The 56106-nt window shown below is 73.4% G+C and carries 53 protein-coding genes and 2 riboswitches (1 of these 55 only partly in view); of the genes, 37 read left to right on the plus strand and 16 right to left on the minus strand.

Annotated elements, in window-relative coordinates; genetic code table 11:
• Positions 1 to 94: 94 nt before the first annotated feature.
• Together AB0C84_RS00005 and AB0C84_RS00010 are read right to left on the minus strand one after the other, a co-directional pair.
• Positions 95 to 403 (minus strand): sulfurtransferase TusA family protein, encoded by a 309-nt coding sequence (locus AB0C84_RS00005; protein ID WP_179842943.1) that lies wholly within the window; start codon positions 401 to 403, stop codon positions 95 to 97.
• Positions 400 to 1578 (minus strand): cysteine desulfurase family protein, encoded by a 1179-nt coding sequence (locus AB0C84_RS00010; protein ID WP_361059419.1) that lies wholly within the window; start codon positions 1576 to 1578, stop codon positions 400 to 402. The genes AB0C84_RS00005 and AB0C84_RS00010 overlap by 4 nt, the downstream gene beginning before the upstream one ends.
• A gap of 250 nt (positions 1579 to 1828) precedes the next feature.
• Here AB0C84_RS00010 and coxB point away from each other — a divergent pair, with 250 nt between their 5' ends.
• From coxB to AB0C84_RS00030, 4 genes are all read left to right on the plus strand, one after another.
• On the plus strand, positions 1829 to 2533 hold the full coding sequence (coxB, locus tag AB0C84_RS00015; protein WP_361059422.1) for a cytochrome c oxidase subunit II: 705 nt from the start codon (positions 1829 to 1831) through the stop codon (positions 2531 to 2533).
• A 74-nt stretch (positions 2534 to 2607) separates the two neighbouring features.
• A complete protein-coding gene (gene ctaD, locus AB0C84_RS00020) occupies positions 2608 to 4197 on the plus strand; it encodes a cytochrome c oxidase subunit I (RefSeq protein WP_218906069.1) in 1590 nt (529 codons plus the stop codon).
• A gap of 3 nt (positions 4198 to 4200) precedes the next feature.
• A complete protein-coding gene (locus tag AB0C84_RS00025) occupies positions 4201 to 4611 on the plus strand; it encodes a cytochrome c oxidase subunit 4 (RefSeq protein ID WP_179833731.1) in 411 nt (136 codons plus the stop codon).
• A 139-nt stretch (positions 4612 to 4750) separates the two neighbouring features.
• Complete coding sequence (locus AB0C84_RS00030; RefSeq protein WP_361059425.1) at positions 4751 to 6028, plus strand: Ig-like domain-containing protein; 1278 nt, start codon at positions 4751 to 4753, stop codon at positions 6026 to 6028.
• Positions 6029 to 6035: 7 nt separating this feature from the next.
• On the opposite strand, the gene AB0C84_RS00035 is transcribed toward AB0C84_RS00030, so the two are convergent.
• The 5 genes from AB0C84_RS00035 to AB0C84_RS00055 form a co-directional block, all read right to left on the minus strand.
• On the minus strand, positions 6036 to 7442 hold the full coding sequence (locus AB0C84_RS00035) for a M48 family metallopeptidase (RefSeq protein ID WP_361059428.1): 1407 nt from the start codon (positions 7440 to 7442) through the stop codon (positions 6036 to 6038).
• Positions 7439 to 8704 carry a hypothetical protein gene (locus tag AB0C84_RS00040; RefSeq protein WP_361059431.1) on the minus strand — a complete coding sequence of 422 codons (1266 nt, stop codon included), beginning with the start codon at positions 8702 to 8704 and terminating at the stop codon, positions 7439 to 7441. Before AB0C84_RS00040 ends, AB0C84_RS00035 begins: the two co-directional genes overlap by 4 nt.
• 39 nt (positions 8705 to 8743) lie before the next feature.
• Positions 8744 to 9580, minus strand: coding sequence for a CHAP domain-containing protein (locus AB0C84_RS00045; protein WP_361059434.1), 837 nt, complete (start codon positions 9578 to 9580; stop codon positions 8744 to 8746).
• A gap of 9 nt (positions 9581 to 9589) precedes the next feature.
• A riboswitch (cyclic di-AMP (ydaO/yuaA leader) is annotated at positions 9590 to 9729 on the minus strand.
• A 150-nt stretch (positions 9730 to 9879) separates the two neighbouring features.
• A riboswitch (cyclic di-AMP (ydaO/yuaA leader) is annotated at positions 9880 to 10077 on the minus strand.
• Between the two features lie 498 nt (positions 10078 to 10575).
• Complete coding sequence (locus AB0C84_RS00050) at positions 10576 to 11520, minus strand: NlpC/P60 family protein (protein WP_361059437.1); 945 nt, start codon at positions 11518 to 11520, stop codon at positions 10576 to 10578.
• A 276-nt stretch (positions 11521 to 11796) separates the two neighbouring features.
• On the minus strand, positions 11797 to 13203 hold the full coding sequence (locus tag AB0C84_RS00055) for an NYN domain-containing protein (protein WP_361059440.1): 1407 nt from the start codon (positions 13201 to 13203) through the stop codon (positions 11797 to 11799).
• A 162-nt stretch (positions 13204 to 13365) separates the two neighbouring features.
• On the opposite strand from AB0C84_RS00055, the gene AB0C84_RS00060 reads away from it, so the two are divergent.
• The 3 genes from AB0C84_RS00060 to AB0C84_RS00070 all read left to right on the plus strand — a co-directional run bounded on the left by AB0C84_RS00060 (position 13366) and on the right by AB0C84_RS00070 (position 16401).
• On the plus strand, positions 13366 to 15216 hold the full coding sequence (locus AB0C84_RS00060; protein WP_361059443.1) for a DEDD exonuclease domain-containing protein: 1851 nt from the start codon (positions 13366 to 13368) through the stop codon (positions 15214 to 15216).
• A gap of 34 nt (positions 15217 to 15250) precedes the next feature.
• Positions 15251 to 16000: a rhomboid family intramembrane serine protease gene (locus tag AB0C84_RS00065; protein ID WP_179842934.1), complete on the plus strand. Its 750-nt coding sequence runs from the start codon at positions 15251 to 15253 to the stop codon at positions 15998 to 16000.
• 113 nt (positions 16001 to 16113) lie between these two features.
• Entirely contained in the window at positions 16114 to 16401 is a 288-nt protein-coding gene (locus AB0C84_RS00070) for an Lrp/AsnC ligand binding domain-containing protein (RefSeq protein ID WP_173395740.1), read from the plus strand.
• A 15-nt stretch (positions 16402 to 16416) separates the two neighbouring features.
• On the opposite strand, the gene AB0C84_RS00075 is transcribed toward AB0C84_RS00070, so the two are convergent.
• Positions 16417 to 17118 (minus strand): cache domain-containing protein, encoded by a 702-nt coding sequence (locus tag AB0C84_RS00075; protein ID WP_361059448.1) that lies wholly within the window; start codon positions 17116 to 17118, stop codon positions 16417 to 16419.
• A 17-nt stretch (positions 17119 to 17135) separates the two neighbouring features.
• On the minus strand, positions 17136 to 17852 hold the full coding sequence (locus AB0C84_RS00080; RefSeq protein WP_361059451.1) for an FCD domain-containing protein: 717 nt from the start codon (positions 17850 to 17852) through the stop codon (positions 17136 to 17138).
• Positions 17853 to 17930: 78 nt separating this feature from the next.
• On the opposite strand from AB0C84_RS00080, the gene AB0C84_RS00085 reads away from it, so the two are divergent.
• The 4 genes from AB0C84_RS00085 to AB0C84_RS00100 are packed head-to-tail and all read left to right on the plus strand — an operon-like array spanning position 17931 to position 21933.
• Entirely contained in the window at positions 17931 to 18956 is a 1026-nt protein-coding gene (locus AB0C84_RS00085; protein ID WP_258938854.1) for an ABC transporter ATP-binding protein, read from the plus strand.
• Between the two features lie 48 nt (positions 18957 to 19004).
• Positions 19005 to 20213 carry an ABC transporter substrate-binding protein gene (locus AB0C84_RS00090; protein ID WP_361059456.1) on the plus strand — a complete coding sequence of 403 codons (1209 nt, stop codon included), beginning with the start codon at positions 19005 to 19007 and terminating at the stop codon, positions 20211 to 20213.
• Positions 20210 to 21124, plus strand: coding sequence for an ABC transporter permease (locus AB0C84_RS00095; protein ID WP_338742158.1), 915 nt, complete (start codon positions 20210 to 20212; stop codon positions 21122 to 21124). Before AB0C84_RS00090 ends, AB0C84_RS00095 begins: the two co-directional genes overlap by 4 nt.
• Positions 21124 to 21933 (plus strand): ABC transporter permease, encoded by an 810-nt coding sequence (locus AB0C84_RS00100; RefSeq protein ID WP_361059459.1) that lies wholly within the window; start codon positions 21124 to 21126, stop codon positions 21931 to 21933. Before AB0C84_RS00095 ends, AB0C84_RS00100 begins: the two co-directional genes overlap by 1 nt.
• 34 nt (positions 21934 to 21967) lie before the next feature.
• On the opposite strand, the gene trpD is transcribed toward AB0C84_RS00100, so the two are convergent.
• Both trpD and AB0C84_RS00110 read right to left on the minus strand, forming a co-directional pair.
• Entirely contained in the window at positions 21968 to 23017 is a 1050-nt protein-coding gene (trpD, locus tag AB0C84_RS00105; RefSeq protein ID WP_258938858.1) for an anthranilate phosphoribosyltransferase, read from the minus strand.
• A 56-nt stretch (positions 23018 to 23073) separates the two neighbouring features.
• Entirely contained in the window at positions 23074 to 23496 is a 423-nt protein-coding gene (locus tag AB0C84_RS00110; protein WP_258938859.1) for a hypothetical protein, read from the minus strand.
• A 163-nt stretch (positions 23497 to 23659) separates the two neighbouring features.
• Here AB0C84_RS00110 and AB0C84_RS00115 point away from each other — a divergent pair, with 163 nt between their 5' ends.
• From AB0C84_RS00115 to AB0C84_RS00165, 11 genes are all read left to right on the plus strand, one after another.
• On the plus strand, positions 23660 to 24244 hold the full coding sequence (locus AB0C84_RS00115; RefSeq protein WP_258938860.1) for a heme-copper oxidase subunit III: 585 nt from the start codon (positions 23660 to 23662) through the stop codon (positions 24242 to 24244).
• A gap of 44 nt (positions 24245 to 24288) precedes the next feature.
• Positions 24289 to 25200 (plus strand): c-type cytochrome, encoded by a 912-nt coding sequence (locus AB0C84_RS00120; RefSeq protein WP_361059465.1) that lies wholly within the window; start codon positions 24289 to 24291, stop codon positions 25198 to 25200.
• The gene (locus AB0C84_RS00125; RefSeq protein ID WP_258938861.1) at positions 25197 to 26294 is read left to right on the plus strand and encodes a Rieske 2Fe-2S domain-containing protein; all 1098 of its coding nucleotides are present in this window, start codon (positions 25197 to 25199) and stop codon (positions 26292 to 26294) included. Before AB0C84_RS00120 ends, AB0C84_RS00125 begins: the two co-directional genes overlap by 4 nt.
• A complete protein-coding gene (locus AB0C84_RS00130) occupies positions 26291 to 27919 on the plus strand; it encodes a ubiquinol-cytochrome c reductase cytochrome b subunit (protein ID WP_179842923.1) in 1629 nt (542 codons plus the stop codon). The genes AB0C84_RS00125 and AB0C84_RS00130 overlap by 4 nt, the downstream gene beginning before the upstream one ends.
• A 70-nt stretch (positions 27920 to 27989) precedes the next feature.
• The gene (locus AB0C84_RS00135; protein ID WP_361059469.1) at positions 27990 to 29117 is read left to right on the plus strand and encodes a glycosyltransferase family 4 protein; all 1128 of its coding nucleotides are present in this window, start codon (positions 27990 to 27992) and stop codon (positions 29115 to 29117) included.
• A 921-nt stretch (positions 29118 to 30038) separates the two neighbouring features.
• Complete coding sequence (locus tag AB0C84_RS00140) at positions 30039 to 32087, plus strand: peptidoglycan DD-metalloendopeptidase family protein (RefSeq protein WP_361059472.1); 2049 nt, start codon at positions 30039 to 30041, stop codon at positions 32085 to 32087.
• 22 nt (positions 32088 to 32109) lie between these two features.
• Positions 32110 to 33045, plus strand: coding sequence for a hypothetical protein (locus tag AB0C84_RS00145; protein ID WP_361059475.1), 936 nt, complete (start codon positions 32110 to 32112; stop codon positions 33043 to 33045).
• Positions 33042 to 34553 (plus strand): ferredoxin, encoded by a 1512-nt coding sequence (locus tag AB0C84_RS00150; RefSeq protein WP_361059478.1) that lies wholly within the window; start codon positions 33042 to 33044, stop codon positions 34551 to 34553. The genes AB0C84_RS00145 and AB0C84_RS00150 overlap by 4 nt, the downstream gene beginning before the upstream one ends.
• A gap of 124 nt (positions 34554 to 34677) precedes the next feature.
• A complete protein-coding gene (locus AB0C84_RS00155; RefSeq protein ID WP_258938866.1) occupies positions 34678 to 35310 on the plus strand; it encodes a DUF4142 domain-containing protein in 633 nt (210 codons plus the stop codon).
• 30 nt (positions 35311 to 35340) lie between these two features.
• Complete coding sequence (locus tag AB0C84_RS00160; protein ID WP_361059481.1) at positions 35341 to 36741, plus strand: DUF1996 domain-containing protein; 1401 nt, start codon at positions 35341 to 35343, stop codon at positions 36739 to 36741.
• A gap of 70 nt (positions 36742 to 36811) precedes the next feature.
• Positions 36812 to 37480, plus strand: a complete 669-nt coding sequence (locus AB0C84_RS00165) for an NAD(P)-binding oxidoreductase (protein WP_361059484.1) — start codon at positions 36812 to 36814, stop codon at positions 37478 to 37480.
• Here AB0C84_RS00165 and AB0C84_RS00170 read toward each other — a convergent pair.
• Complete coding sequence (locus tag AB0C84_RS00170; protein WP_361059486.1) at positions 37468 to 39258, minus strand: long-chain fatty acid--CoA ligase; 1791 nt, start codon at positions 39256 to 39258, stop codon at positions 37468 to 37470. The two genes, AB0C84_RS00165 and AB0C84_RS00170, sit on opposite strands and share 13 nt — an antisense overlap.
• A 237-nt stretch (positions 39259 to 39495) precedes the next feature.
• On the opposite strand from AB0C84_RS00170, the gene AB0C84_RS00175 reads away from it, so the two are divergent.
• From AB0C84_RS00175 to AB0C84_RS00200, 6 genes are all read left to right on the plus strand, one after another.
• Entirely contained in the window at positions 39496 to 40191 is a 696-nt protein-coding gene (locus tag AB0C84_RS00175) for a copper homeostasis protein CutC (protein WP_179842915.1), read from the plus strand.
• 56 nt (positions 40192 to 40247) lie between these two features.
• Positions 40248 to 41015: a metallophosphoesterase gene (locus AB0C84_RS00180; protein WP_258938870.1), complete on the plus strand. Its 768-nt coding sequence runs from the start codon at positions 40248 to 40250 to the stop codon at positions 41013 to 41015.
• A 62-nt stretch (positions 41016 to 41077) separates the two neighbouring features.
• Positions 41078 to 41512, plus strand: coding sequence for an SRPBCC family protein (locus AB0C84_RS00185; RefSeq protein ID WP_179842913.1), 435 nt, complete (start codon positions 41078 to 41080; stop codon positions 41510 to 41512).
• Positions 41513 to 41589: 77 nt separating this feature from the next.
• Positions 41590 to 42108, plus strand: a complete 519-nt coding sequence (locus tag AB0C84_RS00190) for a hypothetical protein (protein WP_361059491.1) — start codon at positions 41590 to 41592, stop codon at positions 42106 to 42108.
• Positions 42109 to 42157: 49 nt separating this feature from the next.
• A complete protein-coding gene (locus AB0C84_RS00195; protein WP_179842911.1) occupies positions 42158 to 43126 on the plus strand; it encodes an ROK family glucokinase in 969 nt (322 codons plus the stop codon).
• Between the two features lie 2 nt (positions 43127 to 43128).
• A complete protein-coding gene (locus AB0C84_RS00200; protein ID WP_361059494.1) occupies positions 43129 to 43824 on the plus strand; it encodes an endonuclease/exonuclease/phosphatase family protein in 696 nt (231 codons plus the stop codon).
• On the opposite strand, the gene AB0C84_RS00205 is transcribed toward AB0C84_RS00200, so the two are convergent.
• A complete protein-coding gene (locus AB0C84_RS00205) occupies positions 43821 to 44684 on the minus strand; it encodes a hypothetical protein (protein ID WP_361059497.1) in 864 nt (287 codons plus the stop codon). The two genes, AB0C84_RS00200 and AB0C84_RS00205, sit on opposite strands and share 4 nt — an antisense overlap.
• A gap of 368 nt (positions 44685 to 45052) precedes the next feature.
• On the opposite strand from AB0C84_RS00205, the gene AB0C84_RS00210 reads away from it, so the two are divergent.
• From AB0C84_RS00210 to thiI, 8 genes are all read left to right on the plus strand, one after another.
• The gene (locus tag AB0C84_RS00210; protein ID WP_258938875.1) at positions 45053 to 45787 is read left to right on the plus strand and encodes a lysophospholipid acyltransferase family protein; all 735 of its coding nucleotides are present in this window, start codon (positions 45053 to 45055) and stop codon (positions 45785 to 45787) included.
• A complete protein-coding gene (locus AB0C84_RS00215; RefSeq protein ID WP_361059501.1) occupies positions 45774 to 46958 on the plus strand; it encodes a DUF5931 domain-containing protein in 1185 nt (394 codons plus the stop codon). The genes AB0C84_RS00210 and AB0C84_RS00215 overlap by 14 nt, the downstream gene beginning before the upstream one ends.
• Positions 46959 to 46993: 35 nt before the next feature.
• Positions 46994 to 47632 (plus strand): response regulator transcription factor, encoded by a 639-nt coding sequence (locus tag AB0C84_RS00220; RefSeq protein ID WP_179849228.1) that lies wholly within the window; start codon positions 46994 to 46996, stop codon positions 47630 to 47632.
• A gap of 62 nt (positions 47633 to 47694) precedes the next feature.
• Entirely contained in the window at positions 47695 to 48690 is a 996-nt protein-coding gene (locus tag AB0C84_RS00225; RefSeq protein ID WP_361059504.1) for a TIGR04222 domain-containing membrane protein, read from the plus strand.
• Between the two features lies 1 nt (position 48691).
• The gene (locus tag AB0C84_RS00230; RefSeq protein ID WP_361059507.1) at positions 48692 to 49501 is read left to right on the plus strand and encodes a DUF692 domain-containing protein; all 810 of its coding nucleotides are present in this window, start codon (positions 48692 to 48694) and stop codon (positions 49499 to 49501) included.
• Complete coding sequence (locus AB0C84_RS00235) at positions 49498 to 49947, plus strand: hypothetical protein (protein ID WP_361059510.1); 450 nt, start codon at positions 49498 to 49500, stop codon at positions 49945 to 49947. Before AB0C84_RS00230 ends, AB0C84_RS00235 begins: the two co-directional genes overlap by 4 nt.
• A 169-nt stretch (positions 49948 to 50116) precedes the next feature.
• Positions 50117 to 51142, plus strand: a complete 1026-nt coding sequence (locus tag AB0C84_RS00240; protein WP_361059513.1) for a 6-phosphofructokinase — start codon at positions 50117 to 50119, stop codon at positions 51140 to 51142.
• Between the two features lie 103 nt (positions 51143 to 51245).
• Positions 51246 to 52490 (plus strand): tRNA uracil 4-sulfurtransferase ThiI, encoded by a 1245-nt coding sequence (thiI, locus tag AB0C84_RS00245; protein WP_361059515.1) that lies wholly within the window; start codon positions 51246 to 51248, stop codon positions 52488 to 52490.
• A 21-nt stretch (positions 52491 to 52511) separates the two neighbouring features.
• On the opposite strand, the gene AB0C84_RS00250 is transcribed toward thiI, so the two are convergent.
• From AB0C84_RS00250 to aroF, 3 genes are all read right to left on the minus strand, one after another.
• Positions 52512 to 53414, minus strand: coding sequence for a DUF5954 family protein (locus tag AB0C84_RS00250; protein WP_361059518.1), 903 nt, complete (start codon positions 53412 to 53414; stop codon positions 52512 to 52514).
• Between the two features lie 40 nt (positions 53415 to 53454).
• On the minus strand, positions 53455 to 54423 hold the full coding sequence (locus AB0C84_RS00255; RefSeq protein WP_361059521.1) for an EamA family transporter: 969 nt from the start codon (positions 54421 to 54423) through the stop codon (positions 53455 to 53457).
• Between the two features lie 193 nt (positions 54424 to 54616).
• Positions 54617 to 55663, minus strand: a complete 1047-nt coding sequence (aroF, locus tag AB0C84_RS00260) for a 3-deoxy-7-phosphoheptulonate synthase (RefSeq protein ID WP_179842901.1) — start codon at positions 55661 to 55663, stop codon at positions 54617 to 54619.
• Between the two features lie 258 nt (positions 55664 to 55921).
• On the opposite strand from aroF, the gene AB0C84_RS00265 reads away from it, so the two are divergent.
• Positions 55922 to 56106, plus strand: partial view of a sulfite oxidase-like oxidoreductase gene (locus AB0C84_RS00265; RefSeq protein ID WP_179842900.1) — the start only. It continues 439 nt past the right edge of the window; the window shows 185 of its 624 coding nt (coding positions 1-185); its start codon is at positions 55922 to 55924; its stop codon lies beyond the right edge, outside the window.

The raw sequence follows: 56106 nt of genomic DNA on the forward strand, positions 1-56106 counted from the left end.
CTTTTCGTTGTTGCCCGCCCCCTTACCGTGGTATTCGGGAGAGGGCCGGGGGGGGCGGGCGCGGCCTTCTCATCGTCTCCGGCTTTGCGCGCGCCTAGTAGGTGCGGCGGATGTGGAAGCCCCAGCCGCCCTGCTGGAGCGTCTCCTCGCGGACGAAGTCCTGGGACTTCATGCGGCACCAGGCGGGGATGTCGGTGCGGGCGGCGGCGTCGTCGGCGAGGACGGCCACGACCTGCCCGACCGGGACCTCCCGGATCCGCTCGGCCAGCATGATGATCGGGATGGGGCACTTGCGGCCGAGCGCGTCGATGACGAGCACGGGCGGCGGGCCCTCCGGCTCCGCGGGGGGCGGCGCGGCGTCGACGGGCGGTGCGCCGGTCCTGGCACGTCCTCGGAACCTCATGGGCGCGACCGCCTCCCTGTCTCGAAGGTGTTCATCGTCGTCCGGCGGAGGCGGGCGACGGCATCGGGGAGCGCGGCGATGAAGCGGCCGACGTCCTCCGAACCGACGCCTCGCGGCAGCGATACCCGCACGTTCCCATGCGTAATCACTCCCATCGCCTCCAGCACATGGCTCGGACGCAGCGTATCCGCCGTGCAGGAGCTGCCGGAGGAAACGGCGAAACCCAGCCGGTCGAGTTCGGTCAGCAGCGCCTCGCCCTCCACGTACAGGCAGGAGAACGTCACCAGGTGGGGGAGCCTGCGGACCGGGTCGCCGATCACCTCGACGTCGGGAACGGTCTGCGGTACCTCCGTCCGGATGCGGTCCACCAGAGCGGAGACGCGCGGCGCGTCCGCCGCCATGTCGGCGCGGTAGGCCACCAGCGCGGCCGCGGCCGCGGCGATGGCGGGGACGTTCTCGAACCCGGGGACCCGGCGCGCCTCGCGCTCGTCGGCCGGCAGCGGCGAGCGCCACCGGGTGCCCTTGCGGACGGCGAGCACGCCGACGCCGGGCGGGCCGCCCCACTTGTGGGCACTGCCGGCGAGGTAGGACCACCCGCCGGGGACCTCGGCCCGCCCGAGGGACTGCGCCGCGTCGACGAACAGCGGCACGCCGGCCGCGCGGCAGGCCTGCGCGACCTCCTCGACGGGCTGGAGGGTGCCGACCTCATGGTTGGCCGACTGCAGGCAGGCCAGCGCGGTGTCGGGCCGCAGCGCCGCGGCGAACTCGGCGGCGTCGACGCGGCCGGCCCGGTCGACGCCGACGAGGGTGACCTCGCCGCCGTCGCGCTCGTGCAGCTCGGCGGCGTGCAGGACGCTGGAGTGCTCCACGGCGCTCGCCACCAGGTGCCGCCCGGTGCGCCGGCGCGCCTGGAGCCCCCCGAGGACCGCCAGGTGCACCGCCTGGGTGCCCGATGAGGTGAACCACACCTCGTCGGCACGGGCGCCCAGGACGCCGGCGACACGCGCGCGCGCCCGGTCGAGCAGCATCCGGGTGCCGCGGGCCGCCCCGTACAGCCGGGCGGGGTCGGCCCAGGCCGCGTCCAGCGCCTCCAGCAGGGCGGCTCGCGCCGCCGGGTGCGGAGGCTCGGTGGACGCGGCGTCGAAGTAGCCGCCCGGAGTGCTCGATCCTGCCACGTGAGAACACTAACCGGGCACCCGATCGGGGGTTCGCGCGACCCTCGCGCTAGGGTGTCCACCACACGTGTAAACACCGATCTCTCCGCCCGGCCGACCGGGCTTTCATCCGTGGGGAAGGCATTCCGTGAGTCCGACCCGCTCTAGGGAGCGGCGTACGCCTGTGCGCAGTCGCCGCGCATTGAAAAGCGCCGGCGCGCTAGGGCTGCTGGCGCTCTCCGCGACCGCGTGCAGCGGCAGCCGCCTGGGCATGCCCGAGCCGATCAGCGTCCAGGGCGAGCGCATGCTGAAGCTCTGGCAGGGCTCCTGGATCGCGGCGTTCGCGGTCGGGGCCGTGGTCTGGGGCCTGATCATCTGGGCGGTGCTGTTCCACCGCAAGCGCTCCGACGACCTGCCGCCGCAGGTCCGCTACAACATGCCGATCGAGATCCTCTACACGGCGGTCCCGTTCGTCATCATCGCGGTCCTGTTCTACTTCACCGCCAGGGACGAGAACTTCGTCGAGAAGACCACCAAGGATCCCGCGGTGGTCGTCGACGTGATCGGTTTCCAGTGGAGCTGGCAGTTCGACTACAAGGAGAAGGACGCCGCGGGCAAGGAGAGGACGGTCGCCTCCGTCGTCGGCCAGCCCGTCGCCCCGAACGGGCCCGCCGCCGCCAAGCCGGTGATGACGATCCCCTCGGGCAAGACGGTGCGGGTGCGCCTGCACGCCAACGACGTCATCCACTCGTTCTGGGTGCCGGCACTGATCTACAAGAAGGACGTCATGCCGGGCTACACCAACGAGTTCGAGTTCACGGCGAACAAGCTCGGCACCTATGAGGGCCGCTGCGCCGAGCTCTGCGGCGTCGACCACAGCCGGATGCTGTTCCAGCTCAAGGTCGTGACGCCGGACCAGTACCAGAAGTTCATCGCCGATTCGAAGCAAGCACTGGCCGCGGGAGGTGCCAAGTGACCGCGACGAGTCACGCACCGAGCGCGCCGATCGCCGCGCCGCGGACGAGCAAGGGGCGCATCATCGCGTCCTGGATGTCGTCCACCGACCACAAGGTGATCGGCTACCTCTACCTGATCACCTCGTTCGTGATGTTCCTGTTCGGCGGCGTGCTCGCGCTGCTGATCCGGATGGAGCTGTTCGAGCCGGGCCTGCAGTTCGTCAGCAACGAGCAGTACAACCAGCTGTTCACCATGCACGGCACGATCATGCTGCTGATGTTCGCGACGCCGCTGTTCGCGGGCTTCACCAACGTCATCATGCCGCTGCAGATCGGCGCGCCCGACGTGGCGTTCCCCCGGCTGAACATGCTGGCGTACTGGCTGTTCCTGTTCGGCAGCCTGATCGTCATCGCGGGCTTCCTGACCCCGGGCGGCGCCGCCAGCTTCGGCTGGTTCGCCTACGCCCCGCTGTCGGACGCGGTCCGCTCGCCGGGCGTCGGCGGCGACATGTGGGTGATGGGCCTGGCGATGTCGGGCTTCGGCACCATCATGGGCGCGGTCAACTTCATCACCACGATCCTGTGCATGCGGGCGCCGGGCATGACGATGTTCCGGATGCCGATCTTCACCTGGAACGCGCTGCTCACCTCGATCCTCGTGCTGCTGGCGTTCCCGGTCCTCGCCGCCGCGCTGCTGGCGCTGGAGGCCGACCGCAAGCTCGGCGCGCACATCTTCGACGCCGCGCACGGCGGGGCGCTGCTGTGGCAGCACCTGTTCTGGTTCTTCGGGCATCCGGAGGTCTACATCATCGCCTTGCCGTTCTTCGGCATCGTGACCGAGATCCTCCCGGTGTTCAGCCGCAAGCCCGTCTTCGGTTACATCGGCCTGGTCTTCGCGACCATCACCATCGCGGGCCTGTCCATCACCGTGTGGGCGCACCACATGTTCGTCACCGGCCAGGTGCTGCTGCCGTTCTTCTCCTTCATGACGTTCCTCATCGCCGTTCCCACGGGGGTGAAGTTCTTCAACTGGGTGGGGACCATCTGGCGAGGACAATTGACGTTCGAGTCGCCGATGCTGTGGTCGCTGGGCTTCCTCGTGACGTTCCTGTTCGGCGGGCTCACCGGCGTCATCCTGGCGTCGCCGCCGATGGACTTCCAGCTGTCGGACTCCTACTTCGTCGTGGCGCACTTCCACTACGTGGTGTTCGGCACCGTGGTGTTCGCGATGTTCGCCGGCTTCTACTTCTGGTGGCCGAAGTTCACCGGCAAGATGCTGAACGACACCCTCGGGAAGATCCACTTCTGGCTGCTGTTCATCGGCTTCCACGGCACGTTCCTGCTCCAGCACTGGCTGGGCGCCGCGGGCATGCCGCGCCGGTACGCCGACTACCCGAGCGAGTTCCACGGGCTGAACGAGATCTCCAGCATCTTCTCGTTCATCCTCGGTGCCTCGATGCTGCCGTTCTTCTACAACCTCTACATCACGTGGAAGCGGGGCACGCGCGTCGAGGTCGACGACCCGTGGGGCTACTCCAACTCGCTGGAGTGGGCGACGTCCTGCCCGCCGCCGCGGCACAACTTCAACTCGATCCCGAAGATCCGTTCCGAGCGGCCGGCGTTCGACCTGCACCACCCGCACGTGGGTGCCAAGGGCGAGCTGGCCGGGGCGAAGGGGGAGTAGCCGATGCGCGTCCAGGCGTTCATGTTCTACGGGTGCGCGGTCTTCTTCCTCGCCACCGACGTCGTGTACTGGCTCTGGTCCAACGACTGGACGGGCACGACGGCGCTCGCGCTCGCGGTCGGCCTCGCCGGGCTCATCGGGTTCTACATCCACTTCACGGTCCGGCGCCTCGAGCGCGCCAACGCGGGGCCGCTGTACGAGGACGACCCGGAAGGCGAGATCGCGGACGCGGCGGGCGAGCTGGGCTTCTTCAGCCCGCACAGCTGGTGGCCGCTGTTCGTCGCGCTGTCGGCCACGGCCGTGGCGCTGGGTGTGGTGTTCGGCTGGTGGCTGGTGATCCTCGGTGCCGCTGCCGCCATTCTCACGTCCGTCGGTCTGGTGTTCGAGTACTACCGGGGTCATTTCGCCCACTGATCAGTAAAAGAACCCCATCAAGGGCCGGTGTCCGCTTTCTAGCGGGTACCGGCCCTTTCGAACATACTGGGCGCCTTTCCAGCGACCGGGCTGGAACCGACAGATCGCCCAGTGGGACGACCGGGGGGTCCACATGCGGGTGAGTGGCTCAAGGCCGGGAGACCGGGGGCGGCGTACCGCCGCGCTCGTCGTCGGCGGTGTGCTCGTCGGCGCGGGTGCCGCGGCGTGCTCGGGGGGCGCCGGACCGCAGGGCAAGGACGAGGTGAAGCTCGCGGTGTCGCCGGACGGGGGCGGGAAGCTGCGGCCGGACAGCCCGATCGCCGTCGAGGCGCGGCAGGGCACGATCGAGAACGTGACGGTGGCGACGAGGGCCGGCGCCGTCGAGGGGGACCTGAGCGCCGACAGGACGCGGTGGCGGTCCCGGTGGACTCTGAAGCCGGGCACGGAGTACACCGTCCAGGCCACCGCCCTCGGCCGGGACGGCCGGACCCGTACGGTCCGCAGCGGCTTCTCCACGGCCGAGGTGAAGAAGACCAACGACGTCACGATCGAGGCGCCGTTCAACAAGGAGACCGTCGGCGTCGGCATCCCGATCATCGTGCACTTCGCCCGTGCGGTGAAGGACCGGGCGGCGGTCGAGCGGGCACTGGAGGTCACCGCCGACAAGACCGTCGAGGGCGGCTGGAGCTGGTTCGGCAGCCAGGAAGCGGTGTTCCGGACGAAGAGCTACTGGCCGGCCCACACGAAGGTGTCGTTCCGGGCGCACCTCAGCGGCGTGCGCACCGGGCAGGGCGTGTACGGCGGGAAGGACTACGGCGTCGACTTCAAGGTCGGCGACTCGCACGTCTCCACGGCCGGCGAGGACAGCCACAAGATGGTCGTGAGGGTCAACGGCAAGAAGGCCCGCACGATCCCGACGAGCATGGGGAAGGGCGGGGAGCGCAAGTACACCACCACCAACGGCGTCCACCTCGCCATGGGCAAGGAGGACCCGACCATCATGACGTCGGAGTGGGACGGCTGCGGCCCCGGCTGCGCCGGGTACTACAGCCTCACCGTCTACAAGTCGGTGCGGATCTCCGACAGCGGCGAGTACGTCCACAGCGCGCCGTGGTCGGTGGGCTCCCAGGGCAGCGAGAACGTCAGCCACGGCTGCATCAACGTCAGCCCGTCCAACGCGAAGTGGTTCTACAACCTCTCCCAGCGGGGCGACCCCATCACGGTGACCGGCAGCGACCGGGAGTTGGACGCGGAGAACGGCTGGGGGTACTGGCAGGTGAAGTGGCAGGACTGGGTGAAGGGCAGCGCCCTGAAGCGGTCGGTCACGACGGCCGCGCACGTGGACGCGGCGACCCTGTCGGCCCAGCGGGGCGCCAAGCCCAAGGCGCCCGAGAAGCAGCGGGCCGAGGGCAACTGAGCGGCGGCTACCGGAGCGGCGGCGGCACCTGGACGCGGTGCAGGCGCGCCCAGTCGCGGGCCATGGCGATCCGGTCGGGGCCCGAGGGGTGCGTGAGCCACAGCAGGTACTCCGCGGCGTCGGGGTCCAGGTCGGAGATGTTGCGCACCGACAGCGCGTGCTGCATCGACACGAACGTCGCCGGGTCGCGGGTGAGGTTCAGCGCGTGCGCGTCGGCGCGGGCCTCGATGCGGCGGCTCACGAGGTTCTGGACGGGGGCGGCGAGCGTCGTCCCGGCCGTCACCAGGGCGAGGAGGAGCGCGATGGACCTCGGGTCGGCCGCCCCGCCGCCGCTGCGCGGCTCACGTCCCGTAGCGCCGGAGCCGGTCTCGTCGGGATCGAGCCCGGCGCGCCGCAGCAGGCGCGGGGACGTCGTCAGCAGGTACAGCAGGCACAGGGCTCCGGCCACGCCGAGCGCGCCCACGAGCGTGCCCCACAGCACGTCGTCGCGCTTGGCGTGGCCGAGCTCGTGCCCGACGATGGACTCGACCTGGGCGGGCGGCGACTTCAGCAGCGTGTCGTAGAGGACGATGCGGCGCGTGGAGCCGAACCCCGACACGTAGGCGTTCAGCGACGTCGTGCGGCGGGAGGCGTCCGCGACGAGGACGTCCTTGACGGGCACGCCGTCCCGCCGGGCCATCGCCAGCAGGTCGCCGCGCAGCGGCCCCGCCGGCAGCGAGTGGAACTTGTTGAACACCGGCTCCACGGCGAGCGGGTAGACGAACGAGGCGAAGACGACGAGCACGAACCCGCCCGCGGCGGCGCCGGTCCACCAGTAGCGCGGGAAGCGGCGTGTGAGGGTGAAGAGGAGCAGCAGGGCGATCGTGTAGATGACCCACGTGAGGGCGAGGGACTTCGCCTGGTCGACGAGCCATGAGGGCCAGCTCTGCGTGGACAGCCCGTACCGGCGCAGCACGGACTCGCCCCAGACGTCGAACGGGAGCCCCGCGACGCGCAGCAGCGTGGTCAGGGCCATGGTCCCGAGGATGATCCGAAGCGGCCGGCGGCGGGTCTTCGCGGTGGCCCAGCCGAGGAACCGGGCGCCCAGCGGCGTGAGGCCCAGCACCAGGATCAGGGCGAGGCCGACGAGGAGCCCGGTGTAGGCGGGCGGGTTGACGGCCGAGTCGAACGCGCGGGAGCGGGCGATCTCGGCGGGGGTGAAGTCCAGCGCGGGATCGGGTGTCACGCGGCCGCCGGGGACGTGCCCGGGCAGCGGGTTCCACGGCGTGGTCCTCGCGAGGACGGTCGCGACCCCGGCGAAGAGCACGGCGGCGCTGACGGCGGCGGCGATCCGGGGCCGCCGCGCGGGGGCGGCGCCGGGCGTCCCGGCGGCGGCGCCCTCGGCCCGGCCCTCGTCGGTCTCCGCCTCGCTCATGCGAGCTCCTCCTTCACGTAGTCGCGCCACAGTGCGGTGAAGCGCTCCCGGGTGAGGCCGAGCACGTCGTGCAGCGCCGCGGCCTCCGGGGCGCGCCCGGCGGCCCGGTAGAGCCGCACCAGCGCCGCCTCACCGTACCGGTCGGCGACCATCCGGCAGGCGAGCCAGGCCTCCTGGTAGGCCTGGGAGAGGCGGGGGGAGCCGCCGGCGAAGGCGCCGGCGGCGGGGAGCGCGGACGGCGCGCGCCCGGCGGAGACTTCGCGGTGCAGCTCGCCCGCCGCCGTCCGGGTGCTGATCTTGACGCGCCGGTAGCCGACGTAGTCCGCGAAGCCCTCGATCAGCCACAGCGGGGTGCGCCGGTCGCGGGCGCCGCCGGTGGCGACGTGGGTCAGCTCGTGGGTGAGCACGACGTCGCGGCCGAGCTCGTTGAGGCGGCCGAAGGTGCCGGGGGAGACGATGACGCGGTCCTCGCCGCGGCCGCCCCCGGCGGCGGGCGCCACGGTGGCGAGCGCGGCGATCTGGCCGAGGCTCTGCCCGGGGCCGGCGAGCGCGGACGCGAGGGTCGCGTCGGCGGGGACGAGCGCGACGACCCGCTGCGCCCACGCCTTGCCGACCACGGACGTGACGACCGGGACGGCGGCGTCCAGCCGTTCGGCGATGCCGTCGAGGCCGGCGCCGTCGCCGATGACGAGGCCGGAGCGCCCCCTGGCCACCGCCAGGGGGCCGCAGTCCCAGATGTCGGTGTCGTCGGCGAGGCCGCGGGACGTCCCGTCGCCGACGATCGTCCACGTCCCGGCCCGGGGGGCCAGCGTGAGGTAGCGGGTGCGGGCCACGTCGCCCCGGTCGAAGCCGCGCAGCCGGTAGCGCACCTCGACGCGGACGACGGCGGTCGCGCCGTCCATGGCCTCGGTGTCGACGAGGCGCTCCCGCCAGCCTTCCAGGGGAAGCTTCCGGAGGTTCCCGTACACGCGGGACTGGGCGTCCTGGAAGGCGGCGGGGGCGCTGCCCACCGTGGCGAGGAACGCCATGCGGTCGCCGTCGCGGACGGCGCGGGCGCGGTTGGCGAGCACGGCGGCGGCCGTGTCCGGGCTGAACGTCCCGGCGGCCGGGGAGGTGGGGGCTCCGGAGCCCGGCGCCCCGCCGCCGGAGCGCGAGCCGGCCAGGCCGGCGCCCCCGGCGAGGAGGACGGCGGCCCCGCCCGCGCCGAGGGCGAGGACCCTGCGCCGCGTCACGGGGGCGTCCTGCCCGGGGCCTTCCTCCATGGGCGCGATCCTATGCAGGGCGCGGGGCGGTGGGCGCCGTCACGACCGGTAGTCCGGGTAGCCGTAGCCGACGACGACGTCTGTGGAACGTTCCTTCACACGGACGGCGTTGTCGGCGTTGCCCTCGACGGTCTCGATCGTGCCGTCGTCGACCTTCTCGACCACCATGCCGACATGCTCGATGTCGTCGACGGACTCGCCGCCGTCCCAGGCGAAGAAGACGATCGCGCCGGGCCTCGGCTCGGTGCCCCAGCGGCCGTGCTCCTGGAACCAGCGGGCGTGGGCGACGGTCCAGGCGTCGCTGCCGACCTGCTCGCTGAAGCCGATCTGCTCGCCCACCCAGGAGACGAACATGTCGCACCAGTTCGCGTCGCCGTAGCCGTCGAGGGAGCCGCCGTCGCGCGCGAGCGTCTCCCGCGCGCGGGACGTGGTCATGTACCACTCCTGGAACTTGGTCTCGCCGCCGCCGTCCTCCTCGATGCCCACCTGCGAGCGGGCGAGCCTGATGGCCTGCGCGGCGGTGGGCCGCGACTTCGCGGCGGCCTTCTCGGAGGTCTTCGCCCGCGCCTGCTCGGGCCGGGCGTCCCTCTTGGCGGCCGGGGCCTTCGAGGCGGTGGGCTTGGGCGCCTTCCCGGACGCGGGCCCGGACGTGCGCCCGGACGGGGCGCCGTGCGCCGTCAGGCCGGGGGCCAGGTCGGCGGCGGCGGAGCTCACCGGGGTGGAACCGAACGGCAGGACCGACGCGTTCGCGGTGGCCGCGGCGGTGCCGAGCACGGCGGCGCCGACGACGACGCCGCCGGTCGTCCGCCATGCGAGGGACAGGGAGTTCGGCTTGCGGTGCCTGCCGGGGGTCTTCTTGCAGTGCGCGCGTGGCACGGGGGGATCTCCTCGACTTCCATGCCGCCTACCGGGTTAGCTGACGGGTTCGGGCGTGGAAGCCGCCCTACGGCCCGCGAAGGCAGGCCGATTCACCCCGAAAGGACGCAGTGGGTCCCCGGTTCCGCGACGGGCCGCGCACAGGGGCACGGCGGTCCGCGGACTCGGCGGTGACGCGCCCGAGAGAGGGCACGCCGGTTCGGATGGGAATCTCGGCGGGCGGTGGCGCCCGCGGAGCAAAGGGGGGTGGGGGCGTGACCGCGTGGCGGCCACGCCCCAGGTAACGCTGCGGGATTCACTCCTTGTCTTCCAGACGCCTACCGGGTTAGCTGACGGGTTCGGGCGTGGAAGTGGCCCTACGGCGGCTCTCACCGGACTGCCGGGAGAGACGCGCCGATTCACCCCGGGTGCCGGAATGCCCGTCCGGAGAGGTTCTCCGGACTCCGGCGGTGTGGGTCCCCGGTTCCGCGCTGAGGCGGATTCGGCGTTGCCGCTGCGATCCTGGGGGCGAGATGGGGCCCGGCGCGGGACCTGTCTCCCGCGTGCGAACGAGCGGCGCCTGATGTTGTGGGCGGACGGCGTCCCGTCTCCGGGGACCGTCCGGGGCCTGCCCCGTGTACGCCACCGCGGCTGCGCGCTCAGCGCCATGCACGCTGCGGGCGTGCGCCCGGTGGACGGGGTCGGCCTGGTCTGCTTCGAGACCGTGCGGCGCCTTCGGGCGCCGCGGGACGGCACGTGGGGCGTGCCGCCCTGGGGGGAGCGGCGCGTGGCTCGCGCCGCCGTCACGCGGGTGCTGGATGCGCCGCGTGGGGCCGGGGCGCCTGGTGGGCGCCCCGGGGCCGCGGCGTCTGGAGGGCGCCGTGAGTGGTGACAACGTACCAAAACCCCAAAAGAAGGCAAACCCCCCCAAAATCAACAACGGACCAGGTCAAGCCTGGTCCGTTGTGGAGGGAGGTCCGGTCACGCCCGCGGGGCGGGGGTGTCAGGGCCCCGCGTCAGGGGCGCCCGGCGCCGTAGTAGTTGCTCAGGTAGTACCCGGAGGTGATGTCGCTGATCTTGACGACGTCGCCGGTGTGCGGGGCGTGGATCATCTTGCCGCCGCCCACGTAGAGGCCGACGTGGCCGAGGCTGCTGAAGAACACCAGGTCGCCCGGCTGCAGGTTCTCCTTGGCCACCCGCTTGGTCGCGGCGTACTGCGAGTTGGTGGTGCGGGTGATGCCGACGCCCGCGGCGGCCCAGGACTTCATGGTCAGGCCGGAGCAGTCGTAGGAGCTCGGGCCCTCGGCGCCGTAGGAGTAGGGCTTGCCGAGCTGCGCGTAGGCGAAGTTCAGCGCCGAGCGGGCCGGCCCGCTCGCCGGGCCGTTGTAGGTGCCGCCGGTGTTGCCGCCACCGCCCGGGCGGGACGGCGTGCCCCCGCCGAGCCGGCGCACGAGCGACTTCTGCTTCTGCACCTGCTTGTCGAGTTCCTGCTTCTGCTTCTTCAGCTCGTCCTGCTTCGACTTCACCTCGTCGTAGGCGGACTTCGCCTGCGCCTGCTCCCGGCGGAGCCGCTGGGCGGTCGCGAGGAACTGGGTGAGCTGGGAGCTGCGCTCCTGCGACAGGTGCGAGAAGACGGCCGCCTGGTCGAGGATCGACTGCGGGTCGTTGCTGCCGACGAAGCCGGTCACATCGGTCGAGTCGCCGTTCTTGTAGGCGGTGGCCGCCATCTGAGCGATCTTGGACCGCTGCTCCTCGAAGCTGGCCTGCTCCTGCTTGCTCGCCTTGGTCGCCGAGTCGAACTTCTTCTTGGCGACCTTGAGCTTCTCGCGGTTCTGGTTGAACTGCTCGACCTTCTGGTCCATCTTCTCGTTGAGCTTGTCGAGCGTCTTCTGGGCCTGCGCCCGGGTCGGCTTGGGCTCGGCGTGCGCCACCACCGGGGAGCAGGTCAGGGAGACCGTCACGGTCAGGCCGGCGACGGCCGCCAGGCGACGGGAGACGCCTCTGCCCGCAGAGCCTGCCCTGCGGCCAGGCCGCTGCGCCGGTGCCCCGATGTGATCATTGGCCACGGTCAGTTTCGCCCCTCTCGTCCACGACGTCAGCGGACGACACTAGCGAGGGGCAACAGCCGTCACAACCGATTCATCACTCTTTGATTGACATCTATGGATATTGTCCACTTTTAGTGACGTCATGATCACGTACGGCGAGGCTTGCCTTATCGGAGCCTTATGGGGGCCTTAGGAACGGCCCAGCCTCCGCAGCAGCAGAGAGGACGGGCACGGGCGCGCGCTGGCGCGCCGCGCGGCGTCGGCGACCTCCCGGTCCGACGACACCACGACCACCGACCGGCCCGGCGGCTCGGCCCGCACGAGCTCGCCGATCAGCTCGTCCGCCGTCTGGCCCGGGCGGCTGAACAGCACCCGCACCCCGCGCGGCGCCGCGATGGCGACCGGCGCCTCCAGCTCCGCGCCGTCGAACACGCACGTCACCTCGGCGCGCGTCTGCGCGGCCAGCCCGCCGAGCCCCGACAGCAGCCGGCTGCGCTGGTCGGCGAGCGGCAGCTCCCCGTACCCGGTCTTGGTGACGTTGTAGCCGTCCACCACCAGGTGAACCTGCGGAAGCGTCAGCAGCCGGTCCAGCAGCTGCGGATCGCTGTCGGACAGCGCCCGGCCGGGCAGCGCGCGGTGCGCCAGCCGGTCCGGCTCCAGCCCGCCGACCGCGTCGGCGGGGCGGCCGATGGTGGAGGGCAGGGCCAGCTCCCGGCGGACGCCCTGCGCCGCGTCGACGAGCGCGTCCAGCAGCATCCGCAGCCGCACGTCGTCGACGTTGCGCCCCTCGCGCGCGGCCCGCTTGGCGGCCTCCGCCGCCTCCTCCGCCCGCGCGGCCCGGGCGCGCAACCTGCGCAGCTCCTTCTCCGACGCGGCGGTGGACTCGCGCGCGGCGGCGAGCTCGCGATCGGCCTCCGCCGCGACCGCGTGGGCGTGCTCCTCCGCGGCCCGGTACCGGGTGCGCGCGTCGTGCAGCTTGCGGCGCAGCTCCGAGACCTCGGCCTTGGTCTCGCGCAGCTCGGCGCGCAGCTTGGCCAGCTCGGCGCCGCGGGCGTCGCGGGTCGCGGCCAGCTCGGCCTTCAGCGCGGCGACGCGGCGCTCGGCCTCCTGCTCCTCCGAGGCGGTCGCCGAGCGCGCCAGCTCCTCGCGCGCCGACTCCACCAGCGCGGTCCAGCCCTCCGGGCGCAGCAGGTAGGCCAGCACCGCGACGCGCACCGGGTCGGCCGCGGGCGGGACGTTCCCGTCCTCGACCGCCTCCACCAGGTCGGCCTGCGCCTCCCGCAGCGGCACGGCGACCCGGCGCCGGAACTCCCCGTCCTTCTCCAGCACCGTCGCGATGTGCTGGCCCGCGAGCCTGGCGCGCTTGCGGCGCTCGAACCGCGCGAACCGGCGCAGCGGCACGGGGACCTCGTCCGGGGGCAGCGACCCGATCAGCTCGGCGGCGACCTCCACCACGCCCTGCCGCACCGCCTCGGGCAGCGGGCGGGTCGGCTTCTGCGCGGGCGCCCCGTCGCCAGGGGTCGCTCCGGGACCGCTGTCGATGATCCCGCTCCTTCCGGGCTGCGCCGCCGGTGGGCTGTGTGTTCCCGAGCGCACCCCGCCCTAACCAGGGCGGACGTGCGATCGGACGGATCGCGCCCGGCCCTCGGCGGGATGCCTCCCGCCCGTCCTCGCGGCCCCCGCCCGGCGGGACGTCCCGGCGCCCCCCAACCCTAGCGGCCCGAAGTTCTGTCGGTGGGGTCCTCTACGGTCGCGCACATGACGGCTGCGCACGGTGTCCAAGGGCGCGGGGTTCAGGGGCGCGGAGCCCCGGGGGACGGCGCTCAGGGGCACGGCGTCCAGGGCACCCTGGACGACCTCGGCACTCCGCTCCGCGACGTCACCTTCGTGGTGGTCGACCTGGAGACCACCGGCGGCTCGGCGGCCGACTCGGCCATCACCGAGATCGGCGCGGTGAAGGTGCGCGGTGGGGAGGAACTCGGCGAACTCGGCACGCTGGTCGACCCGGGGGGTCCGGTCCCGCCGTTCATCACCGCGCTCACCGGCATCACCACGGCGATGGTGACGGCCGCGCCGCGGATCGAGTCGGTGCTGCCGGCGTTCCTGGAGTTCGCGCGCGGCTGCGTCCTCGTCGCGCACAACGCCTCGTTCGACATCGGCTTCCTCAAGGCCGCGTGCGCCGCCAACGGCTACGCCTGGCCCGCGTTCGCGGTCGTCGACACCGTCGACCTGGCGCGGCGCGTGCTGTCGCGCGACGAGGTGCCCAACTGCAAGCTCGGCACGCTGGCCCGCTTCTTCCGGACGTCCAACGAGCCGACGCACCGGGCCCTCGCCGACGCCCGCGCCACCGTGGAGGTGCTGCACGGCCTGATCGAGCGGCTCGGCTCGTTCGGCGTCACCTCGCTTGAGGAGATGCGCGGCTTCGCCAAGGCGCCCACCCCCGAGCAGCGCCGCAAGCGGCACCTCGCCGACGACGTCCCCTCCACCCCCGGCGTCTACCTGTTCGAGGACCACGCCGGCGAGGTGCTCTACGTGGGCAAGAGCGGCGACCTGCGCTCGCGCGTGCGCAGCTACTTCACCGGCTCGGAGACGCGCTGGCGCGTCCGGGAGATGGTCGGCCTCGCCGAGAACGTCCGCACCATCGTGTGCGCCACGGGGCTGGAGGCCGAGGTCCGCGAGCTCCGGCTGATCGCCGAGCACAAGCCGCGCTACAACCGCCGCTCCAAGTGGCCCGAGCGCGCCATCTGGCTGAAGCTGACCGTGGAGCCGTTCCCGCGGCTGTCCATCGTGCGGGAGTGCCGCGCCGACGGCGCCCGCTACCTCGGGCCGATCTCCTCGCGGCGGCAGGCCGAGGAGGCCCGCGCCGCGCTGCACGAGGCCGTCCCGCTGCGGCAGTGCACGCAGCGGCTGACGCTCCGGCTGATCGAGCGAGGCAAGGCGCGCTCGTGCGCGCTCGCCGACCTCGGCCGGTGCGGCGCGCCCTGCGACGGCCGCGAGTCCGCCGACGCCTATGCCGTGCACACCGGGACGGCCCGCTCGATCATGGAGGGCGACGTCCGGCCCGTCGTGGCCGCCGCGCAGGTCCGCATCGACCGGCTGGCCTCCGAGCTGCGCTACGAGGAGGCCGCCGCCCAGCGCGACCGGCTCGCGGCGTTCGTCCGGGCCGCCGCGCGCGGGCAGCGGCTCGCGGCGCTGGCGCGGCTGCCCCAGCTCGTGGCCGCCCGTCCCGCCTTCGACGGCGGGTGGGAGCTGTCGGTCGTGCGCTACGGCCGGCTCGCCGCCGCCGGGACCGTCCCAGCGAACGCCCGGCCCCGGCCCTATGTCGACGCGCTCATCGCGACGGCCGAGACGGTCTTCCCGCCCTCCGGCGAGGCGCCCGGCGGCGTCGCGCTCGGCGCGCCCCCCTCGCAGGGCGCGACCGCCGAGGAGATGGAGTGCGTCCTGCGCTGGCTCGACCTGCCCGGCGTCCGCCTGGTCGAGGTCGACGGCCCGTGGACGTGCCCGCTGCACGGCGCCGAGGGGCTGCGCGAGTGGATCGACAAGGCCTACGACCGGAGCTACGAGCGGCCCGAGGGGGCCCATCGCGGGCCCCGCCGCCCACTAAGGTGACCGTGTACACCCGGCAACCGGAGGACGACCCCGCATGGCACTGCCTCTCTACGACAGTCAGCCTGCGCGGCGCGTCCCCTGGGTCACCTACCTGCTGATCGCCGTCAACGTGGTGGTCTTCCTCCTCACCCCGATGTCGAACTTCGCCGCCTGGTACGGCAAGGGCTCGGTCCGCGAGTGCAGGGCCACGCAGTTCACGTTCGAGTACGGCGCCGTGCCGAAGGAGCTGACCACCGGCGACCAGCAGCCGCTGCCGGCCGGGGTCGTGCACGACTGCGGGCCCTCGAAGTTCCGCAAGGCGCCCTGGACGGCGGCGTTCACCTCGATGTTCCTGCACTCCAGCGCCATGCACCTGCTCGGCAACCTGGTCTTCCTGTTCGTCGTCGGCATGGGCGTGGAAGACCGGCTCGGGCGATGGCGCTACCTGCTCGCCTACCTGGTGTTCGGGCTCGTCGCCGTGTACGGGTTCGCGTGGACGTCGCCCGACTCCACCGTCCCGCTCATCGGCGCGTCCGGCGCCATCGCCGGGGTGATGGGCGCCTACGTGATCCTCAACCCGCGGGGCCGCGTCGTCAGCTGGGTGCCGCCGGTCATCTTCATCCGCCTGCCGGTGTGGGTGGTGCTCGGCTACTGGTTCGTGCTGCAGTGGCTTTCCCTGGGCGACCAGAAGAGCAACGTCGCCTACACCGCGCACATCTACGGCTTCGTGGCGGGCGTGGTGTTCGCGCTCCTGGCCCGCCGCGCCGGCCCGGCCCACCGCCTGGCCGCGCTGAGCCGCGGCTGACCGTCCCGCGGCCCGCCCGGTGCGGGTCCCGCCCGGACCGGGCCTCCCCTCGCGCTCGCGCCGCCGGGCCCCCGATAGGGTCGGAGCGTCCGTTTCTGTGGGGGAGGGGTGCAGTGGTCACTGCGATCGTGTTCGTCAAGGCCGACGTCGCGCGCATCCACGAGGTGGCCGAGACGATCGCCGCGCTGGACGGCGTCAGCGAGGTGTACTCCATCACCGGCGACCACGACCTCATGGTGATGGTCCGGGTGCGCCGCCACGAGGAGCTCAACGACGTGATCCCGGGCCGCATCAACAAGGTGCCCGGCATCGCCGGCACCGAGACCCACATCGCGTTCCGCACCTACTCCCAGCACGACCTGGAGCAGGCCTTCTCCCTCGGCCTCCCCGACGCCGACTGACCCAGGCCGGCCCGCCTAGGCGCCGACGACGAGGGCGATGCGGTCGATGCCGCCTCCGCAGGGGCGGGCGGCGTAGCCGGGCGCCTCGCGGTACACGGCGCCCGGCGGCCAGCTGGCGGTGTTGGAGGCCATCACGCGGCCGGGGGCGTTGACGACGAACGCGGGCGCGGGGATCTCCCGCAGCGCCGGGACGACCTCGTTCTCGAACGTCCGGGCGAACACGTCGGCGGCCGCGACGCCCGCGAACTCCCCGCCGGCGCGCACCGGCGCCGACAGGGTCAGGACGTACTCGTCGCTGCACAGGTAGTCGACGTAGGGGCCGCAGACGGTCTTCTCGGCGCCGCTCCGCGGTCCCGTGAACCACTCCCAGTCGGTGTAGTCGTACAGGACGCTGCTCTCGGGGTTCAGGTCGCGCAGCAGCTGGGACGGCCGCCCGGCCGGGCCGGTCTGCCACCACTCCATGTACCAGGCGGCGTCGGCGAGCAGGCCCGGCGCGGCGATGAACCCCAGGCCGCAGACGAGCGGGCCGAGATGGGAGAGCAGCAGCGGGCGCAGCGCGGCGAGGTCGGCGCGGGCAGGGGCGCGCCCGGCGCGGCGGACGTCCTCGAGGCAGCGCGCCGTCGCGTCGCGCACCTGGGCCACGGTGGTGAAGACGCCGTCCAGGGTCGCGCGGACGTGTGCCGCCGCCGCGCCGACGGCCGGTGGCTCGGCGGACATGGGTCCCCCTCGGGGTCTCAGAGTGCGAGCCGTCGTTCAATCAGACGTTCTACCGCACTTGAGACGTGACTTTCAGCTACATCGCGCGCTCCGGCGCCGTCGGCGGCCTCGATCGCCTCGACGAGCCGGGCGTGCTCGGCCTCGACGAGCCCGCGCCGTTCGGGCAGGTCGTGCGCGGCCCAGATCAGCGGCCCGATCTCGGCCTGGAGCCGGATCTCCTCCCGGGTGAGCCGGCCGGACTGGGAGGCGGCGGCGACCTCCAGGTGGAAGCGGCCGTCCAGCCGGCACATCCCGGCGCCGGGGTCCGCCCCGGCCATCTCCTCCAGCGACCGACGCAGCCGCCGGACGTCGCCGGGCAGCGACCGCGCGGCGGCGAGCCGGGCGGCGGCCCCGGCGACGGCGGCGTAGTGGTCGCCGAGATCGCGGAGCTCTTCCGCGCTGAGCGAACGCAGCCGCTCGCCGAGGTCGAATGCCCTGGCAGGAGCCCGGACGAAGCTGCCACCGCCGCGCCCCCGGCGGGTCTCGATGAGGCCTTGCTGACGCAAGGCCATCAGCGCTTCGCGTAGTGTGACCGTCGAAACGCCGAGATATGCCGACAGGTCGGTCTCACTGGGCAGCTGCTCGCCGTCCGCGAGGAGGCCGAGCGCGATCGCGTCGCTCAGGCGTCGCACGACGGCGTGCACGCGCGCGGTGTTGTCGACGGGAGCGAACACGACGAGGTGCGCGCTGTCCATGGGCCCCCTCCCGGTGTCGACACAGTGATACCGGAACATCACTTGAACTTAAACCTATGAATCCATATGTTTTCGGTCATGCCGGCTTCAGCGGTGAGGATCCGCGATCTGCGCAAGACATTCGGCCCCGTCGAGGCGGTGGCGGGCGTCGACCTCGACATCGGGGACGGCGAGTTCTTCTCCATGCTCGGCCCGTCCGGGTCGGGGAAGACGACCGTGCTGCGGCTCATCGCGGGCTTCGAGCGGCCGACCTCTGGAACGATCGAACTCGGCGGCAGGGACGTGACCGGGCTCGCGCCGTTCGACCGTGACGTCAACACCGTCTTCCAGGACTACGCGCTCTTCCCGCACCTGGACGTGCTCCGCAACGTCGAGTACGGCCTGAAGGTGCGGCGGGTGCCGAAGGCCAAGCGCCGCGAGCGGGCCCTGGAGGCGCTGCGCAGCGTCCGGCTCGACGCGATGCACGCGAGGCGGCCCGCCGAGCTGTCGGGCGGCCAGCGCCAGCGGGTCGCGCTCGCCCGGGCCCTCGTGAACGAGCCGAAGGTGCTGCTGCTGGACGAGCCGCTCGGCGCGCTGGACCTGAAGCTGCGCGAGGAGATGCAGGTCGAGCTGAAGAGCATCCAGCGCAGGGCCGGCATCACCTTCGTGTTCGTCACCCACGACCAGGAGGAGGCGCTGACCCTCAGCGACCGGGTCGCGGTCCTCGACGGCGGCCGGGTCCAGCAGGTCGGCACGCCGGCCGAGGTGTACGAGCGGCCCGCCACCGAGTTCGTGGCCGGCTTCGTCGGGACGACCAACCGCATCGGCGACGTCTGCGTGCGCCCGGAGAAGCTCCACGTCCACGGGGACGGCGGCGCGGACGGGCCGGACGCGGGGGACCGGCACGCGCTCGGCACGGTCGCCGAGGTCGTCTACGCGGGCGCGGTCACCCGCTTCGTGATCGACCTGGAGTCGGGGGAACGGGTCGTCGCGCTGGAGCAGAACCTGCGGACCTCCTCCATGGACGTCATGGGCCGGCGCGGCGCGCGCGTCCGGATCAGCTGGCACGAGGCCCACGAGTTCCACGTGTCGGGGGCCGGCTCCACGCCGGCCCCGACCCCCTGAACCACCCCAGAAAACCCCCGAAAAACCCCCGAAAATAAGGAGTTCCCCATGTGGTCCACGCGCATGGCGGCCGCCGCTGCGGCGACGCTGGCGATCGGACTGGCGGCCGCCGCCTGCGGCGGCGACTCGGGCGACAAGGCGACCGGAGCAGGGCAGGGCGGCTTCCAGGTCCCCAAGGTCGCGATGCAGAAGTCGCTCGGCCAGGGCGAGGGCCAGGTCAACCTGGTCGCCTGGGCCGGGTACGCCGAGGACGGCTCCAACGACCCCAAGGTCGACTGGGTCACCCCGTTCGAGAAGCAGACCGGCTGCAAGGTCAACACCAAGGTCGCCGGCACGTCCGACGAGATGGTGACCCTGATGAAGACCGGTGAGTACGACGCGGTCTCCGCCTCCGGCGACGCCTCGCTGCGGCTGATCGCCTCCGGGACGGTCGCGCCGGTCAACACCGGGCTCGTGCCGAACTACGCCGACATCTTCGCCGGGCTGAAGATGAAGCCGTGGAACTCGGTGAACAACGTCGCCTACGGCATCCCGCACGGCCGCGGCGCCAACCTGCTCATGTGGCGCACCGACAAGGTCAAGACGGCCCCCGACTCGTGGGGCGCGGTGTTCGACGCCAACTCCCCGTACAAGGGGAAGATCACCGCCTACGACTCGCCGATCTACATCGCCGACGCCGCCCTCTACCTGAAGACGGCCAAGCCCGAGCTCGGCATCAAGGACCCGTACTCGCTCGACCAGAAGCAGTTCGACGCGGCCGTCGAGCTGCTGAAGACCCAGCGCGGGCTCATCGGCGAGTACTGGTCCGACTACACCAAGGAGGTCCAGGCGTTCAAGAGCGGCGACTCGGTCCTCGGGACGACGTGGCAGGTCATCGCCAACCTCGCCAAGGGCGAGAAGGCCCCGGTCGAGGTGGCCCTGCCCAAGGAGGGCTCCACCGGCTGGTCGGACACGTGGATGGTCGGCGCGAAGGCCAAGAACCCCAACTGCGCCTACAAGTGGATGGACTGGATCGTGTCCCCCAAGGCGAACGCGCAGGTCGCCGAGTGGTTCGGTGAGGCCCCGGCGAACGCCAAGGCGTGCCGGGAGACCGCGGACAAGACCCACTGCGACACCTTCCACGCCACCGACGAGAACTACTTCTCGAAGGTGCACTTCTGGACGACGCCGATCGCCCAGTGCCTCGACGGGCGCAAGGACGTCAAGTGCGTCGACTACTCCAAGTGGACCCAGGCGTGGACCACGATCAAGGGATGACCGGCTCCGCCCTCACCGGCGGGAAGGACGACCGCCCGGCGCCGGGTACCCGGCGCCGGGCGGCGGCCCTGCTGCACCGCCGCCCGCGGCTGCGCCTGTCGCTGCTGCTGTCGGCGCCGCTCGCCTGGCTGGTCGTCGTCTATCTCGGCGCGCTCGCCGCGATCTTCCTGACCGCGTTCTGGACCACCGACGTCTTCACCGGCGAGGTCGTGCGGCAGTTCACGCTCGCCAACTTCCAGACCCTGCTCGACGAGCCGGTCTACCGGACGGTCGCGCTGCGCAGCCTCGGCGTCGCGGCGGCCGTCACCCTCATCGACACCGCCATCGGCTTCCCGATGGCGCTGTACATGGCCAAGGTCGCCAGGCCGCGGCACCGGCCCTACCTGGTGATCGCGATCCTGGCGCCGCTGTGGGCCGCCTACCTCGTCAAGGCGTACGCGTGGCGGGTGATGCTGTCGCAGGGCGGCCTCCTGGACCAGGTGCTGGGCCCGTTCGGGCTCTCCAGCCCCGGCTACGGGCTCACGGCGACCGTGATCGTGCTGGCCTACCTGTGGCTGCCCTACATGATCCTGCCGCTCTACGCGGGCCTGGAGCGGCTCCCGGACTCGCTGCTGGACGCCTCCGGCGACCTCGGCGCGCGCCCGCTGCGCACCCTGCGGTCGGTCGTGCTGCCGCTGGTCTTCCCCTCGCTGGTGGCCGGATCGATCTTCACGTTCTCGCTGTCGCTCGGCGACTACATCACCGTGAAGATCGTCGGCGGCCGGAGCCAGCTGCTCGGCAACGTCGTCTACGACAACATCGGCGCCGCCAACAACCTGCCGTTCGCGGCGGCGGTCGCCACGATCCCGGTGGTGGTGATGCTCGGCTACCTCGCCGCGGCCCGCCGCACCGGCGCGCTCAGGGAGCTGTGATGACCCTCTCGCCCGCCGCGCGGATCGCCCTGCGCGTCGTGATGTTCCTCGGACTCGCCGTCGTCTACGTGCCGCTGCTGGTCGTGCTGGTCAACTCCTTCAACGCCGACAGCGCGTTCGGCTGGCCGCCGTCGGGGTTCACCGGGCGCTGGTGGTCGCAGGCGCTGCACAACGAGGGCGCCCGGGAGGCCGTCCTCACCAGCCTGAAGGCGGGCCTCGGCGCGACGGCCGTCGCGCTCGTCCTCGGCAGCATGGCCGCCTTCGCGGTGTCGCGGTACCGGTTCTTCGGACGCGAGACGGTGTCGCTGGTCGTGGTGCTGCCGATCGCGCTGCCCGGCATCGTCACCGGCATCGCGCTCAGCAACGCCTTCCAGGTGGTGCTGAAGCCGCTCGGGGTCGGGCTCGGCCTGTTCACCGTGATCGTCGGGCATGCCACGTTCTGCGTCGTCACGATCTTCAACAACGTGCTCGCCCGGCTGCGGCGCACGGGCACCAGCCTGGAGGAGGCGTCCGCCGATCTCGGCGCCGACACGTTCCAGACGTTCTGGCACGTCACGTTCCCGGCGCTGCGCTCGGCGCTGCTCGCCGGGGGCCTGCTGTCGTTCGCGCTGTCCTTCGACGAGATCATCGTGACCACGTTCACCGCCGGGCCGGGCGCCCAGACCCTGCCGATCTGGATCTTCAGCAACCTGTTCCGGCCCAACCAGGCCCCGGTCGTCAACGTGCTCGCCGCCGCCCTGATCGTCCTGTCGGTGATCCCGATCTGGATCGCGCAGCGGCTGTCCAGCGGCGCCCGCGGCGTCGCGTGAGGCGGGGCGGGGCGGCGGTGAGCCGGGCTGAGCGTCAGCCCCGCAGGCGCCGGGAGGCGTCGACCCAGCGGTCGAGGAGGGTGGCGGCGCCTCCCGAGTCGACCGCTGCGGCGGCGCGCTCGTAGGCGGCCCCCAGCGTGGCGGTGAGGTCGTCGGCGGGCGGCGCCCCCTCGTAGGCGGTGATCAGCGCGGCGGCGTTCAGCAGGACCATGTCGCGGACGGGCCCCGGCCGCCCGTCGAACGTCTCGCGCGCCACCCGCCCGTTGAACACCGCGTCGGCGCCGCGCAGGTCCTCCGGCTTCGCGGGCGGGATGCCGAGGTCGGCGGGGTCGAACGTCGTCTCCGTCGCCGTCCCGTCGCGCACGACCCACACCGTGGAGGTGCCCGTGGTGGTCAGCTCGTCGAGCCCGTCGTCGCCCCGGAACACCAGCGAGGAGCAGCCGCGCGCGGCGAACACGCCCGCCATCACGCCCGCCATCCGCGGGTGGAAGACCCCGACGGCCTGCGCCAGGGGGCGCGCAGGGTTCGTCAGCGGGCCGAGGAAGTTGAAGACCGTCGGCGTGCCCAGCTCGCTGCGGGTGCGCGAGGCGTACTTCAGCGCCGGGTGGTAGAGCGGCGCGAAGCAGAAGGTGATGCCGACCTCGTCGGCGACCCGGGCGGTGGCCTCGGGGGACAGGTCGATCGCGACGCCCAGGTGCTCCAGCAGGTCGGCGGCGCCGCAGGAGGACGACGCGGCCCGGTTGCCGTGCTTGACGACCCGCACGCCCGCCGCGGCCGCCACCACGGCGGCCATCGTGGAGATGTTGACGGTGTGGCCCCGGTCGCCGCCCGTCCCGACGAGGTCGGCGATGCGGCCGGGCACCTCGATGGGCGTGGCGTTGTCCATCATGCCCCTGGCGAGGCCGGTGACCTCCTCGACCGTCTCGCCCTTGGCGCGCAGCGCCACGGCGAAGCCCGCGATCTGCACGTCGGTGGCCTCGCCGGACATGATGCTGTTCATGGCCCAGGAGGTCTCCTCGCTGGACAGCGAGTCGCCCGACACGAGGGCGTTGAGCAGTCCGGGCCAGGTGGTGCGCGCGTCCATGTCGCCTACAGGGTCGTGGTGGGTGCGTTGTAGGGGGCGGTGCGTCGTGCGGGGAGCTACAGGGCCGGAAGGCGGTTCTGGAGCCGCTGCCGCATGAGGCCGGCGAGGGCGTTCGCGAAGGCCATCGGGTCGATGGGCAGGCCCACCACGGCGTCGGCGCGCGACCAGGTGGCGAGCCAGCCGTCGTCGCGGCGGCCGATGATCGCGAGGACGGGCGGGCAGTCGTACACCTCGTCCTTGGCCTGCCGGCACACGCCGAGACCGCCCGCGGGCTGCGCCTCGCCGTCGACGATCAGGACGTCGACGCCGCCCTGGTCGAGCCGCGCCACGACGGCCGGCTGGGTGGCGCACTCCTCGAACTCGACCTTGGGGAGGTCGGCGGCGGGCCGGCGCCCGATCGCCATCCGGATCTCGGCGCGGGTGTTCGCGTCGTCGCTGTAGACGAGGATCTTCATCGGACTCTCCGGGGCGGTGCTCATGGACGTGAGGGTACCGGGTCGCGGCACTGGTGACACGCTCGGGGAACCCAAGGAGGGGGGTCATGCGTCACTCACTGGATAGGGGCGCAATAATGCTGGCGTGACAGCATCCGCGATAGAGACAACACCTCACGCACGGGCGAACCGTCCCAATCTGGTCAGCGTGGGGACGATCGTTTGGCTGTCGTCCGAGCTGATGTTCTTCGCGGCGCTGTTCGCGATGTTCTTCACGATCCGCTCTGTGACGATCGGCCAGTCCGGCCACCACGCCTGGCCGGGCGCCCCGCTGGACCTGCCGCTTTCGGCGATCAACACGACCGTCCTGGTGCTCTCCTCGGTCACCTGCCAGATGGGCGTGTTCAAGGCCGAGGCGGGCAAGGTCGGACGTGACGGAAGCGTGTTCAACGTGGCGCGCTGGGGCCTGCGCGAGTGGTACGTGCTCTCGTTCCTCATGGGCGCCTACTTCGTCGCCGGCCAGGGCTACGAGTACTCCCAGCTGGTCTCCAAGGACGGCCTCACCTTCTCGTCCTCGGCCTACGGCTCGGTCTTCTACCTGGCCACCGGCTTCCACGGCCTGCACGTCGTCGGCGGCCTCGTCGCGTTCCTGTTCCTCCTGGGACGCACCTACGCCGCCAAACGGTGGACGCACGAGCAGGCGACGAGCGCGATCGTCGTCTCCTACTACTGGCACTTCGTCGACGTGGTGTGGATCGGCCTGTTCTCGGTCGTCTACCTGCTCGACCTCTGAACGACCCGACCGACCCGACCGACTTGACCCGAACGGGGACTTCCGTGAAAAGGATCACCGCATGGCGACGGCGCCCGTGGGCGGGCTACGCCGTCGTGCTGGCGGCCCTGGCGGCGATCGGCGCGATCTACGCCGGCTTCTCGCCGCGGACTGACCGCGCAGAGGCGCAGACCACCGCCCAGGCGGCGCAGGACCTGAAGAACGGCCAGCAGCTCTTCAACAAGAACTGTGCGAGCTGCCACGGGCTGAACGCCGAGGGCACCAAGGACGCCAAGGGCAACCCGATCGCCCCGAGCCTCATCGGCGTGGGCGCCGCGGCCGTCGACTTCCAGGTCGGCTCGGGCCGCATGCCGGCGGCGAACCCCGGCGCGCAGATCCCGCGCAAGACGCCGATCCCCGAGTTCAACACCTCGCTCAAGACCGACTACGAGGAGAAGGACAAGCGGGAGGCGGCCGAGAAGCAGAAGGCGCAGGCCGAGAAGAACCTGTCCGACCTGAGCGCCTACGTCGCCTCGCTCGGCGGCGGCCCGGCGGTCCCCCCGGCGTCGGCCGTGGACCCGAAGACCGGCAACGTCGCGCTCGGCGGGAAGCTGTTCCGCACCAACTGCGCCCAGTGCCACAACTTCACCGGCCAGGGCGGCGCGCTGACCGGCGGCAAGTACGCGCCCTCGCTGTCGAACACCGACGTCACGCCCACGCAGATGTACGAGGCCATGCTGACCGGCCCGCAGGCGATGCCGGTGTTCAACGACACCACGCTCACGCCGAAGGACAAGCAGGCGATCATCGCCTACCTCGTCCAGACGCGCGAGGAACCGAACCCCGGCGGTAACGGCCTCGGCCGCATCGGCCCGGTGACCGAGGGGCTGGCCGGCTGGCTGGCCGGCATCGGCCTGCTGGTCCTCGCCGCCATGTGGATCACCGCGAAGAAGCCGAAGAAGCTGAAGAAGTCATGAGCGACGACAACAAGGACACGGCGGGCCGGCCCGGCCCGCGCGAACGCGTGATCGGCACGCCGTCCCCCGCGCGGGAGAAGGCCCTGCTGGCCGAGGACGACATTTCGGCGCCCGCGGGCGTGGGAGACCAGCTCGACGAGGCGTCGGCCAAGCGCGCCGAGCGGATCGTCGCGACGCTGTTCCTGGTCGCGTTCGCCGCCAGCGTGGCGTTCATCGCCTACTTCATCGGCTGGAGCGGCCGCGACGGCGGCATGCACGGCGTCACCCGGGCGCGCGAGAGCAACCTGTGGCTCGGCGGCCTGATGGCGCTGTCGTTCCTCGCGATGGCCTTCGGCGTCACCATCTGGGTGCGCCGCCTGATGACCAGCAAGCCGATCGTCCAGGAGCGCCACGAGCTGGCCGCCGACGAGGAGACCCGGGCGGCCTTCACCGAGGACTTCCTGGAAGGCGCCGACGACAGCGGCATCACCAAGCGGCCCCTGCTGCGCCGCACGCTGCTGCTGGCCGCCGCGCCGCTCGGCCTGGCCCCGCTGGTGCTGCTGCGCGACCTCGGCCCGCTGCCGGAGAAGCGGCTCCGCCACACCTACTGGGGCGAGGCCGTCAAGAAGGCGAAGGCCGAGGGCAAGCAGGGCGCCCGCCTGGTCGTGGACGGCACCAACAAGCCGCTGCGCGTCAGCGACTTCTCCTCCCCGGGCTCGATGATCACCGTCCTGCCGGAGGGGATCGAGGAGGAGCTCCCCGAGGACCAGGTGCTGACCCAGAACGCCAAGGCCGTCACCATCCTCATCAACATCCCCGCGGACCAGTTCAAGCCCGCCAAGGGCCGCGAGAACTGGCACGTCAACGGGATCGTCGCCTACTCCAAGGTCTGCACGCACGTCGGCTGCCCCGCGGCCCTGTACGAGCAGACCACCCACCACATCCTGTGCCCGTGCCACCAGTCGACGTTCGACGCCACCGACGCGGCGAAGGTCATCTTCGGGCCGGCGGCCCGGTCGCTGCCGCAGCTGCCGCTGTCCGTCGAGGACGGGTACCTCATCGCCACGAGCGACTACCACGAACCCGTCGGACCGAGCTTCTGGGAGCGCGGATGAGCGAGGCGACAGCTCCGAAGGCGGTCGAGGCGCCGCTGACGTTCCTCGACGACCGCCTCGGCTCCACCACCTTCTTCAAGCGGAACATGAAGAAGGTCTTTCCGGACCACTGGTCCTTCATGCTGGGCGAGATCGCCCTGTACTCCTTCATCATCCTGCTGCTGACCGGGACGTTCCTGACGCTCTGGTTCCAGCCGAGCATGACGGAGACCGTGTACAACGGCTCGTACACGAAGCTGCAGGGCGTGAAGATGTCCGAGGCCTACGCCTCGACGCTGCACATCACGTTCGACGTGCGCGGCGGCCTGCTCATGCGGCAGATCCACCACTGGGCCGCGATCCTGTTCATGGCGTCGATCCTCGCGCACATGCTGCGCGTGTTCTTCACCGGCGCCTACCGCAAGCCGCGCGAGCTGAACTGGCTGATCGGCATCGGCATGTTCACGCTGGGCATGCTGGAGGGCCTGTTCGGGTACTCGCTGCCCGACGACCTGCTTTCCGGCACCGGCCTGCGCATCACGCAGGGCGTCGCGGAGTCGATCCCGGTGGTCGGCACCTACATCTACATGTTCCTGTTCGGCGGCGAGTTCCCCGGCCAGGACATCGTCCCGCGCCTGTACATGCTGCACATCCTGCTGATCCCGGGGCTGCTGCTCGGCATGGTCACCGCGCACATGATGATCATGTGGGTGCAGAAGCACACGGCGATGCCGGTCAAGAACCAGAGCGAGCAGCAGGTGTACGGCTACCCGTTCTACCCGGTCTTCATGGCCAAGACGGGCGCCTACTTCCTGTTCACCTTCGGCGTCCTGGCGCTGCTCGGCGCGTTCGCGCAGATCAACCCGATCTGGCTGTTCGGCCCGTACGACCCCGGCGCGATCTCCTCGGGCTCCCAGCCCGACTGGTACATGGGCGTCCTCGAAGGCGCGCTGCGCATCATGCCGAACTGGGAGGTCTCCGCCTGGGGCCACACGGTCAGCTTCAACGTGCTGATCCCGGCGCTGGTCCCGCTCGGCATCGTGTTCGGCGGCGCGGCCGCCTGGCCGTTCGTCGAGCAGTGGGTGACCGGCGACAAGCGCCACCACCACGTGAACGAGCGGCCGCGCAACGCCCCGGTCCGCACGGCGACGGGCATCGCGGCGGTCACCTTCTACGGGCTGCTGTGGGTCGCCGGCGCCAACGACGTCATCGCGGACAAGTTCCACGTGTCGCTGTTCGCGACGACCTGGTTCTTCCGGGTCGCGTTCTTCCTCGGGCCGATCGTGGCGTTCATCGTCACCAAGCGGATCTGCCTGGGCCTGCAGCGCAAGGACGCCGACGTCATCGGGCACGGCGTGGAGGCCGGCGTGATCATGATGTCGCCGGACGGGAAGTTCTCCGAGCGGCACGAGGCGCCGCGCGAGGAGGAGCGGCACGTCCTGCTCTCCAAGGAGAACACCCGGCCCGAGGCCCCGGCCCGGGACGCCAAGGGCATCCCGGCGCCCGGCACCAAGGGCCCGATCGGGCACCTGCGCTCGCGGCTCAACCGCGCGTGGACCTTCGACGACATCCCCGTCGAGGAGCACCCGCACGGCGAGCAGGCCGAGATCGAGGGCGGCGCCACGTCGCACGAGGTCAGGCACTGACCGTTCGCGCATCGAGGGCCCGTCACCGCACCGCCGGTGGCGGGCCCTTCCGTGTGCCGGGCCGCCCGCGATGACCAGGACGCTGTTCGTCACCAACGACTTCCCGCCGCGGCCGGGCGGCATCCAGGCGTTCGTGCACGGCCTCGCCGTGCGGCGCCCGCCCGGTTCGGTCGTCGTCTACGCCCCGGCCTGGAAGGGCGCCGCGGAGTTCGACGCGGCGCAGCCGTTCCCCGTCGTCCGGCATCCGGGCTCCCTCATGCTCCCGGAGCCGGGCGTGCTGCGCCGGGCCGCGGACGTGCTGCGCGCGGAGCACTGCGACTCGGTCGTGTTCGGGGCGGCGGCGCCGCTCGGCCTGCTGGCCCCGGCGCTGCGGCGCCGCGGGGCGCGGCGGCTCGTCGGGATCACGCACGGGCACGAGGCCGGCTGGGCGTCGCTGCCGGTGGCGCGCACCCTGCTGGGCCGCATCGGGGACGGCGTCGACGTCCTGACCTACCTCGGCGAGTACACCCGCTCCCGGATGGCGCGGGCCCTGTCGCCCGAGGCGGCGGCGCGGATGGCCCGGCTCGCGCCCGGCGTCGACGAGACGCTCTTCCACCGGGGCGCCGGCGGGGCGGAGATCCGGGAACGGCACGGGCTGGCCGGACGTCCGGTGGCGGTGTGCGTGTCCCGCCTGGTCCCGCGCAAGGGGCAGGACGCCCTGCTCCACGCCTGGCCGCGCGTCCTGAAGTCCGTGCCGGACGCCGTGCTGCTCCTCGTCGGCGGCGGCCCGTACCGCGGCGACCTGGAGCGCCTTGCCGCCTCGCTCGACGTGGGCCGTTCGGTCGTCTTCACCGGCGGCGTGCCCTGGGAAGAGCTGCCCGCCCACTTCGACGCGGGCGACGTCTTCGCGATGCCCTGCCGTACGCGCCGCCGCGGCCTTGACGTGGAAGGCCTCGGCATCGTGTACCTGGAGGCGTCCGCGACCGGGCTCCCGGTCGTCGCGGGCGACTCGGGCGGCGCCCCCGACGCCGTCCTGGACGGCGAGACGGGCCTTGTGGTCCCGGGCCGCTCCGTCCCCGACATCGCCGAGGCCGTGGCGGGCTTCCTCGCTGACCCGGACCGGGCACGCGCCATGGGGGAGAAGGGGCGGGCCTGGGTCGAACGCGAGTGGCGCTGGGACGTCCAGGCGGCCCGTCTGGGAAAGCTGCTCGTGCCCTGAACGACACCGCCCCCAGGACGAGGACCCGCCCCCGCGCCGTAGGCGGGTCCTCGTCCCAGGGACGGCGGCTCAAAGGCGCCTGAACACGCCGGACCCGCGGGCACGCCGCTCCGGGCCCGGACGCTCGAAGGCGTCCGGGCCCGGAACGGCGCCGCGGGCGCATGCCCCGCCCCCGGAGACCGGTTCCGCGCGGACCGCCCCTGCCGAGACGGGGTGGGTGTGATCCGCCGCCTGCCGGCCCGGCGCCCTCGTGGGGGAGGACCAGGAGACGGGCGCGCCGTGCGGGCCGGCAGGCGGGAACGGATCGGGTCCGCGTGGACGGGAGCGCGGGGCACGGCCCCGGCGTGCGGCACCGTGGGGCCCGGCCCCGCGACGGTGCCCGGCCGTGGACGCGCGGGAGGCAGAGGAGGCCCCCGGGCTGATCCCGTGTCGCGGTGATCGTGTCATGGGGCCACCTCCTGCCGCCGCCCGCGTCCATGGCCGCCGGCTTTTCCGAAGTTAGGGCCGCCGGCCGCCCGCCGCGGTGGCGTTAACCCGCACTTAATGAGCGGATCAGCCGTCACTAAGCCGTTGTCCGCCGGAATGTCGATCCGCCCAGGTGGGAGGGGTACCGGAACGCGCGCCGGAAGGCGTGAACCCGGGGCGGTCTCCGTGCGTACAGGTGATGAGCGCAGCCCCGCAGGACGAGAGTCACCGGCCTTTTCTGGCATCGATTGACATCTACGAGGCTTCAGGGGCGTATGCTCCCGGAGTGATCGGGCGGATTCGCGAGAATCCGTTCCGGGGATCGTGGTGGGAGCGAGCGGGCTCCGACATCACGGTCCCGTCATGTCTCAGCGGGACGGCCGCCGGGCGACAGGCCCGGCGGCGCGGAACCTACCGGCGTTCGCCGTGCTCTCCGTCTCCTCCACAGGAGAGGGCATGGCGCGACGCGATTACGGGCATGCGTCCCAGGGCCAAACGCATGCTTCACCGTGGGCCGAGACGCCCGCGCGCCCGTCCACGAGACCCGAGCCCGAGCGGGGGCTCCGGTCCGGGGACCCCCAGTGGCCCGAAGGGTCCTGGTGGTCGGAGCAGCCGGACTGGTCCGAGCGGGGCCGCGGATCGTCGCGGCGCGAGCCGTCGCGGCGCGAGATCAAGCGCCGCGAGTCCAAGGCCCGCGCGCGCCGTTCCGGCAAGGGCACCGAGCGGCCGCACCCCCGGGCGCAGTGGCCGGAGCCCGCCGAACGGCGGGGCGACGCCGCGACCGGGCGTTTCGACGCGCGCGGCAGCTACGACCCCGCGGGCTACGCCGCCCGCACGCGCCGGGACGCCCGACCGGAGCGCCCCGACGCCCGAGGCGAGCGGCCGGCCCCCCGGAACGCGCGGCGGGACGCCCGCACCGAGCAGTTCGACGCCCGCACCGAGCAGCTCGACGCGCGGGCCACGCGGCGCGACACCCCGACCGGGCGTCCCGCCCCCCGCGCCGAGCGGGACGCCCGGACGGAGCGGTTCGACGCCCGCGGCAAGCCGCGCGACGACCGCACCGAGAGGTTCGATGCCAGGGTCGAGGGACTCGGCGGGCGCGCGGGACGCTCCGCGAGGGATCGGTCCCGCGAGTTCCCCGCGCGGGGCGGGCGTCCCCGCCGTGCGGAGCCGCCGCGCGCGGGGCGGGACGGCTCCCGGCGCAGGCCCGCCCGACCGGAGCAGCGGCGCCGCCAGTCGCCGCCGCGCCCCGGGCCGAAGGCGACGCCGCGCCGCGGCAGGCGGCCCGCCGACCGGCTGAGCATCGGCGCGATCGTCCTGTCCACCGCGGTCGGGCTGTCCCTGCTGGGCATCGCCGAGCGGGCCCTGCTCGACGGCGGGCCCGTCGGCGGCTCCTCGGGACCGGTCGGCTCGCAGCGCGCGATCCGGCCGCCGAAGCCCGGCACGGGCGGGACGCCCGCGCGGCCCCAGCAGCCCCAGCAGCGGCCCGGGACCGGCGGCGGCACGGCCGCCCCTCCGGCGGGACCCGACCTCGGGGTCCTCGCCACGCAGGTCCGCAAGCTGACGCTGGCCCAGCGGGGCGCCGCGGCGCGGCAGGCCTACGGTGCGGCGCTGACGCGGCAGCCGTTCGTGGGCGCCACCCGCCAGAGCGCCGACCGGACCTGGGTCTTCGGCACGAGCGCGATCCCGGTTCCCGAGTCCAGCGCGGCCGGCCCCGAGCTCGCCTTCTACGCCGCCCACTGGACGGGACGGCAGTGGCAGGTCGGGCTGTCGGGCGCGACGACCTTCGCCGCGCTCCTCGGAGCCGCCCCCGCGAACCTCATGTCGCCGTCGGAGTCGCGGCTCCTGCGCAAGTACGGCGCGCTCAGCGCCGCGCAGGCCACCACGCTCGTCAACGGGACGCGGGCGGGCGACCGGCTGATGCTGCCCTGGAAGACGGGGGAGGCATGGTCGATGACGACCTCCGACGACGCCGCGTCCTCGCGCCCGCTGGCGTCGCTGGCCTTCTCCGGCGGCGACGGCCGCGTCCTCGCCGCCGGCGCCGGACGGCTCTACCGGTTCTGCTCCGGTCAGGCCGGCGCGGTCGTCATGGTGATCCACCCGAGCGGCCTCGCGTCCACGTACTACGGCATGCGGAGCGTCACCGAGCTGCGCGACGGCAGCGTCGTCGCGCAGGGCGACGCGCTCGGCCGCACCGGCGCCGCCCGGCCCTGCGGCGGAGCGGCCGCGCCGGGCCCCGAGGTCGCCTTCGGGCTGCGCCGCGGCGGCGGGGCGGTCCCGCTCGACGGCGCCGAGATCGGCGGCTGGACGTTCCGCGAGCGCGCCAAGCCGCTCCTCGGCTTCGCCGAACGCGGCGTCCTGCAGGTGCTTCCCGGGGGCCTGCTGGCCAACCTCGGCCCGGTCCCCGCAGCGGACGACCCTCCGTCGTCATCTCCGTCCCCCGGCGAGAAGCCGAAGAAGGACGGCGCCGGATCGGCCGGGGCTCCGGCGCCGGCCGCCACCTAGAACAGGAGTCCGAGCGGTGCGAATGCGCAACAGTGATGATCCCGCGGTGCCCGCCTGGGCGCTGCGCGTGGTGCTCGCCGGCGCGGTGCTGGTGCTGGTCGGCGCGGCGACCCCGCAGGGCGCCGTCGCGGTCGCGAACGTGCAGTACTTCCTCAGCTTCTACGCGGGGGTCTTCGCGCTGGTCGCCCTCACCACCGCGGTGATGAGCGGGCTGCTGGCCACCGAGCGCCTCATCCTGAAGATCCGGCACCGGGTGCTCGCCCAGGCGGTGCACCGCGCCTCCGCCGTCATCGCGACGGCGATGCTGGTCGCGCACGTCACGGTGAAGGTGATGAGCGGCCTCGCGCTGCCCGTCCAGATCGTCGTGCCGGACGGCGGCGCGATCGGCCTCGGCACCATCGCCTCCGACCTGATGCTCCTCATCGTGGTCACCGGGCTGATGCGGGCGCGGTTCGCGCTGCGCGGCAAGGCCTGGGTGTGGCGGTCGATGCACGCCGTCGCCTACGTGTCCTGGCCGCTCGCGATCGTGCACGGCCTGATCACCGGGCGGGCCGCGGCGCCGTGGGTCGTCCTCAGCTACGTGATGAGCGTCGTGTTCGTCGTGCTCGCCCTGGTCACCCGCATGGTCGTGGTGATCAAGCCGCGGGACGTCCACCTGGCGGGCGAGGACGTCGAGGCGTACTCGCTGCCGGACGGCGCCGGACGGCGCCGCGACCGGCGCGCCATGGCGGCGCGCGAGCACGAGGAGGGACGCGCCGCCGCGAGGGCGCGCGCCCGGGCGGAGGAGGACCGCTTCGACGACCCGCGCGACGTCGACGACTCCCGCGACTTCGGGGGGCGCCGGGACTTCGGCGGCCGGCGGGACCTGGACGACCTCGGGGACTCCCGCAGGACCGTCGCGGACCCGCGCGGCATGCCCGTCACCGGCCAGGGCCGTGACACCGAGGTGATCCGATGACCTCGACCGTCACCGTCTCCAATATCGGCGGGCCGCGGCTGACGCTCGGGTTCGACCGGTTCGACCGGCTGGACCTCGACCGGCACCTGGCGGTGCACGGCAGGCTCCGCGCGCCGGCGCTGGACGACCTGGTGCGCATGGCCGAGCAGGTCGACCTGAGGGGGCGCGGCGGGGCGGGGTTCCCGTTCGCCCGCAAGCTGATGGCGGTCGCCGCGCGGGTCAACCACCCGACCGCCGACCGGACCGCGCTGCTGCCCGGCGAGAAGGGCGACGAGCGCGGGTCCAGCGAGGACGTCGTCGTGGTGGTCAACGGCGCCGAGGGCGAGCCCGGCAGCGCCAAGGACAAGGTGCTGCTCGGCCGGGCCCCGCACCTGGTGCTCGACGGCGCGCAGATCGCGGCGAGCGCCCTCGGCACCCAGCGGATCGTGCTGGCCGTCGAGAGCGACGAGGCCGCCCGGTCGGTCCGCGCCGCGATCAGCGAGCGGCGGATGCCCGCCCGGGTCGTGCGGCTGACCGAGCGGTTCATCTCGGGGGAGAGCGGCGCCGTGATCCGCGCGATCAACGGGGAGACGCCGATCCCGCCGGGCGTCAAGGTCCGCGCGTCCGACTCGGGGGTGGACGGCTTCCCGACGCTGCTGTCCAACACCGAGACGTTCGCGCAGCTGGCGGTGCTGGTCTCCCTCGGGCCCGACCTGTACGCCTCGGCCGGGACCGAGGACGAGCCGGGTACCACGCTGCTGACGATCGGCGGGACGCAGGTCGTGGAGGCGCCGCTCGGCACGCCGCTGCGGGCCGTCCTCGACCACTGCGAGGTGCCGCCGTCGCCGGGCGTGCTCGTCGGCGGGTACCACGGGATGTGGCTCGACCCGGCCGCGGTGTCGCGGGCGGTGCTGTCGCGCGCCGGGATGCGGCGCGTGGGCGGGACGGTGGGCGCCGGGATCATCCTGCCGCTCACCCAGGGCACCTGCCCGCTCGGCGAGGTCACGCGGATCGCGTCCTACCTCGCCGCGCAGTCCGCCGGGCAGTGCGGGCCGTGCCGGCTCGGGCTGCCCGACGTCGTCCGGTCGCTGATGGCGCTCACCGAGGGGGCCGGGACGGCGGAGGACGTGCGCCGCGCGGCCGGCGTCGGCCGGGGCCGCGGCGCCTGCACCCACCCCGACGGGACGGCGAAGTTCGTCCTGTCGGCGATGGAGGCCTTCACCGCCGACATCGAGGAGCACCGGTGGGGCGGCGGGTGCGGCCAGTCGACCTACGGGGTCCTGCCGCTGCCGGTGCCGGACGGCTCGGAGGGGCGGGTCGCGATCGACTGGAGCCGGTGCGACGGGCACGGCCTGTGCGCCTATCTCGTGCCCGAGCTGATCCAGCTCGACCGGTACGGCTTTCCCGTCGTGCTCGGCACCGACATTCCCTCATGGATGGAGAAGGACGTCCAGAAGGCGGTCGCGATGTGCCCGGCATTGGCGCTGCGCGTCGTCGGCGGAGTTCCCGGAGCGCCGTCGCGGCGCTGAATTCCCGCGCGAAAAAATGACAACAGGTGGTCATCGTTGAACCCGGACGGTGGGCCGGTGCGTATCTCCGGACGAACCCGCGCCGGGTCCGTCGAGAGATCCTTGAAAGGAGGGACGAGAGCCCTTGAGGAAATCCTACGGAATCGCCGGAAAGCGCACGCTCCCGCGCCTCGGCAAAGGACGCCTGCTGCTGGTACTGGCGGCCGTGGCCGCCGTCGTGGCGGCCTTCGCGGTCGTCATGAGCCCGGTCGGCACGCCCGCGAGCGGCGCGGCGAACCTCGGTGGCACCGTCAACACCCGCTGGGGGCGGCTCAGCACTCTGGACAGGCAGCTCCTGGTCAAGGTCCGGCAGGCCGGCCTCTGGGAGATGCCCGCCGGGCAGCAGGCCGCGCAGCGCGCGTCCAGCCCCCGGGTGAAGGAGGTCGGCGAGATCATCATGCGCCAGCACATGCAGCTGGACGCCGACACCCGCGCGGAGGCGCAGAAACTGGGCGTGCTCCTTCCCAACGAGCCCAACGGCAGCCAGAAGAGCTGGCTGAGGGAGATGTCGGGAAAATACGGCGCCGACTATGACAAGACGTTCGTGCTGCGGTTGCGTGCCGCCCACGGGGCGGTCTTCACCGTCATCGCCAAGGTGCGCGCGGCGACCGAGAACACCGAGATCCGCGCGTTCGCCGAACGGTGCCTGAAATTCGTCAACACGCACATGTCGCTGCTGGAGAGCACGGGCCTGGTTCCCAGGCGCGCCCTGCACTGACGTACACCCCGCAAAGGGAGCAGTTTTTCGATGGGACGAAAGAAGAAAGCCTTCGCCGTGTTGATCCCGGCGTTCACCCTCGTCGCGACGGCCTGCCAGGGGACCCCCGGCGCGGCGGCGCAGCCGTACATTCCCGTGACCACCGCGGCGGCGGGCCCGGCCGCCTATCCGGCCCTGCCCGCGGACGGCTCCGGTGTTCCGAAGCTCCAGGGCGCCGGCCGGACGACCCCGCCGGCCGACCCGCAGGGCGGCCAGCAGCCCGGAGGCGGTCAGATGGGCGATGGCGGTCAAATGGGCGATGGCGGCCAGATGGGCGATGGCGGCCAGATGGGTGACGGCGGTCAGATGGGTGACGGCGGTCAGATGGGCGATGGCGGCCCGATCGACGGCGGCCAGACCACCCCGCCGGCCGACCCGCAGGGCGGCCAGACGACGCCCCCGGCCGACCCGCAGGGCGGTCAGCAGCCCGGAGGCGGGCAGGGCAACGGCCAGAACGGCGGCCAGAACGGCGGGGGGCAGGCTCCGGCGAATCCGAGCCTTCGCGCTGACCAGTTCGTCGACATCCGCAAGGCGCCGCGCGTGCGGCAGCCGCGCCGCAGCCGCCAGGCCTCGACCGGCGTGTTCGCCTCCAGTTGCGGTGTGAACAAGGGCCAGGCCCACAGCAACCCCGACAACGTGCTCGCGGCCCCCGGCGTCGTGAACGGCGCGCACCACATCCACGACTACGTGGGCAACCTCGACACGAACGCGTTCTCCACCGACGAGACCTTCGCCGCCGCCGGGACGACCTGCACCAACGGCGACAAGTCGGCCTACTTCTGGCCGGTGATAAGGCTCCGCAACGGCCAGGACAACTCCGATCGCGCGCAGCAGAGCCAGGCGGACGGCAACACCGGCAGCATCGTCACGCCGTCGAGCGTGAAGCTCCAGTTCCTCGGCAACCCGCGCAGCAAGGTGACCGCGATGCCGCGGTTCATCCGGGTCGCCACCGGTGACGCCAAGGCGGTGACGAACGGCCTGAAGAACGCGCACGCCAGCTGGACGTGCACCGGATTCGAGAACCGGGCATTCACCGACAAGTACCCGCTGTGCCCGCGCGGCAGCAAGGTGCTGCGCGTGCTGAACTTCCCGAGCTGCTGGGACGGCCAGAACACCGACAGCGCCAACCACCGCGACCACATCCGGTTCCCGGACCAGGCGACGGGGCAGTGCCCGCAGGGCACGAAGGCGGTGCCGCAGCTGCGGATGACGCTGGCCTACAACCTGCCCGCCAAGCCGCTGGCGTTCGCGCTGGACAGCTTCCCCGAGTCGGGCCACGACCCGGTGACCGACCACGGCGACCTCATCAACGTGATGGACGACCAGCTCATGGCGAAGGCCGTCACCGCGATCAACGGCAGGGCCGGGACGCGGATCAAGCGCCGCCGCTGAACGGCTCCGACCCGCCGGGACCCGGCCGCGCGTCCGCGCGTCCGGGTCCGCGGCGTCCTACGATCGCGGCATGAACATCGTGATCGCGGGCGGGCACGGGCAGATCGCGCTGCGGCTGTCCCGGCTGCTGTCCGCACGGGGGGACACCGTGCTGAGCATCATCCGCAACCCCGGCCACACCGGCGACGTCCGGGACACCGGCGCCGGACCGGTCGTGTGCGACCTGGAGTCGGCGACCCTCGACGAGCTCGCCGACCATCTGACCGGCGCGGACGCCGTCGTGTTCGCCGCGGGCGCGGGGCCGGGCAGCGGCGTGTCGCGCAAGGACACCGTCGACCGCGCCGCCGCGGTGCTCGCGGCCGACGCCGCCGAGCGCGCGGGGGTCCGCGGCTTCGTGCAGATCTCCGCGATGGGCGCGGGCGAGCCGCCCGCGCCCGGGCGCGGCGAGGTCTGGGAGGCCTACATCAGGGCCAAGGGCGAGGCCGAGGACGACCTGAGGCGCCGCGACGCCCTGGACTGGCTGATCCTGCGGCCGGGCCGCCTCACCGACGACCCGCCCACCGGCCTGGTGGCGCTGGCCGAGCCGCCGATCGGGCACGGTGCGGTCACCCGCGACGACGTCGCGGCGGTCGTCGCGGCGCTGCTGGACGCCGGCGACGTCCGCCGCCTCACGCTGGACCTGCTCAACGGCTCCACCCCGATCGGGGACGCCGTCGCCGCGCTGGCTCAGCCGGTGTAGAGGGCGTCGATCTCGTCGGCGAAGTCCTTCATCACCACGTTGCGCTTCACCTTCAGGCTCGGCGTCATGTGGCCGGCCTCCTCGGTGAAGTCGACGCCGAGGACGACGTGCTTCTTGATCGCCTCAGCGTGGCTGACCGACTTGTTGGCGTCGGCGACCGCGGCCTCGATCTCGGCGACGAGGTCGGGGTCGCGGCGCAGCTCGTCCACCGTCATCTCCGCCGGCTTGCCGTGCCGGGCCTTCCACGGGCCGAGCGCCTCCTCGTCCAGGGTGACGAGCGCGCTGATGAACTTGCGGCCGTCGCCGACGACGAGGCACTGGCTGATCAGCGGGTGGGCGCGGAGCCGGTCCTCCAGCGGAGCGGGCGCCACGTTCTTGCCCGCCGCGGTGACCAGGATCTCCTTCTTCCGGCCGGTGATCCGCAGGAAGCCCTCCTCGTCGAGGGAGCCGAGGTCGCCGGTGTGGAACCAGCCGTCCTCCAGGGCCTCCTTGGTGGCGGCCTCGTTGTTCCAGTAGCCGCGCATGACGTCGACGCCCCGCACGAGGACCTCGCCGTCCTCGGCGATGCGCACGTCGACGCCGGGGATCGGCCTGCCCACCGTGCCGATCTTGATGGCGGAGGGCCGGTTGACGGCGGCGGGCGCGGTCGTCTCGGTGAGCCCGTAGCCCTCCAGGATCGTGATCCCGACGCCGCGGAAGAAGTGCCCGAGCCGCTCGCCGAGCGCGGCGCCGCCGGACACCGCGTACTGCACCCTGCCGCCGACCGCGGCGCGCAGCTTGCGGTACACGAGCACGTCGAAGACGCGGTGCCGGGCCTTCAGCCCGAGGCCGGGGCCGCCGTCGTCCAGCGCCCGGCTGTAGGCGACCGCGGTCTCCGCCGCCGTCTTGAAGATCTTGCCCTTGCCGTCGGCCGCGGCCTTCTGCTCGGCGCCGTTGTAGACCTTCTCGAACACGCGCGGGACGGCCAGCAGGAACGTCGGCCGGAACGAGGCCAGGTCCGGCAGCAGGTTCGGGACGTCGCTGTGCCCGAGCACGATGCCGCCCTCGATGGTGGCGACCTCGATCAGCCGGGCGAACACGTGCGCCAGCGGCAGGAACAGCAGCGTGGAGCTGCCCTCGACGGCGATCTCGGCGATCGCCCCCTGCACGGCGTTGCGGGCGGTCGACACCAGGTTCCCGTGGGTGATCTCGCAGCCCTTGGGGCGCCCGGTGGTGCCGGAGGTGTAGACGAGCGTGGCGATGTCCGCGGCGCGGCGGGACCGGCGGCGCTCCTCGACGACGTCGTCGCCGACGTCCGCGCCGAGCCGGGTGACCTCCGCGACGCCGCCCGCGTCGATGCCCCACACGTGCGCCAGCCCGGGGAGCCGGTCGCGGATCTCCTCGACGGTCGCCACGTGCGCCCCGGTCTCGGCGAACACGGCCTTGGCCCCGGAGTCGCCGACGATCCACTCGATCTGCTCGGCGGAGGACGTCTCGTAGATCGGGACGGAGATCGCGCCCGCCGCCCAGATCGCGTAGTCCAGGACCGTCCACTCGTAGCGGGTCCGCGACAGCAGGCACACCCGGTCGCCGGGCTCGACGCCGGCGGCGGCCAGGCCCTTGGCGACCCCCGCCGTCTCGGCGGCGAACTCCGCCGCGGTGACGGCGCTCCACGCGTCGCCGTTCTTGCGGCGCAGCACGATCCGGCCGGGCTCTTCGGCGGCCCGGGCGAAGGGCGCGTCGGTCAGAGTGGCGGAGTCGGGGACCTCCACCATCGCGGGGACGCTGAACTCGCGCACGGCCCACTCCTGTCGTCGGTCTTCGAGGACGGCGGGAGGGTCCGCGGCGCGCTCGGGCCGTCCGGCCCGCGGCGCGCGAACTCCTCCGTCGCCGCATGATACCCACGAGTAGGAATCGTGCCGCGAACCCCGGCGGTTAACGGCACGGCAAAGACCGCCCGCCGGCTCCCGGCGCCCGCCGCCGGGTCGCCTACGCTGGAGCCGGTCGCACAACGCAAACGGGTTCCAGGGGTCGCCATGTCGCTGCTCGAAGTGATCGCGCTGTCCGCCGCCGACGCCCGCGCGGCGCAGGAGGGCGGCGCCGACCGCATCGAGGTCGTCGCCGACATGGCCGCGGACGGGCTCACCCCCGACCCCGACCTGGTCGCCGCCATCCGGGAGGCCACGTCCCTGCCGATGCGGGTGATGCTGCGCGCCAACGCGGGGTTCCGCACCACCGGCGCCGAGCTGGACCGGCTGCGGCGCGCCGCCGCGGGCCTCGCCGCCGCGGGCGCGGACGGGTTCGTGCTCGGCTTCCTCGACTCCTCCGGGCATGTCGACGCGGGCGCCACCGGCAAGCTCGCCGCCGACACCGACCCGCTGCCCTGGACCTTCCACCGGGCGCTGGACCACGCCGCCGACCCGGCCCAGGCGTGGAACGCCGTCCGCGCGTTCGGCGGACGCCTGGACACCGTGCTGACGGCGGGTTCGGCCCGCGGCGTGGACGCGGGGGTCGACGTGCTCGTCCGGCGCGCGGTCGGGGACCCCGCCGCCGCCGAGATGATCATGGCCGGGGGCGGGCTGCGCCGCAAGCACGTCGCCGTCCTCGCCGCCGCGGGCGTCACCGCGTTCCACGTGGGCACGGCCGTGCGCCCGGACGGCGACTGGGACGCGCCGGTCGACCCCGCCCTGGTGCGCGAGTGGCGCACCCTCGTGGCGGCCGCCGCCGGCTGACGGCCTTCCGGCGGACGCCCGTTCACTCCGGTGGTCGGCGCCATTACATTCGGTTCATGAGGATCCATGTGGTGAGCGACGTCCACGGCCGCGCGGACGCGCTGGCGGGCGCGGCGGACGGCGCGGACGCGCTCATCTGCCTGGGCGACCTGATCCTGTTCATCGACTACCACGACCACGGGCAGGGGATCTTCGCCGACCTGTTCGGCCAGGACAACGCCGACCGCTTCATCGGGCTGCGGACCGAGAAGCGCTTCGACGAGGCCCGCGAGTTCTCCCGGGGGCTGTGGGCCTCGCTCGACGGGGACGCCCGGCCGCACATCGAGCGGGCCGTGAACCGCCAGTACGCCGAACTGTTCGCGGCCATGCCCGCCCCCGCGTACCTGACCTACGGCAATGTCGACGTCCCCCGGCTGTGGGACGCGCACCTGCGCGACGGCCACCACGTCCTGGACGGCGAGACCACCGAGATCGGCGGCCTGCGTTTCGGGTTCGTCGGGGGCGGCCTGCGCACCGAGTACCGCACCCCCTACGAGCTGGACGAGGAGGCCTTCGCGGCCAAGGTCGAGGCGGTCGGCGAGGTGGACGTGCTGTGCAGCCACATCCCGCCCGCCGTCCCCGACCTGCTGTACGACACCGTGGCGCGCAGGTTCGAGCGCGGCAGCGAGGCGATCCTGGAGGCGATCCACCGCACGCAGCCGAGGTACGTGCTGTTCGGGCACGTCCACCAGCCGCTCGCGAGCCGCGTCCGCATCGGCCGCACCGAATGCGTGAACGTCGGGCACTTCCGTGCGCGCGGTGTGCCTTACGTCCTGACGGTGTGAACCATACTTCTCTAGGGACAGCGAGCCCGCAGGGGTTCGGGGCGAGCCGGAGGGAGACGCAGATGGCGGACCGCACGAGTTCCTCCGTCACGGTCAAGGCCGGGAAGGCCGAGATCATGGCGGTGATCGCCGATCTCGAGGCGTACCCGGAGTGGGCGAGCGGCATCCGCGAGTTCACCGTGCAGGACAGGGGCGAGGACGGCCGGGCCGCCCGCGCCCGCCTCACGTTCGACGGCGGCCCGTTCAGCGACACCGTCGGGCTCGCCTACACCTGGGAGGGCGACGACCGGGTGACGTGGGAGCTGGTGGAGCCGGGCACGGTCGTCACCGGGCTGCACGGCACCTACGACCTGGCGGAGGAGGGCGGCGTCACCGAGGTGACCTACGAGCTGGCGGTGGACGTCCGCATCCCCATGATCGGCATGGTGAAGCGCAAGGGCGAGAAGCGGATCATCGACTCGGCCCTCAAGGGCCTCAAGCGCCACGTGGAGGGCTGAGCCCGCCTCGGGGTGGTGGCCTGAACACGGCGCGGAGGCGATACCGTTCACGCCGACGACGGATGGAAGATGGAGATATGAGCGACCAGTCGGGCGACGTCCTGGACGAGGCGGCCAAGCTCGTCGACGCGTTGATCAGGCGGGTGGGCGGCGGCCGGGACGGGCGCGCGGGCCGGGGCGGCGAGCCGGGCGAGCCGGGCGGGAACGTGTGGGACCGTGCCATCGCCGACGAGACGTCCGGCGGGCCCGGCGCGGACGCCCGCGGGCCGCACATCGCCACCGGCGCCCCCGAGTGCCGCGACTGCCCCGTCTGCCGGGCCATCGCGATCAAGCGGGAGTCGGGCGGCGACGTGGGGCGGCACCTGCGCGAGGCCGGACGGTCGCTGGTCGCCGCCGCCCTGGACGTCGCGGCCGCGTTCGACCGGACCCGGCCGTCCGACCGGGCGCGGGAGGCGCACCGGGCGGGCAGGCCCGGCCGGACCGGGCCGCCGGAGGCGTCGGAGGGCGCGCGGGCGGGTACGTCCGATCGGTCGGAACGTCCCGATCCGGGCGACCCGGGGTCGGCCGCCACCGGCGGCCCCATCGACATCGGGTAGAGCGGGAGTGGCTCCAGCCAGGGGCGACGCGAGGAGGAGGAAGGGTTACATGGCCCTGACCATCGGCGTGGATGTGGGCGGCACCAAGGTGGCCGCGGGGGTCGTCGACGACCGGGGAACGATCCTGGAGAAGGTCCGCCGGCCGACTCCCTCGACCAACCCCAAGGAGACCGCCGAGACCATCGCCGAGGTCGTCGACCTGCTCAAGGGCAAGTACGAGGAGGTCGCGGCGGTCGGGCTCGGCACCGCGGGCTTCGTCGACGAGACCCGCTCCACCGTGCTGTTCGCGCCGAACCTCGCCTGGCGGGACGAGCCGATCAAGGAGAAGGTGGAGAGCCTCGTCGGGCTGCCGGTCGTCGTGGAGAACGACGGCAACGCCACCGCATGGGGCGAGGCCCGGTTCGGCGCCGGGCGCGGCGAGAACTTCCTCGTCCTGGTGGCCCTCGGCACCGGCATCGGCGGCGGCATCATCATCAACGGCGAGCTGTACCGGGGCCGGTTCGGCATCGGCGCCGAGATGGGGCACTTCCGGGTCGTCCCGGACGGGCGCCGCTGCGGCTGCGGCAACCGCGGCTGCTGGGAGCAGTACGCCAGCGGCAACGCCCTCGTGCACGAGGCGCGCGACCTGGCCCGGGTGGCGCCCGCGATGGCCGGGCGCCTGCTGGAGCTCGGCGGCGGGCGGCCCGAGGGCATCAGCGGCCCCGAGGTGTCGCAGGCGGCCAGGGAGGGCGACAAGGCGGCGCTGGAGTGCTTCCGGACGATCGCGCACTGGGCGGGCCAGGGCCTGGCCGACCTCAGCGCGATCCTCGACCCGGGTGCGTTCATCATCGGCGGCGGCCTGTCGGACGCCGGAGACCTGCTGCTCGATCCGATCCGCTCCGCGTTCGAGGACGCCCTGACCGGTCGCGGCCACCGCCCGCTGCCCGACATCCGGATCGCCGAGCTGGGCTCGGCGGCGGGCATCGTCGGCGCCGCCGACCTGGCCCGCGTCCGCCCGTTCCAGGACGTGATCGTCTAGGCGTGACCGCCGTCCGGCTGCTCTCCTACAACATCCGGTCGCTGCGCGACGACCCGTCCGCCGTGGCCCGCGTCGTCCGCGCGAACGCCCCGGACGTGGTGTGCCTGCAGGAGGTCCCGCGCTTCTGGGGCTGGCGGCTCCGGCGCCGCCAGCTGGCGCGGGACTGCGGCCTGCGGATCGCGGCGGGGCGGCGGGCCTGCGGGCTCGCCGTTCTCGCCGCGCCGCACGTGCGCCGCGTGGCCCGCGAGTTCCACCTGCTCACCCCGGACCCGGGCCTGCACCGCCGCGCCCTCGCGATCGCCGTCCTGGAGATCGGCGGCGCCCGCCTGATCGCCGCGAGCACCCATCTGGACCTGGCGGACGGCCCGCGGCTGCGGCACGTCCCCGAGATCCTCGCCCACCTCGACCGCGCCCGCGCCCGCCACGGCGCCCCGGTCGTGCTCGCGGGCGACGTCAACGAGGAGCCGGGCGGCCCGTCCTGGTCGCTGCTGGCCGGCCGCTTCCAGGACGGCTACGCGGCCGCTCCGGCGGGCGGGGAGTTCACCTTCACCGCGCGCGCCCCGAAGCGCCGCATCGACGGCGTCTTCGCCGACCCGGCCGTGCGGGTCGTCGCGTGCGGGGTACCGCCCGACGACGCCGGGGACCACCCCCTGGCCACCGACCACCGGCCCCTGCTGGCCGAGCTGGAGACGCCCTAGACGACGGCCCCGTCGTCGGGGTCGCGGGGCTCGTCGCCCATCCGCAGGACGAGGGTGACGAAGCCGCCGATGAAGGCCGCGACGGCGAGGAAGGCGGCCCAGCCGGGGACCTCCCAGTCGAGGATGACGGTGACCAGCAGGTAGACGGGGCCGCCGATCAGCGCGATCCAGGCGCCCTTGGTGAGCGGGTCGGCGCTCGGCAGCGGCGGGGGAGGGGGCGGGACGTAGTGCCCCTCGTCGTCGTCATCGTCGTCGCCGGCGGGGAACGAGGGCTCCTCGACCGCCCTGATCACGCGGGCGCGGGGCAGCCGCCCGGTGCGGTCCTCGCCCTCGCCTGGGGGGTCGGCGGGCTCGCGGATGTTCTCCTCGTCGGGCCACGGGACCTCGTCGCCCTCGGGGACGGCGTCGTACCCGGCGACGATCTCGGCCCAGATGGCGTCCTCGTCGCGCTCGGCGGCGCCGCCCGCCTGGCCCGCGCCCGGGTCGGCCAGGCCGGTCTCGGTGCGCTCGGCGGGGTCGGGCCGGCCGGCGCCGAGCAGGTCGGCGTCGTTGAGCTCGGCACCCTCGCGCTCGCCGTCGGAGCCGCGGGCGGAGGCCTCGCGCAGCCGGGCGAGGTGCACGCGCAGGATGCCCTCGGCGGCCGGCTTCATCTCCACGTCCACGTACAGCCGGTCGAGGACGTCGCCGGCGACCGGCTCCGCTGGCGCCTCGGCGATCTCCGGCAGCCCGGACGGGGACGCCGCGTAGGCCGCGACGCCCGCCTCGCCGAGGGCCGACAGCATCGCGTCCGCGAGATGCGGCGCGAGGTCGACCAGTGGGGCGTAGGTCTCCGCTGACAGTCCATTGCCACGGCGATTCACGGGGCCGGCTCCTTCGACGACTCCGGCGTGACCGACAGCACCGGCATGGCGGCCTCCGCTCCCCCCATTGACATGTGGTGCCCGGTCGCCTCCGCGCGGAGGACTCTCCCGGACACCCCGAAACGTGTGTCCCACGGTATTCGCTGCGCCGCCCGGGACAAGCCCCCCGGCGCACCCGATTGAGATTTACCGCTCCGAGCCTACGGTTATTCCCGGTCCGCCGCCGGGCGGTCGGGTTCCGGTGCGCGGTACCGGCCGGTAGATCGGTGGGACGGAGAGTGGGAGGATGTCCCATCGTCTCCCGTCGGCCAGGACCGGGGCACGCCCGCGCGGGGGCGTCCGGTCCGAGGGAAAGGTGCCCGCATACGATGCTCTGGTTCTGGATCCTGCTGAGGATCGTCCTCACCCCGGTCATGTACCTGCTGTGGTGGCCGCGGAACCGGGGGGTGCGCAACGTCCCGAAGCGCGGGCCGGCGCTGATGGTGAGCAACCACCTGTCGTTCGCCGACCACTTCTTCGGCCCGCTGCCGCTGATGCGCCCGATCTTCTTCATCGGCAAGGAGGAGTACTTCACCGGCCGGGGGATCAAGGGGCTGGTCAGCAAGGGCTTCTTCACCGGCGTCGGGGTGGTGCCGGTCGACCGGACCGGCGGCTCGGCGGCCGAGGCGGCGCTGCAGACGGGGCTGCGCATCCTCGGCGAGGGCAAGCTGCTCGGCATCTACCCCGAGGGCACCCGGGCGCCCGACAACCGGCTGTACCGCGGCAAGACGGGGGTCGCGCGGCTGGCGCTGAAGTCGCGGGTGCCGGTGATCCCGATGGCGATGGTCAACACGTTCGAGCTGATGCCGCCCGGCAGGCCGTACCCGCGGCTCGGGATCCGGCCGGGCGTGCGGTTCGGCGAGCCCCTGGACTTCTCCCGCCACTACGGGCGCGAGGACGACCACGAGGTGCTCCGCGAGATCACCGACGAGATCATGACGGCGATCCAGAGGCTGTCCGGGCAGGAGTACGTCGACCGGTACTCCGCCGAGGTGAAGGCCGAGATGGCCGGCAAGGAGGTGCGTCCGGTCGAGGACGACGGAGGGCTGAGTGACCGCGGCTGAGCCGCGCGGGACGGGCCTGGAGACCGCGCTGTGGCGCGCCGTGGCCGTCTACCGCGGGCTCGCCCTGTGCTACGCGGCCGTCGTGATCGCCATGAACTCCGGCGGCTACGCCCACCGGCTCGGCGGATGGGCCGTCCTCGCCGTCATGGCCGCGTGGACGGGCTACGCGTCGTTCGTCTTCAGGCCCGCCGCGTTCGCCCCGGGCGGCCCGGGCCCGCGGGGCAGGGCGCTGCTGGGCGCCGACCTCGCCGTCGCGGCTGGGTGCGTACTGGCGACGGCGTGGGTGGAGACGCCTTCGAACATCTCGGCCGGCCGCCCGACGCTGCCGGTATCGTGGGTGGCGGCCGCGGTGCTGGCGTGGGCGGTCGCCGGTGGCCGGCGGGCCGGCATCGCCGCCGCGGCCGTCCTGGCCGCCGCGAACCTCATGGTGCACGCGGTCGCCGGGACGAGCGGCGGCATCGGCGGGACGACGTTCAACGGCATCGTGCTGCTGTTCCTCGCGGGCCTCGTCGTCGGGCACGTCGTGCGGCTGGCGCGGGAGGCGGAGGCGCGGCTGGCGCGGGCCGTCGAGCTGGAGGCGGCGACCCGGGAGCGGGAGCGGCTGGCGCGCCGCATACACGACTCGGTGCTGCAGGTCCTGGCGATGGTGCAGCGGCGCGGCGGCGAGCTCGGCGGCGAGGCGGCCGAGCTCGGCCGCCTCGCGGGCGAGCAGGAGGCGGCGCTGCGCGCCCTCATCGGCGCGGGCCCGGCGGCGCCGCCCGCGGACGCCTCCGGGGCCGGGACGGACCTGCGCCCGCTGCTGACCGGGCACGCCTCCACCTTCGTGACGGTCTCGACGCCCGCCACGGAGGTGCGGCTGCCGGCGCACGCCGCCGGGGAGGTCGGGGCGGCGGTGGCGGCGGCCCTCGACAACGTCCGGCGGCACTGCGGTGAGGAGGCCCGCGCGTGGGTCCTGCTGGAGGACGGCGAGGGCGAGGTCACCGTCAGCGTCCGCGACGACGGCCCGGGCATGCCCCCGGGGCGCCTGGACCGGGCGGCGGCGGACGGGCGGCTCGGCGTCGCCCAGTCCATCCGCGGCCGCATCGCCGACCTCGGCGGGACCGTGGCGATCGTCTCCGCGGAGGGCGAGGGGACCGAGGTCGAGATGACCGTGCCCCGGGCTAGGGTGTGACCGTGAGCGACGTTCCCCTCCGGCCCCTGCGGGTCATGGTCGTGGACGACCATCCGATGTGGCGCGAGGCGGTGGCCCGCGACCTGGCCGAGGCCGGCCACGACGTGGTCGCGACGGCGGGGGAGGGCCGCGCCGCGGTCCGCATCGCCGCCGCCGCGAGGCCGCAGGTCGCCGTGGTCGACCTCCAGCTGCCCGACCTCAGCGGGGTCGAGGTGACCCGGCGCCTCGCCGCCGCCGACCCGCCCGTCCGGGTGCTGGTGCTGTCGGCGAGCGGCGAGCAGCAGGACGTCCTGGAGGCGGTGAAGGCGGGCGCGACCGGCTACCTGCTCAAGTCCGCCGCCCGCGAGGAGTTCCTCGACGCCGTCCGGCGGACCGGCGAGGGCGACGCCGTCTTCACCCCCGGGCTCGCCGGGCTCGTCCTCGGCGAGTACCGCCGCCTCGCCGCCGCCCCCGCCCGCGAGGACGACGACGCGCCGCGGCTGACCGAGCGCGAGACCGAGGTGCTGCGCCTCGTCGCGAAGGGGCTGACGTACAAGCAGATCGCGCAGCGCCTCGTCCTGTCCCACCGGACGGTGCAGAACCACGTGCAGAACACGCTCGGCAAGCTCCAGCTGCACAACCGCGTCGAACTCGTCCGCTACGCCATCGAGAAGGGGCTCGACGAGGAGGAGTAGCGAACCGCCGCGGCGGCGCCTGCGTCTCATCGCGCAAAAGCGCATAGCGACGGGAGCACGTCATGGCGGACGAGATCCTGGGCCCCGCGCTGGGGTTCCTCGCGGCCCACTTCCTGATTGGGCTCGTGCTGCTGGCGTTCCTGCGCCGGATGCGGGCCGCGGTGCTGCGGGGGTCGCCCCGGCGCCAGGGCACGGCGCGCGATCTGCACCCGTACGAGGTCGCCTACCTGCAGGGCGGAGGGCGGCACGCGATCGCCGCCTCGATCACGGCGCTGCGCCTGGACGGCGCGGCCGACGCCTACGCCGACGGCCGGCTGCTGGCCACCGAGCCGTCCGCCGGCGGCCCGCGCGCGGCCGGGACGCCGCTGGACACGGCGGTCTTCGGGGCGGTCGCCCACCTGCGGGCCGGGACGCTGGCCGAGCTCACCGCCGAGCCGGGCGTGCGCGCGGCGCTCGACCAGCTCCGCGACGGTCTCGCCGCGCAGGGCATGGTGCTCGCGCCGGCCGGGCGCCGCCGGCTGCGCACCCTCCAGCTGGTCATGTTCGGCTGGATCCTGGTCGGCTTCGCCGCCTTCGTCGTGAGCGACGCCTTCAGCGGGTTCGGCAAGCTCGTCCCGATGGCCGCGCTGGTCGGCCTCGGCGCCGGCGCCGTCGGCCTCGACTCGGGCGCCGAGCGGACGCGGGAGGGCGAGCTGGCCGTCGAGCGGATCAAGGAGTCCCAGCCCGCCCTCGACCCGGCGAACCAGTCGTCCTACGCCGGGCTCCCGGCGCCCGCCGTGCTGATGGGCGTGGCGCTGTTCGGCACGGCCGCGCTGATGGCGCTCGACCCGGTGTTCGCCCAGACCGTGGGGCTCGGCCGGTACCTGGAGATGGCCGGGGTCGCGGCCTCCTCCGGCGGCTACTCGGGCTCCTCCTGCAACTCGACCGCCTCGGTGTGCTCGTCCTCCTCCTGCGGAGGCGGCGGCTCGTGCGGAGGCGGAAGCGGCTGCGGAGGCGGGAGCGGCTGCGGTGGGGGAGGCGGTTGCGGTGGTGGCGGCGGCTGCGGCGGAGGGGGCTGAGATGCGGCTGGGCGTGGGGATCGGCTGGCGCCCCGAGATCAGCGGGTTCGTCGGCGCGCTGCCGGGGCTGCGCTTCACCGAGGTGATCGCGGAGTCGGTGCACCCGGCGGCGCCCGTCCCCGAGCTGCTCGCGCTGCGCGACCGCGGCGCGGCGATCGTCCCGCACGGGGTGCGGCTGTCGCTCGGCGGCGCCGAGCCCGTGGCCGCCGAGCGCGTCGCGCGCCTGGCCGCCTGCGCCGAGGCGCTCGGCGCGCCGCTGGTGAGCGAGCACGTCGCGTTCGTCCGCGCGGGCGGCGTCGAGGCCGGGCATCTGCTGCCGGTGCCGCGCACCCGCGCCGCGCTGGACGCGCTGACCGCCAACATCCGCCGGACGCAGGCGGAGCTGCCCGTCCCGCTGGCCGTCGAGCCCATCGCCGCGCTCTTCGACTGGCCTGACGCCGAGTACACCGAGGCCGACTTCCTGACCGAGCTGCTGGAGCGCACCGGCGCCCTCCTGCTGCTGGACGTCGCCAACGTGTACGCGAACGCGCGCAACCGGGGCGAGGACCCCGCGGACCTCCTCGACCGCCTGCCCCTGGAGCGCATCGCCTACTGCCACGTCGCGGGCGGCTCGCAGGAGGGCGGGCGATACCACGACACGCACGCCGCCGCCGTTCCCAACGAGGTGCTGGAGCTGGTCGCGGAACTGTGCGCGCGGCACCGCCCGCCCGGCTTCCTGCTGGAGCGCGACGGCCGCTACCCGCCCGCCGCCGAGCTGCGCGCCGAGCTGGACGCCATCGCCGCGGCCTCCGGGCTGGAGCACGTCACGTGAGCGGGTTCGACGCCGGGCTGGCCGCGGCGCAGGAGGCGCTCGTGCGGGCCATGACGGCGGGCGGCCCGATGCCGGAGGGCTTCGACGCCGGCGCGGTGCGGGCCGCCGCGCACGGGATCCTGCTCAAGCGGGCGGGCGAGGTCGCCCGCGCCTGGCCCGCGCTGGCCGAGTCGTACGGGACGTCCTGGAAGGCGGCCTTCGCCGCGTGGGCCGCCGAGCGCCCGACGCGCGGCTCCCTCCGGGACGGCTGGGACTTCGCGCGCGAGAACCGGGACCGTCTCGCCGGAGACGCGGCGCGGGAACTCACGCTGGCCGAGGCGCGATGGTCCTATGACGGGCAGGACCCACCGCGCCCGCGCCGGGCGGCGGCGCGGCGCGTGCCGGGGGGAGCGGTGGTGGTCCTCGGGAGGCGGGTCCGCGTCTTCGGCCGGAGCCCGTCCGGCTGACGGCGCCGTCCCCGCCGGCGAAGTGCCGCGCGCCCCCGGCACGGGCTATGGTCTAGACCAATGGCGGCGCGCCGGGACATCCGGTGAAGGGCCCGTGCCGCCGCGTGCGACGACTAGTCTTGAGAACGTGGAGCGAGGGAGGAGCCCGGTGGCGGGAGAAGGTGACGGCATGCGCGTCGGAGTGCTGACCGGAGGCGGGGACTGCCCCGGCCTGAACGCGGTGATACGCGCGGTCGTCCGCAAGGGCGTCCAGGTCTACGGCTACGAGTTCGTCGGCTTCCGGGCCGGCTGGCGCGGACCGCTCGAAGGCGACACCGTGGCCCTCGACGTCCAGGCCGTGCGCGGGATCCTGCCCCGCGGCGGGACGATCCTCGGCTCGTCGCGGACCAACCCGGTCAAGGTCGAGGGCGGCGTCGAGCGGATCAAGGACAACCTCGCCGGCCTCGGCGTGGACGCGCTGATCGCCATCGGCGGCGAGGACACCCTCGGCGTCGCGAGCGAGCTGTACGCGAACGGCGTCAACGTCGTCGGCGTCCCCAAGACGATCGACAACGACCTGAACGCGACCGACTACACCTTCGGGTTCGACACCGCGGTGAACATCGGCGTGGAGGCCGTCGACCGGCTGCACACCACCGCCGAGAGCCACCACCGCGCGCTGATCTGCGAGGTCATGGGCCGGCACGCGGGCTGGATCGCGCTGCACGTCGGCATGGCCGCCGGCGCCAACGTCATCCTCATCCCCGAGCGGCCCTTCGACATCGAGAAGGTCTGCCAGTACGTGGAGAGCCGGTTCAAGACCCGCTACGCCCCGATCATCGTGGTGTCGGAGGGCGCGCACCCCGTCGACGGGCAGATGCAGCTGCAGACCGGTGAGCGCGACTCGTTCGGGCACGTCCGGCTCGGCGGCATCGGGCAGGCCCTCGCCGACGAGATCGAGAAGCGCACCGGCAAGGAGGCCCGCGCCACCGTGCTCGGGCACATCCAGCGCGGCGGCACCCCCACCGCGTTCGACCGCGTCCTCGCCACCCGCTTCGGCCTCCAGGCGATCGACGCCGTCAAGGACGGCGACTACGGCAAGATGGTCGCCCTCCAGGGCACCGACATCATCCGCGTCGGCCTCGACGAGGCGACGAAGGAACTCAAGACCGTCCCGCTGGAGCGCTACTCCGAGGCCGAGGTCTTCTTCGGCTGATCGTCCCGCCGGGCGGGAACAGGGAATGCGGGTCGCGGTGTTGGCCTCTCTGGGCCACACTGGAGGTCCTCTCTTTACCCTGTTCCCGCCAGGAGGATCACGCATGACCACGCTCGACACCGCGCCCGGCACCGCGGCGGCGGACGTCCGGGAGCAGTCGCCGGTCGACGGCGAGCCGTGCGTGCTGCTCAAACTGGGCGAGGTCGTCCTCAAGGGCAAGAACCGCGAGCAGTTCGAGCGCCGCCTCGCCGACAACGTGCGCACCGCCGTGAGGCCGGTCGCCCGGGTCGACGTCGTCCGTCGGCACGGCGTCTTCATCGTCCGACGACCCAGTGCTGATCTTGCCACCATGGAGCGCGTCGCGCAGCGGATCACCGACGTCATGGGCATCGTGTGGGCGCACCGCGCCTGGCGGGTCGGCAAGGACCTCGCCAGCGTCGAGCGCGCCGCCCTGGAGCTCATGGACGGGCGGACCGGCTCGTTCGCCGTCCGGTCCCGGCGCCGCGACAAGCGGTTCCCGATGACCTCCACCGAGCTCGACCGGCACATCGGCACGCTCGTCACCGCCCGCTACGGCCAGCCCGTCCGGCTGAAGCACCCCGACCACACCCTGTCGATCGAGGTCGACCGCGACGAGGTGTTCGTCTACTCCGGCGGCCTGCCCGGCCAGGGCGGCCTGCCCGTCGGGATGAGCGGCCGCGGCCTGGTGCTGATGTCGGGCGGCATCGACTCGCCCGTCGCCGCGTACCGGATGATGCGCCGCGGCCTGCGCGTCGACTACCTGCACTTCTCCGGCATGCCGTTCACCGGCCCCGAGTCGATCTACAAGGCGTACGCGCTGGTCCGCGAGCTGGACAAGTTCCAGACCGGGTCCCGGCTGTTCGTCGTGCCGTTCGGCAAGGCGCAGCAGCAGATCAAGTCGTCCGGCGCCGACAAGCTCGCGGTGATCGCGCAGCGGCGGCTGATGCTGCGCACCGGGGAGGTCCTCGCCCGGCGGCTGCGCGGCTCCGCGCTGATCACCGGCGACGCGCTCGGGCAGGTGTCCAGCCAGACCCTCGCCAACATCACCGCGCTGGACGACGCCGTCGAGCTGCCGATCCTGCGCCCCCTCGTCGGCATGGACAAGGTCGAGATCATGGACCAGGCGCGCCGCATCCGCACCCTGACGATCTCCGAGCTGCCCGACGAGGACTGCTGCACCCTGCTCGCGCCCCGCCGCGCCGAGACCCGGGCCAAGATCGAAGACCTGCGGCAGATCGAGAAGCGCCTCGACGTCGGCGAGCTCGCCGACCAGCTCGCCGCGTCCGTCCAGGAGCACCGCCCCGCCTACGGCGACCCCGCGGTCTGACCGGGCCGCCCGCACCCGCCTCTAGCGGGCGTCGAAGTCCGTCGGGCGCGGCGGCTCGGGCCCGTCCGGGCCCATCAGGGTGATCCGCTCGATGCGGACGATCCGGAAGCGGCGGCCCGCGACGGCGATGCCGTTGCGGCGGCTCTCGTCCTCCATCAGCTCCGCCGCCTCGGCGAACCGGGCGACGTCGGCCTCGGCGGGGCTCTCCACCACGGGCACCACGTGCCTGAAGTACGTGGCCAGCGAGTCGCGGGCCTGCTGCGGCGCGTCGTACAGGCGCCCCACGGGCCGCCAGCGCCGCTCGCCGCGCTCGGCGACGGTGAACGCGGGCGCCAGCGCGACCGGTGTGAGGAACGCGCCGGACGGCTCGTTGCCCGTGGCGGCCGCGGCGTCCAGCACCTGGCACAGCAGCTCGGCGGTCGCGAGGTCGGACGCCGGGCCCTCGTCCGGCAGCAGCTCGTGCGGCCGGGCCGGCGGGACGCGGCCGCCCGCCGGGAGCGGGTCGAGGTCGGTCGGCCGGGGCGGCTCCGGCCCGTCCGGGCCGGTGCGGGCCAGCTGCTCGATCCGCGCGATCCGGAACCGCCGGCCGCCGGCGACCACCTCGTCGACCGGCTCGCGCCGCAGCGTCCGGGCCGCGGCCGCCAGGTCGCGCGCCCGCGCGCCGGAGCCCGGCGCGGCCCGGTCCTCCAGGTGGTCGGCGAGGATCTCGCGCGCGCCCTGCGGCAGCGGGTCGAACGGGCACACCACCTGCCAGCCGCCCGGAACGCGCTCGGCGGCCGTGTACACGGCGCCGAGGGCCACCAGTTCCGGGTAGGCGGCGAGGGCGCGGCGGGCGTCCGCCAGCAGCACCGCGGCGACCGGGTCGACGCCGTCCAGGTCCTCCGGGAAGAGCCGCCCCCCGGCGTCACCATCTCCCGTCGTCATGCCGGTCATCATCCTCGCCGCGCCGCGCCCGGCCAATGGTTCAGACCAATTCGTTACCGCCCTGTGCGCGCGCGCCGCGGCCGCGCCGGCGGGCGGGCGCCACGAGGACCACCAGGCTCGCCGCCAGCAGCGCCAGGCCGACCAGCGCCGCGCCGCCCAGCCGCTCGCCCAGCAGGGCCGTGCCGAGCACGGCCGCCACCGCCGGCTCCGCGAGCGTCAGGGTCGTCGCCGTCGTCGCGGGCGTCGTCCGCAGGCCCCGGGCGAACAGCAGGTAGCCGCCGCCCGTGGTGACCACGCCGAGGTAGAGCGCGATGAGCGCGCCGCCGCCGGTGAGCAGCCAGCCCGTGGGCCCCGCGAGCAGCACGGGGACCATCGGGAGGGCCGCCGTGCCGAACAGCGCCGCGGCGACCGCGCGGTCCTCCTCGCCCCGGGTGATGAGGACGGACGCCACCGTCGCGTACCCCGCGTACGACAGCCCGGACAGCAGGGCCAGCCCGATGCCGAGCGGCTCCGCGCCCGCGTCCCGGCCGCCGCCGACGAGCAGCGCGCAGCCCGCGACGGCGCCGGCCGTGGCGAGCGTCCACCGTCCGGTCGGCACGGACCGGCGGGCGATCAGTCCGATCACGCCGGTGAACACGGGCGCGCTGCCGATCGTGACGACGGTGCCGACCGCGACGCCGGTGCGGCCGGCGGCGACGAAGAACGCCGTCTGGTACACGGTGATGGCGGCCGCGCCGAGCCCGACGAGCGGCAGGTTGCGGCGATCGGCCACCAGGCGGCGCAGCCCCGCGCCGCCGCGCGTGGACGCGGCGAGGGCCAGCAGCACCAGGCCGCCGATGATGATGCGGATCGCGGCGACCGAGTAGGGGGACGCTCCGTCCGCGAACGTGCGGACGGTGCCGGTCGTCCCCCACAGGGTCGCCGCCAGCAGGACGTCGGCGCCGCCACGCCGGGCAGGGGACCGCGAAAGCTTTCCAGAGGCGCGGCTGAGGGAGGTGTTCTGTGACACGGAGAAGGGCTCCTGGGCTCGAATCGGAAGGGAAGATCCGGATTCGGGGCGCAGGACGGCGCGGCCCGGGCGCGTGATCGCGCCGGGCCGTGCCGTGATCAGCGGGGAATGCGGTCGCTGCGCCCCGTCAGGAGCGCGGCGGTCCGCAGTCGGGTGCCCAGTAAGCCATGGTTCAGGACGATACCTGCCCGGTTCAGGCGGGCACCGCGTCGGGGTCCTCGCTCCGGGTGAGGGAGCGGCCGACGATCGGGGGCAGGTCGCGCACGAGCTTGGCGAGCTCGCGCAGGTCGCCGTCCACCAGGGCCTGGGGGCCGTCGCACAGGGCGGTCTCCGGGTGCGGGTGCACGTCGATGATCACGCCGTCGGCGCCGACCGCGATCGCTGCGCGGGTCAGCGGCAGGACGAGGTCGCGGCTGCCGCCCGAGTGCGACGGGTCCACGATGACCGGCAGGTGGGAGAGGCGCTGCGCCACCGGCACCGCGGAGATGTCGAGGGTGTTGCGGGTGGCCCGCTCGAACGTGCGGATGCCCCGCTCGCACAGCACGATGTCGAGGTTGCCGCGCTGCGCGACGTACTCGGCGGCCATCAGCCACTCCTCGATCGTCCCGTTCATGCCGCGCTTCAGCATCACCGGCTTGCCCGCCTCGCCGGCGGCCTGCAGGAGCGCGAAGTTCTGCGCGTTGCGGGTGCCGATCTGGAGCATGTCGGCGTAGGACGCGACGAGTTCGACGTCGGCGGCGTCCACGACCTCGGTGACGATCGGCATGCCGGTCTCCTCGCGGACGTCCGCGAGGATGCGCAGCCCGGCCTCCCCGAGGCCCTGGAACGCGTACGGCGACGTGCGCGGCTTGAACGCGCCGCCGCGCAGCAGCGTCGCGCCCGCGGCCTGCGCCATCTGCGCCGCGCCGAGGGTCTGCTCGGGGGTCTCCACCGCGCACGGGCCCGCGATCAGGGTCATGGTGCCGGGGCCGATCGGCACCCCGCCGACCCGGACGACCGACCGCTCGGCGTGGTTCTCGCGGCTCACCAGCTTGTAGGGCGCCGAGATGCGGATGACGTCGCTCACGCCGCGCATCCCGCGCAGGTTCAGCGAGCCGAACTGCTGGACGTCGCCCACCAGCCCGACGATGGTCCGCTCCACGCCGCGGCTGACGAAGGCGTCGCCTCCCGCCGTCTCGACCAGTGAGACGACGGCTCGGACATCCGCTTCGCTGGCCTCCGGGGCCATGACGACGACCATGGGTCTGCTGCCTCTCGTTCATGCCCCGGGAGGCCGGCCGGTCCCCGGAACGACGAAAGCCCCGGGCCGGCCGGCCCGGGGCTTTCGCCTTAGTGGTCTGTCAGCGCAGCGTCTGGCAGACCAGCCGTCCGGGCTGGTCGGGCCAAAAGAAATACACGACGTTGCGCATGGGGAAGAGCCTAGCCGATGTCCGGGCCGGCGGCCCGCACGCACCCCGGATATGGCTCAGCTCACTCCGGATGGCAGGATGGCCGCGTCATGACCCACCCCGAACAGTCCGCGCCGCAGCCGGGCGAGCTGCCGCCCGGGCAGTACGTCCCCCGGGGCTGGCCCGTCCTGCACTACGGCCCCGTGCCGAAGTTCCGTCCCAAGGACTGGGATTTCCGGGTCTTCGGCGCCACCGAGTCGGGGGAGCAGCACCGCTGGACCTGGGACGAGTTCGA

The sequence above is a fragment of the Actinomadura sp. NPDC048955 genome (assembly GCF_040649435.1).
GTDB classification, from domain to species: domain Bacteria; phylum Actinomycetota; class Actinomycetes; order Streptosporangiales; family Streptosporangiaceae; genus Spirillospora; species Spirillospora luteofluorescens.

Excerpts from the sequence above, each read along its gene's own strand:
- AB0C84_RS00005 (WP_179842943.1), bottom strand. The coding sequence starts at position 403 with ATGAGGTTCCGAGGACGTGCCAGGACCGGCGCACCGCCCGTCGACGCC.
- coxB (WP_361059422.1), top strand. The coding sequence starts at position 1,829 with ATGCCCGAGCCGATCAGCGTCCAGGGCGAGCGCATGCTGAAGCTCTGG.
- ctaD (WP_218906069.1), top strand. The coding sequence starts at position 2,608 with ATGTCGTCCACCGACCACAAGGTGATCGGCTACCTCTACCTGATCACC.
- AB0C84_RS00025 (WP_179833731.1), top strand. The coding sequence starts at position 4,201 with ATGCGCGTCCAGGCGTTCATGTTCTACGGGTGCGCGGTCTTCTTCCTC.
- AB0C84_RS00035 (WP_361059428.1), bottom strand. The coding sequence starts at position 7,442 with ATGAGCGAGGCGGAGACCGACGAGGGCCGGGCCGAGGGCGCCGCCGCC.
- AB0C84_RS00040 (WP_361059431.1), bottom strand. The coding sequence starts at position 8,704 with ATGGAGGAAGGCCCCGGGCAGGACGCCCCCGTGACGCGGCGCAGGGTC.
- AB0C84_RS00060 (WP_361059443.1), top strand. The coding sequence starts at position 13,366 with ATGACGGCTGCGCACGGTGTCCAAGGGCGCGGGGTTCAGGGGCGCGGA.
- AB0C84_RS00065 (WP_179842934.1), top strand. The coding sequence starts at position 15,251 with ATGGCACTGCCTCTCTACGACAGTCAGCCTGCGCGGCGCGTCCCCTGG.
- AB0C84_RS00075 (WP_361059448.1), bottom strand. The coding sequence starts at position 17,118 with ATGTCCGCCGAGCCACCGGCCGTCGGCGCGGCGGCGGCACACGTCCGC.
- AB0C84_RS00080 (WP_361059451.1), bottom strand. The coding sequence starts at position 17,852 with ATGGACAGCGCGCACCTCGTCGTGTTCGCTCCCGTCGACAACACCGCG.
- AB0C84_RS00085 (WP_258938854.1), top strand. The coding sequence starts at position 17,931 with ATGCCGGCTTCAGCGGTGAGGATCCGCGATCTGCGCAAGACATTCGGC.
- AB0C84_RS00090 (WP_361059456.1), top strand. The coding sequence starts at position 19,005 with ATGTGGTCCACGCGCATGGCGGCCGCCGCTGCGGCGACGCTGGCGATC.
- AB0C84_RS00095 (WP_338742158.1), top strand. The coding sequence starts at position 20,210 with ATGACCGGCTCCGCCCTCACCGGCGGGAAGGACGACCGCCCGGCGCCG.
- AB0C84_RS00100 (WP_361059459.1), top strand. The coding sequence starts at position 21,124 with ATGACCCTCTCGCCCGCCGCGCGGATCGCCCTGCGCGTCGTGATGTTC.
- trpD (WP_258938858.1), bottom strand. The coding sequence starts at position 23,017 with ATGGACGCGCGCACCACCTGGCCCGGACTGCTCAACGCCCTCGTGTCG.
- AB0C84_RS00110 (WP_258938859.1), bottom strand. The coding sequence starts at position 23,496 with ATGAGCACCGCCCCGGAGAGTCCGATGAAGATCCTCGTCTACAGCGAC.
- AB0C84_RS00125 (WP_258938861.1), top strand. The coding sequence starts at position 25,197 with ATGAGCGACGACAACAAGGACACGGCGGGCCGGCCCGGCCCGCGCGAA.
- AB0C84_RS00130 (WP_179842923.1), top strand. The coding sequence starts at position 26,291 with ATGAGCGAGGCGACAGCTCCGAAGGCGGTCGAGGCGCCGCTGACGTTC.
- AB0C84_RS00135 (WP_361059469.1), top strand. The coding sequence starts at position 27,990 with ATGACCAGGACGCTGTTCGTCACCAACGACTTCCCGCCGCGGCCGGGC.
- AB0C84_RS00140 (WP_361059472.1), top strand. The coding sequence starts at position 30,039 with ATGGCGCGACGCGATTACGGGCATGCGTCCCAGGGCCAAACGCATGCT.
- AB0C84_RS00145 (WP_361059475.1), top strand. The coding sequence starts at position 32,110 with ATGCGCAACAGTGATGATCCCGCGGTGCCCGCCTGGGCGCTGCGCGTG.
- AB0C84_RS00150 (WP_361059478.1), top strand. The coding sequence starts at position 33,042 with ATGACCTCGACCGTCACCGTCTCCAATATCGGCGGGCCGCGGCTGACG.
- AB0C84_RS00160 (WP_361059481.1), top strand. The coding sequence starts at position 35,341 with ATGGGACGAAAGAAGAAAGCCTTCGCCGTGTTGATCCCGGCGTTCACC.
- AB0C84_RS00165 (WP_361059484.1), top strand. The coding sequence starts at position 36,812 with ATGAACATCGTGATCGCGGGCGGGCACGGGCAGATCGCGCTGCGGCTG.
- AB0C84_RS00175 (WP_179842915.1), top strand. The coding sequence starts at position 39,496 with ATGTCGCTGCTCGAAGTGATCGCGCTGTCCGCCGCCGACGCCCGCGCG.
- AB0C84_RS00180 (WP_258938870.1), top strand. The coding sequence starts at position 40,248 with ATGAGGATCCATGTGGTGAGCGACGTCCACGGCCGCGCGGACGCGCTG.
- AB0C84_RS00185 (WP_179842913.1), top strand. The coding sequence starts at position 41,078 with ATGGCGGACCGCACGAGTTCCTCCGTCACGGTCAAGGCCGGGAAGGCC.
- AB0C84_RS00190 (WP_361059491.1), top strand. The coding sequence starts at position 41,590 with ATGAGCGACCAGTCGGGCGACGTCCTGGACGAGGCGGCCAAGCTCGTC.
- AB0C84_RS00195 (WP_179842911.1), top strand. The coding sequence starts at position 42,158 with ATGGCCCTGACCATCGGCGTGGATGTGGGCGGCACCAAGGTGGCCGCG.
- AB0C84_RS00210 (WP_258938875.1), top strand. The coding sequence starts at position 45,053 with ATGCTCTGGTTCTGGATCCTGCTGAGGATCGTCCTCACCCCGGTCATG.
- AB0C84_RS00220 (WP_179849228.1), top strand. The coding sequence starts at position 46,994 with ATGGTCGTGGACGACCATCCGATGTGGCGCGAGGCGGTGGCCCGCGAC.
- AB0C84_RS00225 (WP_361059504.1), top strand. The coding sequence starts at position 47,695 with ATGGCGGACGAGATCCTGGGCCCCGCGCTGGGGTTCCTCGCGGCCCAC.
- AB0C84_RS00230 (WP_361059507.1), top strand. The coding sequence starts at position 48,692 with ATGCGGCTGGGCGTGGGGATCGGCTGGCGCCCCGAGATCAGCGGGTTC.
- AB0C84_RS00240 (WP_361059513.1), top strand. The coding sequence starts at position 50,117 with ATGCGCGTCGGAGTGCTGACCGGAGGCGGGGACTGCCCCGGCCTGAAC.
- thiI (WP_361059515.1), top strand. The coding sequence starts at position 51,246 with ATGACCACGCTCGACACCGCGCCCGGCACCGCGGCGGCGGACGTCCGG.
- AB0C84_RS00250 (WP_361059518.1), bottom strand. The coding sequence starts at position 53,414 with ATGACGACGGGAGATGGTGACGCCGGGGGGCGGCTCTTCCCGGAGGAC.
- aroF (WP_179842901.1), bottom strand. The coding sequence starts at position 55,663 with ATGGTCGTCGTCATGGCCCCGGAGGCCAGCGAAGCGGATGTCCGAGCC.